At 45.0% G+C, this 42,108-nt stretch carries 32 protein-coding genes; 19 read left to right on the top strand and 13 right to left on the bottom strand.

What is annotated here, in order from left to right; all coding sequences use genetic code 11:
* Nucleotides 1–437: 437 nt before the first annotated feature.
* Complete coding sequence (locus GGU45_RS21125; protein ID WP_435228179.1) at nucleotides 438–1,211, top strand: SIMPL domain-containing protein; 774 nt, start codon at nucleotides 438–440, stop codon at nucleotides 1,209–1,211.
* A 64-nt stretch (nucleotides 1,212–1,275) separates the two neighbouring features.
* On the opposite strand, the gene GGU45_RS21120 is transcribed toward GGU45_RS21125, so the two are convergent.
* Entirely contained in the window at nucleotides 1,276–2,937 is a 1,662-nt protein-coding gene (locus GGU45_RS21120; protein ID WP_435228177.1) for a DEAD/DEAH box helicase, read from the bottom strand.
* 95 nt (nucleotides 2,938–3,032) lie between these two features.
* A complete protein-coding gene (locus GGU45_RS21115; RefSeq protein ID WP_435228175.1) occupies nucleotides 3,033–3,239 on the bottom strand; it encodes a hypothetical protein in 207 nt (68 codons plus the stop codon).
* A gap of 137 nt (nucleotides 3,240–3,376) precedes the next feature.
* Between GGU45_RS21115 and GGU45_RS21110 the strand changes: the two genes are divergently transcribed.
* Both GGU45_RS21110 and GGU45_RS21105 read left to right on the top strand, forming a co-directional pair.
* On the top strand, nucleotides 3,377–3,943 hold the full coding sequence (locus GGU45_RS21110; RefSeq protein WP_435228173.1) for an RNA polymerase sigma factor: 567 nt from the start codon (nucleotides 3,377–3,379) through the stop codon (nucleotides 3,941–3,943).
* 7 nt (nucleotides 3,944–3,950) lie between these two features.
* Nucleotides 3,951–5,090 carry a S1C family serine protease gene (locus GGU45_RS21105; protein ID WP_435228172.1) on the top strand — a complete coding sequence of 380 codons (1,140 nt, stop codon included), beginning with the start codon at nucleotides 3,951–3,953 and terminating at the stop codon, nucleotides 5,088–5,090.
* Between the two features lie 64 nt (nucleotides 5,091–5,154).
* Here GGU45_RS21105 and GGU45_RS21100 read toward each other — a convergent pair whose 3' ends face one another.
* The gene (locus GGU45_RS21100) at nucleotides 5,155–5,832 is read right to left on the bottom strand and encodes a hypothetical protein (protein ID WP_435228170.1); all 678 of its coding nucleotides are present in this window, start codon (nucleotides 5,830–5,832) and stop codon (nucleotides 5,155–5,157) included.
* Nucleotides 5,833–6,599: 767 nt separating this feature from the next.
* On the opposite strand from GGU45_RS21100, the gene GGU45_RS21095 reads away from it, so the two are divergent.
* The 8 genes from GGU45_RS21095 (at nucleotide 6,600) to GGU45_RS21060 (ending at nucleotide 16,604) form a co-directional block, all read left to right on the top strand.
* Entirely contained in the window at nucleotides 6,600–6,947 is a 348-nt protein-coding gene (locus GGU45_RS21095; RefSeq protein ID WP_435228168.1) for a hypothetical protein, read from the top strand.
* 421 nt (nucleotides 6,948–7,368) lie between these two features.
* Entirely contained in the window at nucleotides 7,369–8,688 is a 1,320-nt protein-coding gene (locus tag GGU45_RS21090) for a carboxypeptidase-like regulatory domain-containing protein (RefSeq protein ID WP_435228166.1), read from the top strand.
* 425 nt (nucleotides 8,689–9,113) lie between these two features.
* Complete coding sequence (locus GGU45_RS21085; RefSeq protein WP_435228165.1) at nucleotides 9,114–10,304, top strand: TlpA family protein disulfide reductase; 1,191 nt, start codon at nucleotides 9,114–9,116, stop codon at nucleotides 10,302–10,304.
* Nucleotides 10,305–10,459: 155 nt separating this feature from the next.
* On the top strand, nucleotides 10,460–11,602 hold the full coding sequence (locus GGU45_RS21080; RefSeq protein ID WP_435228164.1) for a redoxin domain-containing protein: 1,143 nt from the start codon (nucleotides 10,460–10,462) through the stop codon (nucleotides 11,600–11,602).
* A complete protein-coding gene (locus tag GGU45_RS21075) occupies nucleotides 11,599–12,198 on the top strand; it encodes a peroxiredoxin family protein (RefSeq protein ID WP_435228162.1) in 600 nt (199 codons plus the stop codon). Before GGU45_RS21080 ends, GGU45_RS21075 begins: the two co-directional genes overlap by 4 nt.
* A gap of 202 nt (nucleotides 12,199–12,400) precedes the next feature.
* Nucleotides 12,401–13,549, top strand: a complete 1,149-nt coding sequence (locus GGU45_RS21070; protein WP_435228160.1) for a redoxin domain-containing protein — start codon at nucleotides 12,401–12,403, stop codon at nucleotides 13,547–13,549.
* Nucleotides 13,550–13,695: 146 nt separating this feature from the next.
* On the top strand, nucleotides 13,696–15,066 hold the full coding sequence (locus tag GGU45_RS21065; RefSeq protein WP_435228158.1) for a TlpA family protein disulfide reductase: 1,371 nt from the start codon (nucleotides 13,696–13,698) through the stop codon (nucleotides 15,064–15,066).
* Complete coding sequence (locus GGU45_RS21060) at nucleotides 15,066–16,604, top strand: TlpA family protein disulfide reductase (RefSeq protein ID WP_435228156.1); 1,539 nt, start codon at nucleotides 15,066–15,068, stop codon at nucleotides 16,602–16,604. The genes GGU45_RS21065 and GGU45_RS21060 overlap by 1 nt, the downstream gene beginning before the upstream one ends.
* A gap of 309 nt (nucleotides 16,605–16,913) precedes the next feature.
* Here GGU45_RS21060 and priA read toward each other — a convergent pair whose 3' ends face one another.
* Both priA and GGU45_RS21050 read right to left on the bottom strand, forming a co-directional pair.
* Nucleotides 16,914–19,409, bottom strand: a complete 2,496-nt coding sequence (priA, locus tag GGU45_RS21055) for a replication restart helicase PriA (RefSeq protein WP_435228155.1) — start codon at nucleotides 19,407–19,409, stop codon at nucleotides 16,914–16,916.
* Nucleotides 19,406–20,164, bottom strand: coding sequence for a lysophospholipid acyltransferase family protein (locus GGU45_RS21050; RefSeq protein WP_435228154.1), 759 nt, complete (start codon nucleotides 20,162–20,164; stop codon nucleotides 19,406–19,408). Before GGU45_RS21050 ends, priA begins: the two co-directional genes overlap by 4 nt.
* A gap of 100 nt (nucleotides 20,165–20,264) precedes the next feature.
* On the opposite strand from GGU45_RS21050, the gene mtaB reads away from it, so the two are divergent.
* From mtaB to GGU45_RS21035, 3 genes are all read left to right on the top strand, one after another.
* Nucleotides 20,265–21,554: a tRNA (N(6)-L-threonylcarbamoyladenosine(37)-C(2))-methylthiotransferase MtaB gene (gene mtaB / locus GGU45_RS21045; protein ID WP_435228152.1), complete on the top strand. Its 1,290-nt coding sequence runs from the start codon at nucleotides 20,265–20,267 to the stop codon at nucleotides 21,552–21,554.
* Between the two features lie 334 nt (nucleotides 21,555–21,888).
* On the top strand, nucleotides 21,889–22,182 hold the full coding sequence (locus GGU45_RS21040; protein ID WP_435228151.1) for a hypothetical protein: 294 nt from the start codon (nucleotides 21,889–21,891) through the stop codon (nucleotides 22,180–22,182).
* Nucleotides 22,183–22,743: 561 nt separating this feature from the next.
* Nucleotides 22,744–24,003 carry a DUF2130 domain-containing protein gene (locus tag GGU45_RS21035; protein WP_435228149.1) on the top strand — a complete coding sequence of 420 codons (1,260 nt, stop codon included), beginning with the start codon at nucleotides 22,744–22,746 and terminating at the stop codon, nucleotides 24,001–24,003.
* Nucleotides 24,004–24,521: 518 nt separating this feature from the next.
* Here the strand turns inward: GGU45_RS21035 and GGU45_RS21030 are convergent.
* From GGU45_RS21030 to cmk, 3 genes are all read right to left on the bottom strand, one after another.
* On the bottom strand, nucleotides 24,522–26,117 hold the full coding sequence (locus GGU45_RS21030) for a C1 family peptidase (protein ID WP_435228147.1): 1,596 nt from the start codon (nucleotides 26,115–26,117) through the stop codon (nucleotides 24,522–24,524).
* A gap of 209 nt (nucleotides 26,118–26,326) precedes the next feature.
* The gene (locus GGU45_RS21025; RefSeq protein WP_435228146.1) at nucleotides 26,327–27,469 is read right to left on the bottom strand and encodes a Gfo/Idh/MocA family protein; all 1,143 of its coding nucleotides are present in this window, start codon (nucleotides 27,467–27,469) and stop codon (nucleotides 26,327–26,329) included.
* Nucleotides 27,470–27,562: 93 nt separating this feature from the next.
* Nucleotides 27,563–28,240: a (d)CMP kinase gene (cmk, locus tag GGU45_RS21020; RefSeq protein ID WP_435228144.1), complete on the bottom strand. Its 678-nt coding sequence runs from the start codon at nucleotides 28,238–28,240 to the stop codon at nucleotides 27,563–27,565.
* 150 nt (nucleotides 28,241–28,390) lie between these two features.
* Between cmk and GGU45_RS21015 the strand changes: the two genes are divergently transcribed.
* Nucleotides 28,391–29,269 (top strand): dienelactone hydrolase family protein, encoded by an 879-nt coding sequence (locus GGU45_RS21015; protein WP_435228142.1) that lies wholly within the window; start codon nucleotides 28,391–28,393, stop codon nucleotides 29,267–29,269.
* 415 nt (nucleotides 29,270–29,684) lie between these two features.
* On the opposite strand, the gene GGU45_RS21010 is transcribed toward GGU45_RS21015, so the two are convergent.
* Nucleotides 29,685–30,176 (bottom strand): phosphoribosyltransferase family protein, encoded by a 492-nt coding sequence (locus GGU45_RS21010; RefSeq protein WP_435228140.1) that lies wholly within the window; start codon nucleotides 30,174–30,176, stop codon nucleotides 29,685–29,687.
* 80 nt (nucleotides 30,177–30,256) lie between these two features.
* Between GGU45_RS21010 and GGU45_RS21005 the strand changes: the two genes are divergently transcribed.
* Entirely contained in the window at nucleotides 30,257–31,573 is a 1,317-nt protein-coding gene (locus GGU45_RS21005; RefSeq protein WP_435228138.1) for a 4Fe-4S dicluster domain-containing protein, read from the top strand.
* Nucleotides 31,574–31,577: 4 nt separating this feature from the next.
* On the opposite strand, the gene GGU45_RS21000 is transcribed toward GGU45_RS21005, so the two are convergent.
* Both GGU45_RS21000 and GGU45_RS20995 read right to left on the bottom strand, forming a co-directional pair.
* Nucleotides 31,578–32,267 carry a LysE family translocator gene (locus GGU45_RS21000; protein WP_435228136.1) on the bottom strand — a complete coding sequence of 230 codons (690 nt, stop codon included), beginning with the start codon at nucleotides 32,265–32,267 and terminating at the stop codon, nucleotides 31,578–31,580.
* Between the two features lie 11 nt (nucleotides 32,268–32,278).
* Nucleotides 32,279–32,935 (bottom strand): protein-L-isoaspartate(D-aspartate) O-methyltransferase, encoded by a 657-nt coding sequence (locus GGU45_RS20995; RefSeq protein WP_435228134.1) that lies wholly within the window; start codon nucleotides 32,933–32,935, stop codon nucleotides 32,279–32,281.
* Between the two features lie 215 nt (nucleotides 32,936–33,150).
* On the opposite strand from GGU45_RS20995, the gene GGU45_RS20990 reads away from it, so the two are divergent.
* The 3 genes from GGU45_RS20990 (at nucleotide 33,151) to GGU45_RS20980 (ending at nucleotide 40,344) form a co-directional block, all read left to right on the top strand.
* Nucleotides 33,151–39,276 carry an alpha-2-macroglobulin family protein gene (locus GGU45_RS20990; RefSeq protein ID WP_435228132.1) on the top strand — a complete coding sequence of 2,042 codons (6,126 nt, stop codon included), beginning with the start codon at nucleotides 33,151–33,153 and terminating at the stop codon, nucleotides 39,274–39,276.
* Nucleotides 39,277–39,307: 31 nt separating this feature from the next.
* Nucleotides 39,308–39,697: an SMU1112c/YaeR family gloxylase I-like metalloprotein gene (gene gloA2, locus GGU45_RS20985; protein WP_435228130.1), complete on the top strand. Its 390-nt coding sequence runs from the start codon at nucleotides 39,308–39,310 to the stop codon at nucleotides 39,695–39,697.
* A 119-nt stretch (nucleotides 39,698–39,816) separates the two neighbouring features.
* Nucleotides 39,817–40,344 (top strand): outer membrane beta-barrel protein, encoded by a 528-nt coding sequence (locus tag GGU45_RS20980; protein WP_435228129.1) that lies wholly within the window; start codon nucleotides 39,817–39,819, stop codon nucleotides 40,342–40,344.
* A gap of 33 nt (nucleotides 40,345–40,377) precedes the next feature.
* Here the strand turns inward: GGU45_RS20980 and GGU45_RS20975 are convergent, their stop codons facing one another.
* Complete coding sequence (locus GGU45_RS20975; RefSeq protein WP_435228127.1) at nucleotides 40,378–40,950, bottom strand: N-acetylmuramidase family protein; 573 nt, start codon at nucleotides 40,948–40,950, stop codon at nucleotides 40,378–40,380.
* A 334-nt stretch (nucleotides 40,951–41,284) separates the two neighbouring features.
* A complete protein-coding gene (locus GGU45_RS20970) occupies nucleotides 41,285–41,917 on the bottom strand; it encodes a hypothetical protein (protein WP_435228126.1) in 633 nt (210 codons plus the stop codon).
* Nucleotides 41,918–42,108: the final 191 nt, after the last annotated feature.

Genomic DNA, 42,108 nt, shown 5'->3' with positions numbered 1-42,108 from the left:
AAGCGCGCCATGAACCGCAAAGGTTTAAAATCTTAGCGAACCTTGCGGTTAAAAGACCCGGGCCGCCACAAAGCGTGAAATAGATCATTGAGGCCACAAAGACACGAAGGCTCAAAGAAACACGAAGCGCTTGAACGGCATCACTGCGTCTTTGCTCCGTTGCGCCTCCGCGTGAAATAAACTACAACGGGCGGCAAAACTCAACCGCAAAGCGCGCCATGAACCGCAAAGGTTTAAAATCTTAGCGAACCTTGCGGTTAAAAGACCCGGGCCGCCACAAAGCGTGAAATAGATCATTGAGGCCACAAAGACCCGAAGGCTCAAAGAAACACGAAGCGCTTGAACGGCATCACTGCGTCCTTGCTCCGTTGCGCCTCCGCGTGAAATAAACACGTCCTACTAACCATACCCGCCCCGTTTCCCTTAATTTTGTTCTCATGAGCAACACAGAAAACAACCAGGTAAACACATCTTCCGGCAGCCGTAATTTTATCGGTCTTGTCGTTATTGGTATCTGCATCGTGCTGGCGGGCTTTATTGTGGCCGGCGCTTACAAATACAAATTCAGAACCCGGCAAACCATCCGGGTTACCGGCAGTGCAGAAAAGGATTTTACCAGCGACCTGGTTGCCTGGAATGGAAGCTATAGCCGCACCGACTTTGATTTAAAAACGGCTTATGCACAGCTTAAGCAGGATGAAAACAATGTAAGGAACTACCTCTCCCGTAAGGGGATTACCGATAAACAAATGATTTTTTCATCGGTGAAGATCGACAAGATATTTCGTTCTAACTACAACGAAGAAACCAAATCAACTACCACTACTTTTGGCGGTTACAATCTTACGCAAAATGTAAAAGTGGAATCCGCTGATATTGCCCGGGTAGAAGCCCTTTCCCGTGAAATTACCGGGCTGATTGAAACGGGTATTGAATTAAACTCACCGGAGCCGCTGTATTTCTATACCAAACTGGCAGACCTTAAACTGGACCTGCTTGCCAAAGCGGCTGAAGATGCGCGCAAACGGGCAGAAACCATTGCAAAGAATACCGGTGGTTCTTTAGGAAATGTAGTAAAGGCCAATATGGGCATCTTCCAAATCACGGGGCAAAACAGCAATGAGGACTACAGTTACGGAGGCGCTTTTAATACTTCCTCCAAAAATAAAACAGCCAGTATTACGGTAAACCTGGAATGCGTGGTAAAATAAAAAAGTGAAAAGTAAGATGTATACATAACATTTTACTTTTCACTTCTACAGCGTATCTTACCCCCTATCCTTTCCTGCGTCCGCCGCCACCGCTCTCCGCATCATTCATACGGATCCTTCTTCCCCGGTAGTTTTTACCATCCAGGGCTTTGATCATAATACGCGCCGAATCCGAATCCACTTCTACCCAGCTATTCATTTCCTTCATATCGATCCGTCCCAGGTTGTCCTTGTTCAGGCGGCTCATATCCAGGATAAACTGCAGGAAGCTGGCCTTGTAAAATCCGTCCTTTGTGCCCAGGTTTACAAATAACCGCTGGTACTGGCCGTTGCCGCCGCTGCGTCCGCCCCGGCTGCTGCTGCGTTCCGCCGCGCGCGCGCCCTTGCGGTCATCGCCCCCCCTCAGGTTCAGATCAACAGAGTTTTCATAGTATTTCAAAAACCGGTCAAACTCCAGTGCGGCCACCCGCTGCAGCACTTCTTCCTTGCTAACGTCTTCAAACTTTTCCTGCAGTACCGGCACATAGGCTTCGTATTCTCCATGGCTGATGTCGGCCTTTAACATCTTGTCAATAAAATGAAAGAACTGTTTACGGCATACATCTTTACCGGATGGAATATCGATCTTATTAAACTTCGTATTGATCAGTTTTTCAATCTGCCGCAGGCGGTAAACCTCTCTTGGCGTTACAATGGAGATGGAAATACCGCTGAGCCCCGCCCTACCGGTTCTGCCGCTCCGGTGGGTATACACCTCCGTATCATCCGGAAGCTCGTAGTTAATTACATGCGTGATGCCCTGTACATCAATACCGCGTGCGGCAACATCTGTGGCAATGAGCAACTCAAGCGATTTCTCCCGGAAACGGCCCATTACTTTATCCCGCTGTGCCTGTGTAAGATCACCGTGCAGGGCTTCAATATCGTATCCTTCCCGGATCAGCTGTTCGGTAATATGCTGGGCATCGGCCTTTGTCCTTGTAAATACGATCCCATACATGCCCGGGTTAAAATCAATAATCCGCTTTAAGGTTTCATAGCGGTTTACATGCTGTGTCTGGTAATATTGATGCGCAATATTGGTGTTGGCAGAATTAGCTTTACCCACCGTAATTTCAAAGGGATTTTCCATATAGCGCTTGCTCACCTGCCGGATCTCTTTAGGCATGGTGGCGCTAAACAGCCAGGTGCTCTGACGGTTGGGCGTCTCTTTAAGAATAAACTCAATATCGTCCTTAAAGCCCATATTCAGCATTTCATCGGCTTCATCCAGCACCACATAATGAATATCTTCCAGGTTGATGGCTTTACGCTCTATCAGGTCAATTAACCGCCCGGGGGTGGCCGCAACTATATGCGTCCCCCTCTTTATATCGCGGATCTGCTGGCTGATGGCCGTTCCGCCATACACAGCCGTTACCCGTATTTTTTCACTTTTTTGCTTAAAAGCTTCCAGGTCATTGGCTATTTGCAAACACAATTCGCGTGTGGGGCAAATAATGAGCGCCTGGGGCGATGCAAAGGATTTGTCGATCAGCTGCAGCAACGGCAGTCCAAAAGCCGCCGTTTTACCGGTACCGGTTTGTGCCAAACCAATAAAATCCTTTGTTCCCTGTAATAAAACCGGTATTGCCTGCTCCTGTATGGGGGTGGGTGTCTGAAACCCGATTTGTTGTAACGACTGAAGTAATCCTTCTTCAATCCCCAACGATTCAAATGTAGCCACTAATATATTTTTATAAATTGAATCCGCAAAGGTACATAAAAAAAGCCACCCGCCTTTAGGAGGATGGCCCTGTTTTATTGCCGAATATAAATGACTTATTTTTTTACGGTGGTATCAACCGGCGCTACGTGGTTGGTATCAAGGTTTACCACGGTATCATTTCCTACCGCAGGAGGGGTAACGCTTGGTGCATCGATAGGAGCAGCAGCGGTAGTATCCCCGCCATTTTCGCCTTCTGCACTATTATTGCAGGCAGCAAAACCTACAGAACTGATTGCCAGAACAATAAATAATTTTTTCATTATTTTAAATTTTGAGTTAGAGATTTCATTTTAATACAAAAAAAGCAAAAAGGTAACCCATACTCTTATAAAAAAGTTTTTTCTTAGTGCCAAAGGGTTACTATTTTTAAAAAAAAGTATTAAAAATCGTACAAAGCGTGAAAGAGACGGTCTTAGAACAGGAAATATTGCTACTGAAGGGTTTAGCGCGCAATGATAAGAAGTCAGCCGAAGAAATATATAAACAGCATTACAACCTCATTCAGGCTTTGGTAGTCAACAATAATGGTACCGCCGATGATGCCCGGGATATTTTCCAGGAAGCGATGGTGGTACTGTTTGAAAAGGCCCGGTCAGGAACATTTGAGCTCAACTGCCAGATCAAAACCTATCTATACTCGGTAGCTAAACGTTTGTGGTTAAAGAAATTACAACAGCAGAGCCGGTTTACTGAAGAGTGGAATGATGCTGGCAACCTGGTAAAAGTGGATGACGACCTGGAGGCGCATGAGCAAAAAGATCAGGATTATGACCTGATGCATCATTCGATCCAGCATCTGGGCGAGCCTTGCAAAAGTTTATTGGAGGCCTTTTATTTTAAAAAGAAGAGCATGCAGGAAATTGCCGAAGCCTTTGGCTATACCAATTCCGAAAATGCAAAAACTCAGAAATACAAGTGCCTGATGCGGCTGAAAAAAATATTCTTTTCTCAATATAAAAAGTAACAGGATAATGCATGAGCATGACCATATATTGTTGACCGAAGCGGTAGAACGGTATATTTCCGGAGAAATGACTCCTGATGAGCGTTTACATTTCGAAAATTTAAGAAAGGCCGATAGCGAGATTGACCAGATGGTGGTAACTCATACCCTGTTTATGCAGCGTATGAACCGGTATCATGAATGGCAAAAATTTCATACTTCCTTAAACGAGATCCACACCGATCTTGCAACCCAGGGAAAAATTGATTCCCCGGCGCTTAAAGGCAGGGCCAAACTGGCTTACCTGTACAACCGCTATAAACGGGTGGCTTCTATCGCCGCCTCCATCGCCGGCCTTACGGCATTGATGGTTTCCGCCATTCTCTGGTCGGTTACCCCCAAGAGCCATAATGCCCAGATAGAGACCCTGAGTAAAAAATTCAGTTCGCTGGAAAACAAATCGCGCAAACAGGCGGAAGAGATCAACAGTCTTAAAAACAGTCATAGCCCGGAACCCAAAACGCCGGAGATCACCTATAGTTCAAGGGGTACCAGTTTTATGATTGACAGTAAAGGACTACTGGTAACCAACGCCCATGTGATCCAGAATGCAACAAATGTAGCCGTGGCCAGCACTACAGGCGTTGAGTACTTTGCCGAAGTGGTATATGCAGATCCAGTAAGAGATATTGCTATTTTAAAGATCACCGACAAAGATTTTAAACCGCTTCCGGCTGTTCCCTATGGCTTCTCCCGTAAAATGGCCGACCTGGCCGAACCCGTGTTTACCATGGGCTATCCCCGGGAAGATGAAGAGATCTCCTATAACCAGGGCTACCTGAGCGCCAAAACCGGTTTTAACGGCGATACCCTTAGCTGCCAGATACAAATATCCGCCAACCGGGGAAGCAGCGGCAGCCCCATCCTCAACAGCGAGGGAGAAGTAATCGGCATCTTAAACGGGCGCCAAAAAGACCAGGAAGGTGTGGCCTTCTTTATCCGGTCAAGAAACCTTTACAATATCCTCAACGAAATAAAAGGAAAGGAAAAAACAGACACCACTATTCAAAGTGTAAAATTAAATACCAAATCCGCGATCACCAATCTTAACCCCACACAACAGGCAAAAAAGATCCAGGATTACGTGTTTATGGTAAAAGTCAGTTAATCGTTTTTAGTCATCAACCAAGACCAAAGAGGGTGTCTCTGATTGAGGCACCCTCTTTATTATTTCAGGCCTGATATTTTTTGCTCTTCCTTCTGGTGTACCAGTATTTTGACAACAACTGAAGCAAAACGGCCAGTTCCGGCAACAACATCCCCACAAAATATTTTCGTGAAAAGGTGTGATGCATACCCCTTATGATTAAGACACAAAATATTCCGGCACCAAGGGCGTAAATAAAGTACAAAAACCATTTTGACGCTAAAAATGGCGCTTTATACGGTACCGTATTGTCAATTCCAGCTTCTCTGTTATGTTGTTGTACGCAATTGTACAAAAAATCCACAATGGCATTTCCGCCCTCTATAGCCTCCTTTTTATATTCCTGAGCAGAAAAATAAAAATAATAACATTTACCTGTTTTTGTTCTAAACACCGCCGTAGAAAAACGATTCGAAAATTTAAATGTGTAATTTCTAATGTCGTCTAACCCAATCACAATTGGATGCCTGAAGATTTTATTGCTTTTTTGAAAACTGAAGTAAAATTGATCCCCACGATATTCGACTTTTACATAAAACCGCACCCACAAAATCAGCACCGTTAAAATCATAACTGAAATGCCGGCACCCAAAAATAACTCAACATGCTCCGGAAATAATTCTCCCATCAACGAAGCAAGAAAAAACAATACGCAACCTATAAAAAAGATAGCACTGCCGTAAAAACAAACCCTGCCAATCATGGTCAAAAATATTTAGTATACTAATGTATCGGAAAATTATGTGTTTTCCCGAAAGACGACTCTATTCTTGGCAAATAAAAAAAAACAGAAAAAATCCAATATAGAAGATAGAAGAATGGCCAGTTAAGCCCCTGTCGTGTGGGCAGATTTCCTGAAAATGTAGCGAAACGATACTTCTGTAGTCGTTGCTGAAGCGTCCGAAGGATGCCATCTGTATAGCCCTCAGCGTTAGGTGGAAAGAAAATGCGTTGATGATGCGGCCCCGGAGGCCGTCTCAAAGGTCGCTTAAAGCATGATGTCATTCTGAAGATGTCATCCGGGGGCTTGAAGATATCATCCTGGGCTTAAAGATGTCATCCCGGGCTTGAAGATGTCATCCCGGGCTTGAAGATGTCATCCCGGGCTTGACCCGGGATCTATTCCTGGTTCAGCATCTATTGACGAACAATCATCTTTAGATACCGAAACAGCTTCCAAACCAACTCGCCGCAGTCTGGCCGGCGTGCAGGTGTCGCCTGCGCTCCATCGTTGATACAGCGCACCGATTAACCCCAGCACAGCACCGATGCCGTGCATTAAATGTTGCCATCCGCCTCAATGGCTGAGATAACAACCGTAAGCCGGGACAGAAGCCACGGCTAAATGAAAATATTTTTCCCTGATCTTATATGCTTAGTTTGTATTACCTTCAAGGCAAGTAGCTTCGGGGTTCTACCTTTATAACTGCAGCGCACCGGGGCCATTGTTATACCCAGAAATGATTGCCTATGTCCTTAGTAAAAACCATTAAGCGACTGGAGTATGCCAATTTCCTGATTAAGAAAAAAGCCACCGGCGACCTGGAAACCTTTGCCCGGAAAATGGATTTATCCAGGAGCGCGATAAAAGAGATCCTGTCTCAAATGCGGGAACTGGGAGCAACGATTATTTACGACCGTCAGCGCAAAACATACTGTTATACAGAAGAGGGCGAGTTTTGTATTTCCCGGTTTATGAAATACGGAGATGCCCTATCAAAGGAAGACAGCTCCAAAATTGGGAAACCCGAAGAACTTTGTTTTTCAGAAAAAGACATTTTTGTGCTCTGTAAAGAAATTTTTCCGGGCCAGAAATAGCGGCCCGAAGGGTTTTAGCTTTGATAGTTGAAAAGGCTTCCTATTGTTCCACCTGCAGCACGAATGATGAGGGAGTGATTATTAAAGTATTAAAAAAATTGAACAAAATGAAAAAGCTAAAATTGAACTTTCAAAACATTGAAGGAGCGCAGGTTCTTACAAGAGACCAGTTGAAAAACGTATTGGGCGGAAGCGGTTGGGGCGGAAGCGGAGGCGGTTGTTTTTTTACCTCCAATTGTGATTCAGGATATGAATGTGTTAATGGAGTTTGCACAGACCCCATGGGGCAACCCGGCGGTGGTAGTGGTAATGAGTTTTTCACATGTTACTGTCCTCCGCCCTCTACTAAGCAACCAACGCAAGTTTCCTATGCCTTCCAATGCGTTAATTATTGTAATTCTTAGATAATGGCTTTTATTTTTTGCAGCAATTCGGTTCTAGTATGAGGACAGCCGTTTTTTTACTCTATTGGGCATGGGTCGTTATCCCAACGATCCATGCCCAACCCTTGTCATTGTCTGGGACAGTAAGCGATAGTATTACCGGACAGCCTTTGGCTGGCGCCAGTGTTTATCTGGCCAACACTACTTTTGGCATTAGCACGGGTAATAACGGAATGTTTAAGCTGGCAAATATCCCTAATGGAACCTATCAGCTTGTGGTTTCATTTATCGGCTACCAAACGATAATAAGAACCATTGCCCTGTACAAAAATACATCGTTGGTTCTGCAGCTAAGCCCTCAAAGCCAGGAAATGGAGGAAATGGAGGAAATAGTGGTAACCAATAAGAAAATAAAAAAACGCATACAAAACCGATGGACAAGGATTTTCTTTAAACAGGTCATTGGCACTTCACCGTTTTCCGAAACCTGTACCATACAAAATGAGGAGGCCCTCCGCTTTAAATACAATAAGCAAGAGCGCCTGTTAACAGCTCATATTAAGGAATTATTATTGATTGATAACCCCGCTTTGGGTTATCATATAAAATACGATTTACAAAATTTCACTTATAATGATTCTACCTCAGCAATGTCCTATTCGGGTATCCCCGTTTATGAAAAGATGCAGGGCAGTGAAGCGCAACAAAAGAGGTGGCGTGAAAACAGGCAAAAAGCCTACGAAATATCCCTGCTGAAATTTATGCGGGCAGTATATCAACAGAATTTCGATACGACGTATATTTTATTCCGGCCGACCGGCCATGTTACACTCTTTCCTAACAATGAGCACCTCAGTGAACACTCAAGATTTCAAGAGCCTGAGCAGAATAAACGGTTTAGAGATATTGATAGCCTGTATGCCATTAAAAGAAATTATGTTACCAATGGGGTGAGCTATGTCAACGTTTCCCCGTCCCCTGTAGTAATAACTGCCGTTAGCTGTCGGACAGACACCGCTACTGTTGCATTGAATTTTAAAGGGTCCCTGATCGTTGAACAATGGGAGCATCATTACAATTATAAGGACGTTGTTTATAAAAACAGTCAGGATAGAAATATCTGGCAAAAAGAACTTTTGCCGGTCTATCGAAAAGAACAATATGGCGTAGTATTTCGTGTTGGTATTTTTGTTGGCTTTTCTTTCCCTACAGAGTTCTCTGGCATTTCTTTATCTGAGCCAATAGCCATCAAAGCAAATGGTTATTATAGCAATGCGAATAACCTTAAACTGCTTGGCTTATTTGCATGGACTGAAAAATTAGGCACTATGCTACCATTGGATTATTATCCCGAGTAACCCGTAAAATAAAAGACATGCAAATTCCAACTTATATTATCAACCTAAAATCTTGTACCGGGGGCAATGCCAATATCAAACAAACCAATGGCCCCATTGGAATGGGGAATGGGAAGATTTTGAAAATCCCCGGTATTCAGTTCATCGCAGGAGATACCCAATATCTGTGCTTCCCTATTTGCCGATTTCGGTCTAGTTTTATTTATCGACAACAAACTGTTTAAATGATGAAAAAACTATTTGTACTACTTTTTATTATTGAGCTCTTTCTTCCGTCAAAAACAGATGCGGCGGATAGCATTCAGATTTACCTGAGAAATGTAGATGCCGGAAATACTCCATTGAAAGTTTCCACAACAGAAGAAAAAAATTACCCGTATCTCCATAGCCAGCGCCGAAATTTTACGGTAGCTTATCATCAACCGATGAAAATAACGGTTGCCTCTTATAAAATACAGATTGCATTTAACCTCCTTACTGTTTGGAGCGGTGACACCATCAACCTGGCATTTAACAAAAACACCGGACTCGCCGAATTAGCCCCGGACAACGATAGCCTTTTTTTCTACAGTAAGCGCGTTCCCGGTTTTTATAAACAACACGTGGATCCCGGCAAATGGGCCCGGGAACATAATCCCAATTTACAGGAGCGTATAAATTATACGCAGCATTTTTTTGATCAAAGAAAAGCGCTGGTGCAGGATTTTTTCAAGGGTAAAAAAAAATCGTTACAGGATTTATTATTGCGGGAAATTGAACATGAAAAACTATACTCTTATTTAACGGACAATATTGACGACACAGACATCTTTCAAATATTAGATATGGATTCTATAGTAACTGCATATCGCTCCTTACCCACTATATTGGCAAGAAATGCGATGAATTACTATCGTTTGACCATAAGTAATTTGGCAAACTATTTAACCAAAAGGGATTATTCCGGCCTCATTCTAAGTTCGGATGACCGATACAAATATTTGCTCGTTGTTGCAAAAAAACATTTCCCAACGGACGTAGCTGATTTTATAATGATGGATGCATTGTATTATTTTCAGAAGTATCCTAAAGATGTAAATATGCAAAGTGCGGAGATGATTTGGAATACATTGCAGGCATCATCCCTTTCAGATGAATACAAAAAAACAGCTACACAATTTTACACCTCTTTTAAAAAATCATTAAAGAAACTGCCGGATATTCTGGCAGCGAGGCTAAAAACTCAAAATGGAAAATATATAAAGCTGAGAGATGTAATAAAGCAAGGGAAACCGGTGTTTATTGACCTTTGGGCTACCTGGTGTGCTCCATGCATAGAAGAAATTCCGTATTTAAAAAAAGCAGAACAAAATAATCCATCTGTTCAATTTATTTCTATTTCTATCGATGAAGACGAACCGCGCTGGCGCAAGTTCCTAAAAGAAAACAAGATGAACCCAAACAAGCATTTTCTTATGGACGATTATAAAAAAAACCTGCTTACTGACGTATATAGCATCTCCGAAGTACCACGATTTATGATTTTTAACGCAAAAGGGAATTGCGTATCATCCAATTTTAACCGGCCAAGTGAACCAGATTTTAATGCCGCATTGCAAAAGATTTTGAAGAATTGATTAATGGACATAAAGCGACTATTCTTAATGCTACTTTTGTACCTTGTGAAGAAATTTCTCCAGACCAGAAATAGCGGCCTTGTACTTATTACGATGCAAACGGGAACGAACGATCAAGAACGACCGTCAACAACTTCAGATCAATATCGAAAACCATGCGAACATTAGTCATATTTTTCTCTTTATCAATCTCCTTAAGTATCTCCCACGGAAAAATATTCTCTCAGAACCAATTTCAGCTATCTGGAAAATTTGATAACCTGAAGGATGGCAAACTTATCATTAAATTAATGATTGAAGGCTATAGCACCGACACAATAACTATTAAAAACCATGCTTTCAAATACCGGGGATCTATTGCGCATCCTTCTATCGCGAAGTTATACCTGAATCCGTTTGAAACAGACTATGATGCGGCTGAATTAATCATTGTTCCGGGACAAACATCCATCAAATTACAAAAAGATCGTCTTAAGTACTTTCAACTTCAAAACGGAACGAAAATACAAAAGCAGCTTGTTGATTTAACAACAAAAAAAAAGCCATTTCTTTTGGAAACGGAGCTTTTGGAAAAGCAACTAGAAAAGGATACCGGAGCCTATCTGCCCCGGGACAGTATTCTGCTGCAATTGACGCTATTAAGAAAAGAAATATCAAATCTGGACTCAGTTTTTATCGTAGAAAATCCAAGATCACCTATTAGCGCATTCCTAATTGCCCAAAACTTAAAATTCGAACGCTTTACCCTGGGCAATGTGGACAACTATTATAGACAGTTTCCATCATCAATACAAAAAAGCGTTTTTGGAAAAGAGATTTTTGAGAAATTACAAATCGCTGATAAAATTTCAAAAGGCAAGCCAGCCCCTTCATTTATCGCCAATGATCTACACGGCAAAGAAATAAGGCTGGAGTCATTAAGAGGGAAATATGTTTTGCTGGATTTTTGGGCGTCCTGGTGTTTTCCTTGCCGAAGACTCTCCCCTTCAATAAGAAAGTACTATAATTCCGCAGCCCAAAAGAATTTTGAAATAATAAGTATTTCCTGCGATGATAACGTTACAGAATGGAAAAACGCCATCATAAAGGATCAAACAACGGGTTGGATTAATGTGCGGGACAAAAAAAACAGTCTTTTTAATAAATATATGGTAAGTGGTATTCCTGTACTCATCCTGATCGACCCGAAAGGTGAAATAATAGACCGCTTTGAAAGAGGAGAAAAAGGTTATCAAACCGCGCCGATATTGACGCTATTTCCTCTTTTAGAAAATCTCTTGAAATTGAACATTGAATGATCGTTAGCTTAAAGTCCGTTTTGCTTGTAGTTTTGATTTTCATGATGGCCCATTGTGATAGCACCACAGTTCCAGAAAAGAAGCTCCCTTTGCCCTTAAAAACGAAAGTTAGTGCTTCTGACTCTGTGGTTCAATCTGAAATCAAAAAGCACCTAAAAAAAAGCACCGCCCTAATTGGCACCCGGTATCCTTTTCTGGGATTATTATCTCAGGAAACCGGTATTGCTTCCGATATTCTATCACAAAGAGTGGTCATTCTTAACTTCAGCTTTTCGAGTTGCAGACCCTGCATTCTGGAACTAGATGGTTTAAAACTGCTTTATGAAAAACTGAAAGACAATAAAAACGCGCTGTTTATATCCATAACACCTGATGACAGTTCTACCTCCAATGAGTTTGTCAAACAGTATAATCTCCCTTACACCCCTATTCCTGTTAAACGAGTCATTTGCAGTAAGCTTAATTTTGAAAACGGCTACCCAACTAATATTATTCTGAAAGCCGGAACTATAAAAAAAATACACTCAGGAGGATTTGCAACAAAGCAGCAAAGTAGCGATTTTTTTAATGAAAGAATTTATCACGGAAACCGATGATATGTTAAGTTCAATGTAAGATCCAAGCCTTTGTATCCGTCTAAACTATCTTTTTCTATCAACCTCATTTATTGCTCAAAAACCTACAAAAGGCGAAAAATAGTAATCCCTTCAACAATGCAAGAACATAAAAAAGCAAGGAAACTTTCTTATCTTCAATATAGTTTTAACACCACGCCAGCATATATAATTTCTATCTGCAATGAAATACCTTATTCTATTTTTCTTCCTGACTCCCGTTTCAACGCTTTGTCAAACAAATCAGTCAGCGCAAATAGAAGATCAACTAACTATCAGTGGAGAAATTTCAAATGCATCAACCCCGCCCCGGTATATATATGTAATATATGCGGATACAGAAGGTGGCATTGACAGCTCTTTAGTTACAAACAATAAATTCAGGTTTTCTAAAAAAATAGCAACAACTACCTTACTTACACTGTACGCAGCGGATCCCCGTGATATCAACAATTTGCGCGAAGAAAATATGCTTACGATAGAAACAGAACCCACACATATAAAAATACATTCCGGAACGTCTCTATCCAACTCAGTTATCGTTGGTTCAAAGGCAAACGAAGAACGCAAGGTAATAGACGAATTAGATCGGCCATTTTATCAGGCTTTATCACCACTTTTTAAGAAAAAATCCCGGCAAGAGGCGCTGAAAAACGCGGATAGCGCCGCTTTCTGGAAAGACGAGATCAATAAAGAAACGTACAAACTCGCCAACTTTTACTATCAATATATCATCAGCAATCCCAAGTCCTATCTAAAACTGTTCTTAATTGCTGACTACCTCAGGACCTTGCCTACCAACGTCAAAGAAAATGATATTGATAAGATTGATACGCTCTTCCATCTTCTATCGCCATCAGATAAAAAATCAATACTGGGTAAAAAAGTGGAAAGGAAAATCGAATCACTAAGATTTGGGGTGGGCAGCAAGGCTCCCAATTTTACCCTAAATGATGTTTTAGGTAATGCAGTTTCCCTAAAAGACTTAAAACAGAAATATTTATTAATTGATTTTTGGGCTTCCTGGTGTGGCCCCTGCAGGCGGGAAAACAAAAACCTGGTTGAGGTATATAAAAAGTATAAGAAGAAGGGGTTTTCAATTGTTAGCATTTCTTTGGATGAATATTCCAAAAAAGAAGACTGGATGAAGGCCATTAAAAACGATGGGTTGATATGGACACAGCTGTCCGACCTAAAAGGCATGGAAAGCCCCGTTGCCCGCCTTTACAAGGTTGCCCAACTTCCACAAAACTTTCTTGTTGATGCCAATGGCATCATCATCGCAAAGGATTTATACACAAAAGACCTGGAGGAATTTTTGGGTAAAAAATAATGCCCCAAGCAGAATAAACATCTCTAAATTTCCATAATACAATGAGCCGCCCAGCCATATTGATTCATTAGAGCCCCGGTCTTAATTTGAACCGGCTTCTAATTCTTTTTATATTTGATGGAAGCAACATAATTAAATACCCGCGAATGGCATTTCGTATTTGTTTTATTTTTTTATTTCTGTCCTTAATCCCTGAAAGGGTACGGTTACAAAATCCGGCTTCCAGGGCCAATACCGTAATATTAGAAGGCACGGGGATCAACTTTTCAAAAACAGTGCCTATTGAAAATATTTCAGATATTGGAGAATTAATATTGTCCGATGTTGCCTTTCAATTTTCGATTGACTCCAATAATCATTTCAAAATTGTGCTGCCGCTTGAAACAGCCTCCTACTTCAGGATCGGCAGAAATATGTTGTATCTTGAGCCCGGAGACAGTATGCAGGTTTTCTTAGACAGATCGTATCCCGATTCCGCCCGGTTTTCGGGAAAAGGTTCAGCCGCTAACATTTACTTAAAAGGCACCCCATTTCCAAAAGCCGGTTCCTTCATCAAAGCCGGCGATGGTATCAGCGGCAGGTTTAGGTCTAACTGGAACAACATTTTGTTATGCGCTAAGGAGAGAACGCGGTTACTACAATCCGCTGAAAATATCAGCGCCGTCTTTAAAAAGCTTGAACTTGGCCGGATAAAATCTGATATCATCAACAGCCTGTATTATATGCAGCTCTACTATGAAGATGTACTGCCAAAAGATTCGCTAAAAACATACCTGGAAGAATATGACCGCCTGGCGCCTCCTTTGTTAAAAAAATACGCAGCTGGATTTTACGACTCCCAATTGCTGGTTCATCCTGTATACCGGAACATTCTAAGAGTTGTAAAGAACTATTCCAGCCCCGACACAAAAACAGCCGCAGCTCCGATTGAGGACTGGCTGCTCGCAAAAAAAATCAGCGATCAATTAAAACAGGCACCAAATACAGACTCGGTGAACAGCCTTGCAACCGCAATAGATAACATTAGGAGCCCCAGGTATAAAGAGGCAATTCAAAATGCATATACTCAAAAATCGTTTCAATTTATTGACGGGCAAAAAGCTAAAACATTCCCCGCTGTTGATGCTGCTAACAAAGCCGTATCCATTGATGATTGCCGGGGTCGTGTAATTTATATAGACCTATGGGCCACCTGGTGTGGACCTTGTATAGCAGAACAGCCCGCCTTTGAGCGCCTTAAACAGGAATATGCTGATAACAACAATGTTGTATTCATTTCTTTATCGATTGATGAGGATATAAAAAAATGGAATTCATATATAAAATCAATGAACCTGGAGGGAAACCAATGGAATACCAATCGCCTGAATCTAAAAGATTATTTTGTGGAAGAATTACCCCGGTACCTGATTATTGATAAAAATTTTAACGTAAGCCGGATCTTTGCACCAAAACCATCCTCAACAGACACAAGAAAGATAATCGACTCCCTGATAAGTCACCCAAAACAGCCATAATGAAATTTTATTCTGTACTATTAAGTTTACTGATCTTTAACCTTTGCTTTTCGCAAGCGGATTTGCCCGAAGAAATGGAAAGCACCGTCGAAAATCAGGAAACAACAATAGTAGCCATATTAAAACCCGGTGGTAACATAGGGTTTAATTACCTCAATCTTTTTACCAGATATGTCGCTTTAAAAAACTACTCCAATACAGATACTACTATCATTAAAAAAATACTTATAAAAAAACCGTCTCATCTCAGTCATCAAAATATCATCATGCAGATAGGCGGCCCACCAATACTACGAACACACAATTTATTACTACTTCCAGGAGACAGTGTTGTGCTTAAGCAGAAAGAAGATGGAACATTTATGGTCCAGTATTCATCGGGGTTTTCAAATTTTATTGATAGAATAGTAGAAATTCCGGGTAGTTTTATTTCGTTTGACAAAAAGCAACTGCAGAAAAGCCTGGAATCAATCGGCATAGAAAAAACAATCCAAAACATTGAAGCAACTTTTCGAAAAAACGAAAATGTCATTAAAAATCTCAATCTTTCAGCTAAATACGCAAATGGACTACGTGCATTTAACAAAAATATAAAATACACGGAGCTATCCCATTTGCTATCAGCCAATACACCTATCAGTCCAAAGGTTGCAGACAGCTTATATGATATCATTCTTAAGCATAATAAAGACCTTGGTTTATCAGACGCACCAAGCAACCTATCAATCGCTAAGGAAGTAGTTTTTTACAACGTTCGAAAAAAAACAAAAACGGCTCCAAAAGATTTTTGGGCGGATATTTTTAAGGTCGACACTCAAATGAGACAATCCGCTTATTATAAGCAGTATTTAATTTCATGCGTAGCGGGAACTTTTGCAAATGACTACAAGACAATGAACGAAGTAAACGGAAAACTTCGGGCGGTCCGGGCACAAAACATTTTTTTTGACACATTGTACCAATTAACAAGTATTTTGTTAGGGACATCAACCGATTTCAAGAAGGCAAAAGAAAATCTGAAAGCATTTAACAATGGAAACTTTTCTTTCTTGTTGGAAAACAGTGAAAAGTCGGCAAATCATGAAATGAAAAACATCAATGTCTTACCGGCAGTTAATTTGTATGATTTCTCCGGAAAAAAATTCGATTTCAAAAATATGGTTATGGATAAAAAATATAAATTAACGATTGTTGACTTTTGGGCTAGCTGGTGTATTCCTTGTATCGGACAATTCCCCTATTTAAAAAAAATCGAAAAACAACTCAAAAACAAGCCCATAAACTTTGTAACTATTAGCATAGACAATGAAGCCGATACTGACAAATGGATTACCGTTTCAAAAAAGAGCAACATTTTTTCCACACCCCATCAGTATCGATTAGAAAATTTTAAGACCTCTCCATTAACCAAACTTTTGGGTTTGGGCCAGCTTCCCCGGTTTGTAGTTATTGATGCAAAGGGGAAGGTAGTAAATGATGACTTTTATAGACCAAGCGACCCAATTTTTGAATTAGAATTATTGAAATATCTGAATTAGCAACTGCAATAAATCAGCATTTATTCAAATGAATTTCTATCTGCAATGAAATACTTTATTTTATTTTTCTTCCTGACTCCTGTTTCAACGCTTTGTCAAACAAGTCAGTCGGAGAATCAATAAAGAAACGTACAAACTCGCCAACTTTTACTATCAATATATCATCAGCAATCCCAACTCCTATCTAAAACTGTTCTTAATTGCTAAAAGGCATGGAAAGCCCCGTTGCCCGCCTTTACAAGGTTGCCCAACTTCCACAAAACTTTCTTATTAACAAAAAGTTGTTTTGTCATCAACAAGGATGCCCGGCTATATCGTATCCACATCCGGAATGACCACCACCGATTTATAACGCGGCTCCTGGTGCAACAAGGCCACATGATGGAGTACATCTTTTTTGCACTGTTCAATCAGCCGGGTGCTTCGCGGCAGCTTTAGCAGCAACTCCATCAGGTATTGGTTACGTACTTTATTAATAAGGGGTTCCGAGGGGCCGGTGATATAATTTCCATAGCGGTCCTGGAGCCCCGTGGCAAACCAGGCGGCCGCATCGCGCACCACGTCCCTGATCTTGTTTTTAAATATAAGCCGGATCAAACGGGTATAAGGAGGATAGCCAAACTGCTCCCTTTTGGGCAATTCATCATCAAACAAGGCCCGGTACTCATGCCGCTGCACCCGCAACAGCACCGGATGCTCCGGCTGGGCGGTTTGTATCAGCACCTTGCCGGCGCCATGTTTTCGCCCTGCCCTTCCGCTTACCTGCTCCATCAGCTGAAAAGCACGCTCATTGACCCGGAAATCTGCGAAAGCAAGAATGCCATCGGCATCCACAATGCCTACCAGTTCCACATGTTCAAAATCCAGTCCCTTTACCACCATCTGCGTTCCTACCAGGATGTCCAGTTTCCGCTGCTCAAAGTTCTGTATCAGCTGGTCGTGCGCATGTTTGCCCCGCACCGCATCAATATCCATACGGCCCACCCGGGCGCCGGGAAACAACTCCTGCAACGCCTCCTCTACCCGCTCTGTTCCAAATTGCTTCCGGATAAAATCATGACTGCCGCAAGCGGGGCAGGTAACCACCAGGGGATAGCTGGTACCGCAATAATGACATACCAGCTTGTTATAAACCTTATGATAGTTCAATGATACATCACAGTACTTACATTGAGGCACCCAACCGCAGCTATTACAGCGCTGGTAAGGCGTGTAACCCCTCCGGTTCTGAAAGAGGATCACCTGTTTTTCCCGCCCGAGCGAGCCCCGGATACTATCTGCAAGAAGCGGAAACAGGATGGTGTCCGCAAATTCTTTTGTACGGAATTTGCGCGTATCCACCACCCCAATCTGCGGAAGTTCCATATTCCCAAACCGCTCGGTGAGCGTCACCAGTCCGTATTTTCCATTGAGGGCGTTGTTATAGGATTCAAAAGAAGGCGTGGCGCTGCCCAATACCACTTTGCACTGGCTGAAGAGGGATGCAAAATAAATGGCCGCATCCCGGGCATGATACCGGGGGGCGGGTTCCATTTGCTTATAAGAGGTATCATGCTCCTCATCGCACACAATCATTCCGAGGTCATGAAAAGGGAGGAACAACGAAGAACGCGCGCCCAGCACCACTTTCAGCGATCCGTCTCTTACTTTATTCCAGATCTCCACCCGTTCGTTCTGCGAAAACCGGGAATGATACACGCCGATATGTCCTCCAAAATGCTGCTGCAACCGGCGGATGGTCTGCGCCGTTAAGGCAATCTCGGGCAACATATACAGCACTTGTTTCCCTTTGCGGATCTGCTCTTCGATCAGATGAATATAAATTTCAGTTTTCCCGCTGGAAGTAACCCCGTGCAGCAGACAAACATCTTTTTCTTTTAATGCGCTCCGGATACGTTCCAAAGCGGTGGCCTGTGCCGCGGATAATTCAAAATTGATCCGGATATCTTTTGGCAGCAGCCGGATCCGGTCCACCGCCCTTTTTTCCAGTATCAGCACGCCCTTGTCGGCAAGCCCTTTCAATTGCGCTTCGCTGGCGCCGGTTTTTTTTAACAGCGCCTGTTTGGTGATGGTGCCTTCCGTTTTTTTAAAATGCAGGTACCCCAGCAATAATTCCATCTGTTTTTCGGCACGCTGCAGGCGGGGATCATTATTGAGCAATTGCTCCAGGGCCTGCTCATGATCATAATCAGGATGCAGCAGCACAAAGGTCTCTTTTTTAGGATTATAGCTTTCCTTTAAAGATTCCCAAACATAGCAGATCTTTCCCTGGATCAGGCGGTTTACCACGGGGTATACATGATTGCTTTCCAGGATCTGCTGCACTTCGGCCAGCTTCAGTTCCTTTCTTAAGAGGAGGGCTTCCGCCACCAGGAAGGCGTCCGTGTCCAGCTCCGTAAAATCATCCCCTGCTTCTTCATTAAACACCAGTATGGTTTCGCTGCTCAGTTTAAAATGCGCGGGCAGTGCGGCGGCCATCACCTCCCCTTCTGTGCACATATAATAACGGGCCATCCACTCCCAAAGCTTCAGTTGCGATTCAAATACAACCGGCACAGCATCCAGCACATTGACGATCTCCTTGGCTTCAAAGAATTCCGGTGGCGTCCGGTGCACCCGTTTGATTACCCCCGCATATTTTTTTGATTTACCCAGGTTCACTTCTACCCGGCATCCTACGATGGCGGCGGCTTTTAGCTGCTCCGGAATCGCCCAGGTATAATTCAGCGGCAATGCCAGCGGAATGACGACCTCGGCAAAATCTGTTGCAACCGCCACCGGATGATATGGTATCTCGTTGTTCATCTGTTCCTTGCTTTACCGGGGGTCCAGGTAACATTATACTCTGTTAACTTTTGTGCCATCAGTGCAAAAACCTTTTGTTTTAATTGTTCATGATCCCTCATTCCAAAACCATCTACCGGCACTTCATCCAAAAACACGACCCGGCATTTGCCCGGATTCAGGGAAAACCGGCTGGTATAGGGCATGCGGTCATAGGTATCCAGGAACAGTACCGGACGCACCGGCGTTTGGGTTTCCAGCGCCAGCTTAAATGCCCCGTTATAAAAATCTTTCAAAGGCCGCCCCGTTTCATTAAAAGTACCCTCCGGAAAAACAAAAATAGAAATTCCTTTATTGATCACCGATCGCAAAATACGGATACTCTTCGCCCTTCCCGCAGCCGATTTGCGGTCGACCGTTACAATAGCACGCTTATAAATAAACCCAAAAACCGGCACCTTCCCCATTTCCACCTTACCCAGGGCGCGCATCGGCTTGCGAAACACTTTTACCATCACCGGAATATCGAGGTAGGATATATGATTTGCGATCAGGATGTATTTCTTTTCCCTGTCAAATGGTGCGTCAAAGGATTTTTGTACCCGTATCCCGATCAGGGTGAACCAGATATCGGCCCAAAGGGTACAAAGCGCATAGATTACATTTCCGCCCTTTATCCTTCCCAAAAAGGCAGCCAGGATACAAAGCGGAAAAATAAGCAGCATAATGATGAGAAACACCGCCGCCGCATAGATCGTATACAATAATCGCAACACCCCTCAAAAATAGCGGCTTATGATAAAATAACACCTGGATATTTCTCAACAATCTCCAAAAACGCCTTATCGGCTAAATTTCCGTAATTTTGCAGCCCTTATGCACAGTGCAAAAACAGTGGCCTTCCACACGCTTGGTTGTAAACTCAACTATTCAGAAACCTCCTCCATTTCCCGGTTAATGGAGCAGGAGGGTTTTGAAAAAAAGGAGTTTACGGATATTGCAGATGTGTATGTGATCAATACCTGCTCAGTAACTGATAATGCCGATAAAGAGTGCCGCCAGCTGGTGCGCCGCATTCAGCGAAAGGCTCCTGAAAGCATGGTAGTGATCACCGGCTGCTACGCACAGTTAAAACCCGGGGAAATTGCAGATATTCCCGGCGTGGACCTGGTACTGGGGGCTGCGGAAAAATTTAATATTATAAAGCATATCCGGGAATTTGCCAAAAATGACTCCGCAAAAATATGCAGCTGCGATATTGAAGAAGTAACGGGGTTTCAAAGCTCTTATTCGATTAACGACCGCACCCGTACCTTTTTGAAAGTGCAGGACGGCTGCGATTACACCTGCTCCTTTTGCACCATCCCCATGGCCCGCGGCAAAAGCAGGAGCGCATCAATTGATGCAGTAGTTAACGATGCCCGCTCCCTGGCGGCTTCTGGCGCAAAGGAAATTGTACTTACCGGCATTAACCTGGGCGATTTTGGAAAAGGCCCCGATGGCAATGCCGCAGCAGCCATCAACGGCCGCAGCGAAAACTTTTATAAACTGATACAGGAGCTGGACCAGGTTGAAGGAATCGACCGGTTCCGGATATCCTCCATTGAGCCCAACCTTCTTGGAAACGAAATTATTGAGTTTGTAGCCGGCAGCAGGCATTTTATGCCTCATTTTCATATTCCCCTGCAAAGCGGCAGCAATGCCGTTTTGGGTGCCATGCGCAGAAGGTATAAAAGAGAATTGTATGCAGAACGCGTGGGCCTGATCAAAACGCTGATGCCTCATTGCTGCATTGGGGTAGATGTAATCGTGGGATTTCCCGGCGAAACCGATGCGCATTTCCAGGAAACCTATGATTTCCTGCATCAGCTGGATGTATCTTACTTCCATGTTTTCACCTATTCTGAAAGAGCCAATACCCATGCACTTTCCATCGAACCGGTAGTGCCGGTGCCCGTTCGTAACGAGCGCAATAAGATACTGCGCAACCTGTCCTATATGAAAATGCAATACTTTGAACAACAGCATACAGGGCAAACCCGGAAAGTATTGTTTGAAAACCATCATAAAGCCGGTATGATGGAAGGCTATACCGACAACTACATCCGTGTTACCACCCCTCATCGTACAGCTTGGGAAAACCAAATCATTGACTGGAAATTATAGATTTTTGACTATTGATGGTTTATTCCCATATTTAGTTTTGTTGATCCCAACCAGTTAGCTGCACGGCTTTTTACATTAACATTTCGTTCTTATTTGCCGGTACGGCATGGTATTGTATTTGCTTTTCTTCTCATGAAGAAAAATACTGATAAAGTTCTTTATATCTTTAGATATATGCCCTGAAACCGTTTACAGGACTGGCTTGTAGCCGATAATGTCTTAATATTTTTTAATATCATTTATTAACAAATCCTGTATACCACAATCGACCGCCCCGGCGTTTAAGCAAGTAAGTAAACCTTTATTATTTATATTTTTTATTAAAATTTTAATCATGAAAAGAACTACAAAAACAGTTATGCTGGCCTTAGCCGCAACCGTAATCTCCGGAAGTGCATTTGCCCAGACAGACAGTACAAAAACGGACTCAACCGTTGTGGCAACAGATTCTACGCAAACACAGGATAAAAAGGAAGACAAAAAAGAAGATACAACAATAACACCCACTCCTCCCCAGGCATTTGTTGCGCCCGGAGTAAAAAGCAACACCTATGTTTGGCAGGCTACTACCAGGGAACTGGCAGTCAGCCGGCAAACAGTTGCTGAAGCCGAAAAGCAGGAAGCCTGATTGAGCCTGGTTCAGTAAAAGAGGTTATCTCAGAAGTAGTGTCTACTTTCCTGGGATAACCTCTTTTTTTATAGTATCCGAATTGAGAATTGGTACTAACCGGGTTCTTCTTTTTAATTTGTGCCGCCAGACGGATGAAAATTTGAAAATGGGGTTTCTATTTGCTTAAAGCCGCAGATTCCATGTTATTGCCACTGAAACACAGAAGCACAGACGCACAGACGCTCTTAATACTGCAGCAATAGCCGCTGCTTTTAATGTAGAAAACCTAAAATCTTCAGTATCTCAGCGCCTCTCTGTGGCAAACATAAAAAGTCCATGTTCTTGCCACAAGAAACGCAGGCGCTAAATACAATGTCACCCTGAAGATGTCATCCCGGGCCTGACCCGGGATCTATTCTTGCTTCAGGGTCTATTGAACGACAACATGCATAGATGCTGAAATAAATTCAGCATGACTACGACAATATAGAATGCACCCTAACCAAACAACATTGAGCGTTGAATGCCAAATGCTGCGTATTTTTGAACCCATAATCAAACCCAGGGATTGAGAAAACTATGGCTACAAAAATAAAATGCCCTAATTGCCAGCACGAGTTTCCGCTGGAAGCAGCGCTTACCGATGAATTGAAGGATGTTATTGAAAAGGAAAAGGATACGCTGCGGAAACAGATGCAGGACTATAAAAGGAACAAGGATGATGAAATTGCCCAGCTAAAAAAAGCAGCAGAACTGGAAGCTTCAAAAACCGATGCACAATGGCAGGAGAAACTGAACGCCGAAAAACAGCTGTTGCAGCAGCAACTGGAGCAGCAGCTGCGCAAAAGCATTGGCACCGACTTTGAGAATCGCCTGGGTTCTTTGCAAAAGGCCAACGAAGAGAATGAAGAAAAACTAAAGCTGGCCCGGCAAAAAGAAGCCGGCTTTTTAAGAAAGGAACAGGAATTTAAAACCCGCGAAGCCGAGCTGGAGATCACCGTACAGAAGCAACTGAATACGGAGCGGGAAAAGATGGCCGATGAGCTGCAGCGGATCGAGAACGAGAAATCTGCCTTAAAAGAAAACACCTTCAACCTTAAAATAAAGGAGCTGGAAACGCAGCTGGAGCAGCAAAAAAAGCTGGCAGCCGAAATGCAGCGCAAGGCAGAACAGGGATCCATGCAGCTGCAGGGCGAAAGCCAGGAGCTGGCACTGGAGGAAATGCTGGCAGCCGCCTTTCCCTTTGACCTGGTGGAGGAAGTGGGAAAAGGAGTACGGGGAGCCGACTCGATCCAGACCGTCCGGAACAACCTGGGCATTGCCTGTGGCAAGATCATTTGGGAAAGCAAACGGGCGGAAAATTTTGGGGGCGACTGGATCGAAAAACTAAAGGCTGATATGCGTAGCCAGGGCGCAGACGTAGCCGTCCTGGTTACCCGCCGTTATCCCAGGGACATGGACCGGTTTGGCGAAAAAGAGGGTGTATGGATCTGCAATTTCAATGAAGCCAGGGCGCTGGCCAGTGTGCTCAGGGATGGCATTATAAGGATCTTCAATGCCTCCAAAAGCCAGGAAAATAAAGGCGACAAAATGAACCTGCTCTATACTTACTTAACCAGCCCGGAGTTTGCGGAGCAATGGAAAGCCATCCGGGAAGGCTTTTTAAGTATGAAGATCTCTATTCAAAAAGAACGCGATGCCATGGAGCGGCTTTGGAAAGCCCGCGAAAAGCAGCTGGAAAAAGTACTGCTCAACGCCACGCATATCCGCGGTTCCATTGATGGCATCAGCGGACTGGAGTCGGTGGATCTGAATTTGTTGGGGTATGAAGAGGAATGAGAAGGGCGGCTTCGCTGATGTGGGACGCCCTACCTCCGGGGGAACGGATACCTTACATATCCCCTAACGAAAAGCCGGAAAATTGTTGTTGATACCCTCCAAATTGACGAAAAAGCGCAGTCGATTTCTCCTGTAGTTTTTTGATATCTATTTTGTCGCTGTTTCTTTTAACTTCAGCAACCATAAATATCATTTGTGCCGAAGTTTGGGATCACTTCTCTATTTTCCTTAATAGTTCCAGTTCATTTTCACTATTATAAAACTTCATCAAATAATTCCTCCATTTTGCGCGGAAAATCTTTACCCCTAAACTTTGAGGACACTTGAAACATAGAGCGCAAACGGCTCCAACCTGAAACTTTGAACGTCAAACGTGAAACCCTTGCTCACATATCAGCTTTTGGGCTTTAACCGGTGGTAACGGTGTTAAAAGCTAACAAAAAAATAAAACATGTAAAAGGAAATTTGACTGGAGTCACTTTTGCATTTTACGTTGAACATCTATTATTTTACATTCCTTAGGGCACTTTATCAAACGACACAATGGTAGCGGCAGCCTGCCCGGAATTTGCTGTTGCTTTTAAATAAATCCGGCCATCCGGCATACTGTTATAAGCGGCCCCCGGCGCCAGCAGGCTTCTCATTGCTTCGTTTACTTTACCAGCATAGGTGGGTTGTGTACTGGCCGAAATTGCCTCGTTCAGTTTGTTATAGTCCAGTTCTTTTTTACTGGCCACAATGGCGATCTGATCCCTGGAGCCCTGGTTATCGGCTTCCATGGATTCCGATTTTGGAAACAACCGGTACCCCGTAATGCCACAGTAGGGCGAATGCCTGGAAACCGTTTGCCCGGGTTTCAGGTAGGGGAACAATACATAGCTGCTGCCATTGGTTTCCTGTCCAAAAATATAGATATAGCACGCTGTTGTATTTTTCACTTCCATCTTAAACCGGGTACCCATTTTTATTGGCGTAACGGTCTGAAAAGCGTTGGCCCCTGCCGGCTTCAATTTGATATACTGCCTGGTGCTGTTATCCACCAGTCCTATATTGCATTCCAGTGGCATAGCCGCTACATTGGCATTTTTAGGCAGGGGATCTACACCATAAGCCTCCCGTACATAATTGCGAAAATCGCCATAGCGTACCCATGCCACACCATTGCTCCCCCACTGCGGCGTCCAGCTGTTCATAATCTGAAAGGCGCCGCCATATTTCCGGTCGTCATACCCGATCACACACATGGCATGGCCTCCCATGCCCACTTGCGCCTGATCCATTCCCTGTGGCTGCCACAGGTCTTTACCCATCATATCCTGCATAAAGCTTTGCCCCACCATCATCCCAATTACCACCGGTGCATCCTTGGCCAGGTGTTCCTTCAGGGCCCGCACACTAATCTGGTTCAGGTTATCGCCCTGCGTCAGCCGTGTAAATCCGTGGATGGTATGTTGCCGTCCCTCCTGTATGGCAGCTCCATCCGGTGTCCTGCTGCAATCCTGATCATCGTAGGGGTAACTACTTAATGGCACACCGCCATTCGCCCTCATAGCTTCCATGGCACGCTGTATATACGAGCCCTGGCAATCGCTTCCCAACCGGATCTGGTTGTAGAGGTAAGATGGGCTGAAGACTATCGTATTAGGATCCTGCCCGGTTGCTGCCGCCGTCAGGATCGTCTGCGCGGCATAAGCGCTGCTCCAGGCAACGCAACTTCCCTGTTGCCCCTGGTCGCCCCTTTTTGGCGCAAAACGCAGCAGGGAAACGGCTTCCGGCAATGGATTCTTCCCGTTATTTTCGTCCAGCCCTTCATAAATCTTTGCTTTATTAAATTCATCGGGGCTATAGCTATAGCCACTTTGGGAGAACAGCTGTTTTGCGGCATCACCAAGACCACCGATATTGCCGCAGCCCCCGCGTCCGCCCAAAAAATAAACCGCTGCAGCAATCACCAGCAATACAATAATTCCTTTTCCCCGAAACAGGCCCAGCAACAGCGGCAGAAGCCCCAATAGCCCGCCTCCGCCACTTCCGGGGCCCGAACCACCGCCGCCGCGGTCGTCATTAAAGTCATTGTCACCGCTGTTCGGGTCATCCGTCATTCTGATTGGCATAGACTAATTTTTTATAAAAATAACGAGGAATTTGAAAATGTGGAAATGTGAAAATGTGGGAATGTGGGAAATGAAAAGCTCTTTTTACCAATACGCACCGTCATCAACAACATTAAACTGTTTTGAAAATGGGTTTGTACCATCGAAAGGTAAAATAAAAAAAAGGATTCGTTTAGCAAAAGGAGCCTGTCGGTTTTTAACGTACCAGCTTAGTTTTGAGCCCTCAGGGAAGCGCCGGGGTTCAGCTTTACCTTTTGCCCGGTTTTAACCGCTTTGTAAATCGCATCAATAATCACCAGGTCGCGAAGGCCTTCCTCCCCGTCTACCGGGATCACCGGTTTTTTACCATCAAGAATAATGGCGGCCATCTCATCCATCTGCACGGCCTGCTGCGGACGCCCGGCAGGAATATCCAGCGGGCCTTTATGGGTACGTCCTTTAATAGGACCATAACTGGACGCCGGCTGCAGTTCTGCAAACCCCTTCTCACCGTTCAGGAAAAAACGATCCAGGTTATTCATATTATAGGAAGAAAGACAGGATGCCGTTACCCCACCCGGGAATCCCAGCTGGAACGTGATGGTTTCATCCACGCCTTCTTTAAATTTTACAAAGTCGGTCTTCGTTTCCTGCGCCGTTACCCATACCGGCTCTTCACCCACCATATACCGGCAGCCATTTAACGCATAAATGCCAATATCCATAAGGGAGCCCCCTCCTGCAAGCGCCTTATTAAGCCGCCATTGGGTAGGATCACCAATCCGGAAACCTGATAGTCCCTGAAAGAATTTAACCGACCCCAGCTCCCCTGCTGTACGCATCCGGTGTATCTCCAGCGTAAGCGGTTCAAAATGCATCCGGTATCCTACCAGCAATTGCTTTCCGGCCTTTTTGCAGGCGGCCACCATTTCCCGCCCCTGTTTTGCATTCAGCCCCATCGGCTTCTCGCAGATCACATGCTTTCCTGCCGCCGCGCAACGGATTACCTGATCGTGATGCAGCGCATTGGGCGTAATGACATAGACCGCATCGATATCGGGGTTATTTTTAACCGCATCAAAGGTTTCATAGTTATACCGGCTATTTTCCGGCACTCCGTATTTTTCGCCCCAGCTTTTCAGCTTTCCGGGAGTGCCGCTGATCAGGCCGGTAATTTTTGCCCGTTTGGATTGCTGCATTGCGTCCGCTACCCGGCTGGCATAACCGCCCAGCCCCATGAGGGCCACCCGCAGCACAGGGCCTTCTGCTGCAGATGCAGGCATCAAAACAGTTTCTGCATTCAATCCATTAAATGCGTAAATTCCCAGGGCCGACAGACCCATATTTTGAAGGAAATTCCGGCGTGTGCTCATGTAATATTGTTTAAACGGTTAGGGGACCGCAGCGCCGCCGGACCCGGAGATTCTGCCAAAGCTTATTCAGCAGCCGAAGGCGGGGGCAGCTGGCTATCCCGTTATATTTTTTGCAAGCCTTAAAGCCTTTTTTAGCTGTTCCTCCGGAGTCAATTTTGTATTATCAATTACAATGGCATCATTTGCCTGTCGCAACGGGCTCACCTCCCGGTTTGAATCGATGTAATCGCGCATCTGGATATTCTCGGCTACTTCTTCAATCGTTATATTTGGATTCTTTTCAACCAGCTCTTTAAATCTTCGTTCTACACGCACGGCATTATCTGCGGTCATAAATATTTTTAGCTCCGCTTTGGGAAAAACCACCGTACCGATGTCCCGCCCATCCATTACAATGCCTTTTTTCTTTCCCAATCTTTGTTGCTGCTCTACTGCAAACTCCCGCACCGCTTTTATAGCCGCCACCTCACTTACCTTTTCAGCTACAATAAGATCTCGCACCGGGTATTCCACATTTTCATCATTCAGGTAGATCTCCACATTGGCATTCAGTTCATTCAACCGGAAATCCAGCTCAATATCCATTAAGGCCGCCTCAACCGCTTTCTGCTCATCCCAGTCCACATGATTCCGGAGAAAATACAAGGTAATGGCACGGTACATCGCCCCACTGTCTACATAAATATACCCCAACTCCTTGGCCATCTGTTTTGCCAGGGTACTTTTTCCACAACTGGACCACCCGTCTATCGCTACAATAATTTTTTTCATTTTGCCAACTCGTAAAAATGCAGGACACAACCGCCATCAAATCATTAGCAAGATACAATTTTATTAAGGGAAAATTGTGGCTTTTAGAATAAATTTGCATCCGGTACCTGATTTAAAATCTTATTCGTATATTCAGACAAACCTCCTACTATGATCGCAAAACAGATCTCCTATTTTTTTTCTGCATGCATGTTCCTGCTGCTGATGTCCTGCAACGATGGAACTGATAAAACACCCGCTGCCGGTGCAGATGCCGATAGCATTGTTACCAACACCGGAATTGTGCGGGAACTTCCACATGTAAAAACGGAGCCGGTTGAATTTGAAGACGGGATCAAAACCTTTACAAGCATTATGGCCTATGACAGTGCCAATGCCGGTAAAAAGCCGATTGTACTGATCGTTCCCGAATGGTGGGGAGTTACCGATTATATAAAGGAGCGTGCCAAACAACTTGCAGAGCTGGGTTACTTTGCGTTGGTGGTAGACATGTATGGAAGCGGTAAAGTGCTGGACAACCCAAAAGATGCCGGTAACGAGGCGGCAAAATATTACAAAAACCCACAGCTGGCGCAGGAGCGGTTTGATAATGCACTGGCCATAGCAAAATCCTATCCGCAGGCCGACTCCTCAAAAATTGCAGCTATCGGTTATTGCTTTGGAGGCGCGATGGTATTAAACATGGCGCGTATGGGTGAAAATCTGAAGGGCGTCGTAAGTTTTCACGGCGGACTGGAAAACTACGGCATTACGGCCCGTAGGGGAAGTATCAAACCACAGCTACTGGTTTTAAATGGTGATGCAGATTCGTTCGTTCCGGTAAGTACCGTCAATGAATTTAAAAAAGAGATGGAAGCCGCCAATGCCAATATGCAGTTTATAGGGTATCCTAATGCCAAACATGCTTTCACAAATCCGGGCGCAACAGCCATCGGCGAAAAGTTTAAACTGGATATAAAATATGATGAAGCTGCCGATAAAGCTTCCTGGGAAGAGATGAAGAAGTTCCTGGAAAAGGTATTTTCCTGAGTTGTGTCTGAAAGTTGAAACCGGGTTAACCTGTGGGCAATGGTGAATCAATACCGTTTGCTTAAGTGATTTTTATCGTTCCCGCAGATGCCCTCGCGAACCTCGCGTGTCCCTTGCGCACCTTGCGGTAAAAAATGAACTTTTAAGAAGCGGTTTAAGTTTTCATTATTAAAATTCCGTATAACAGACATTCAGGGCCTCAAAAACCACTAAGTTAAGATTCATTAAGAACTACGGTTACTAAACTATTCTTAATGGTTTTTAATTATTCTATTTTTAAACAGCTTCTAAGAACCCAACGTATCCGCAAAGGTTGCAATGAAATTCGTTATCGGATTAAAAATTTGTCCGTTTGCATTGAGCGTAAGACGAAGACCAACCCGGAGCTTTAAACACTGAACCAGGAACCCAAAACCTAAGCCAGGTACGCACCGGTAACCTTATCCCCCTCCACTTCTACATAAATATGGTCCTGTAGTGTAGTTGCCAGGGATATTCCTTTATAATCCGGCGTTATGGGAAACAGTGTATGCGTCCGTTCTACCAGCACCAGGGTCTGGATCCTGGCAGGATGATATTCCAGGAATGGTTTCAGCGCATAAAGCAGGGTTTTACCACTGTTGGTAACATCATCTATCAGAACGATTACTTTACCGGTAAAGTCCATCTCCCGGCTAAGCGTTACCGCCTCCGGTTTCTTTTTATTCAGCTGCAGGGTAAGCAGTTCTGTAGGAATCCTGCTGTTTTTCTGGATCCGCTGCCGGATATTTTTTGCCAGCACCACACCGTTCTCCTCTATGCCAACCAAAATCAGTGGGGCCGCATCCAGGTTATTTTCAACCAATTCCAATGCCAGCCGCTGCAGCTTCTTCTCCACCGTTTCTGCATCCAATAAATATTTTTTCACCTGCTGTCTGTTTAATTTGCGTTCAAAATGCCTCTACTTGTAAAGGAAGCCGTAAATTAGCACTTTGTAACTGAATGCTCATGCAAATTGCTCAACAAATTTTATTTGTACTGTTATTTATTCCCGCCGTTGTATTTTTCTCCCAAAAAATAAAGCAGATCCGCCGGAACATCAACCTGGGGCGTGATGAAGCTATCAACGACCAGCCGGGGCAGCGCTGGAGGAACGTGCTGCTGCTGGCCCTGGGGCAAAAAAAAATGTTCCGGAATCCGCTGGTTGGTTTTTTGCACTTCTTTGTATATGCAGGATTTATCATCATCAATATTGAAATCCTGGAGATCATCCTGGATGGCGCATTGGGCACCCATCGCCTGTTTGCGGGGGCGCTCGGAGGTTTTTATACCTTCCTGATTAATGCTTTTGAACTGCTTGCGCTGGCAGTGCTGGTTTTTTGCGCCATCTTCCTGATCCGGAGAAACCTGCTAAAGATCCGGCGCTTTTTAAGCAACGATCTCAACGGATGGCCGCGCAGCGATGCCAATTACATCCTGATTACAGAGATTGTGCTGATGACCCTTTTTCTTACAATGAACGCCAGCGACACGCTGCTGCAATCGCGCGGGGCAGCACATTATGCCACACACACCACGGGCAATTTTATGGTATCACAATACATTCAGCCGCTGATCAGCGGTCTGTCTGACGGGTCCCTGGAGCTACTTGAACGCGCTTGCTGGTGGCTGCATATTATCGGCATTCTGGCGTTTTTAAATTACCTCCCCTTCTCCAAACACCTGCACATCGTACTGGCATTTCCCAATGCCTACTATGCACGGCTAATCCCAATGGGCGAAATGGAGAACATGCCGGCTGTACAAAACGAGGTATTGTATGCCATGCAGCCGGAACTGGCGCCCGCCGAAGCCGCACCCCCGGCCCGCTTTGGCGCAAAGGATATTACCGACCTTAGCTGGAAAAATCTACTGGATGCTTACAGCTGTACCGAGTGCGGACGCTGTAGTGCCGCCTGCCCCGCCAATATAACCGGTAAGCTGCTCTCCCCCCGCAAGATCATGATGGATACCCGCGACCGCGCAGAAGAGATAGGGAAACAGCTGAATGAAAAGAAAGAGTGGAAAGAAGACGGTAAAAGCCTGCTTCACGACTATATTTCTGTAGAAGAATTAAGAGCCTGCACTACCTGCAATGCCTGCGTGCAGGAATGCCCGGTAAGCATTAACCCGCTTGACATTATTCTTCAGCTGCGCCGCTACCTCGTAATGGAAGAAAGCAATGCCCCACAGGAGTGGAACAATATGTTCAGCAATGTGGAGAACAACTTTGCGCCCTGGAAGTTCAGCCCCGATGACCGGGACGCCTGGACCCAAACCTCCTGAATCTTTACTCCTGCTTCTTTTCCGTTTCATGCAGCTTGGCCGCAATATCTTTCTTTTTTATAAACATGCGCCAGCATTGAATCAAAGCGGTTACTACAAAAACGCCGCCAATAATATAGTTCATCAGCGACTGGTTGTTCTGTATCTTATTTGCGATCAACCGCCCGCCAAAAATAAATACACAGTTGCCCATCAAGGTACCCAGGCCAATACCCACAATATAAAAATTATAATAAGACACTTTAGGCTTCAGCACATTCTTTGTAAATAACACCGTGCTCCATCCAAACCAGAACGGGATCTGCACCGGGTTTACCGCGCTCATCGTAAGCCCCAGCAAATACGAAGGCAGGCTATTATTCAATATCACATTGTTCCCTTGCGAAGGATGCATAGCCGCATACAGACTGGCAACAGCCAGCGCTGCTATAATGACCAACGTAAGCCATTCCAGCAACCGCAGAATCTTTTCCTGTTTACGCACCCAATCCATCGCCACCAGCGAAAGACGCACATAAACCACCTCCGCCGTTAGTGATCCCAATGAAAAAAGCAAGGCATTTTTAACGGACTGGCTGATGGCAATCTGCATGGCAGCGATATTCAACGTTCCCAATGGCAACGATCCAAGAAAGCTAACCAGCATCCCGGTAAAAAAAATACGTACCAATCCTCCCCGCTGTTGTTCAGTCACAGTAGCATCATTTAGTTTTTGCCGGTAAGCATCGGCACAAATGAAAAATCATCAAATAACTCTTCGGTTACTGTTCCATCGGCCTTTTTATGAAGCCGGCGCATCTGCTGCACATTGCCGGCGCCCAGCGGAATCACCATCATGCCGCCCGGCTTCAGCTGTTCGACCAGCTTTTGAGGGATCTCCGGGGCAGCCGCTGTAATGATCACCCGGTCAAACGGGCCGTAAGTAGGCAATCCCTGGTAGCCATCTCCATAAAAAAATTTTATGAAGGGAAATTGTTTCAGGTAGATAAATTTCTTGTTTTCTTCAAACAACTTTTTCTGACGTTCAATGGTAAATACCTTAATCCCCATTTTGGCCAGCACTACGGCCTGGTAAGCACTACCTGTGCCAATCTCCAGTACTTTTTGCCCCGGAACAGTTTCCAGCAACTGGGACTGATAGGCAACCGTATATGGCTGGGAAATTGTTTGCCCTTCCCCTATTGGAAAAGCCCGGTCTTCATAGGCCACATCATCAAATGCCGAGTCCAAAAAGAAATGACGGGGGACGGCATTCATCGCTTCCAGCACCGTTTCATCTGTAATCCCTTTTTCTTTTATTACTTCTATCAGCTTTTTCCGTAGTCCCTTGTGCCTGTATGTGTCTTCTAACGTCCTCCTCATAAAAGTACAAATGTAAAAAAGCGTGGGCTATTTGGCACATATATCCGCTAAATATTATCCCCATCGCCGGCGGCGAAGCATTCCTGTTGCGTTCTGTACCGGCAACCCGTTACCATTGATGAAATGCGCAGGGTTTATGTAATTTTACCACTCTGTGCATCTATTAATAAACGCTTATATGAAATGAGCCATAAAAATCAATAAAAAATAAACAGATGAAAATACTGAGCCGTTCCGCTTTTTTAATACTAACCTTATTGTTTACCTGTATGAAACCAAGCGCACAAACCATCAAAAACTACGAAGCAGCATGGAAGTCTGTAGAAACCCATATCAGCAAAGGGCTGCCCGCATCTGCACTCAATACCGTAAAAGAGATATATAAACGGGCAAAAGCCGATCGCCAGGATGCGCAGCTGGTAAAAGCACTGGTTTATATGAGCCGGCTTCAAAGCGAAAACCGGGAAAACAATGAGCTGGCCAGCATCCGGGATCTTGAAAAAGAAATCAGGGAAAGCCGGGGCCCGGTAACAGCACTGCTCAATAGCTACCTGGCAGGGGTTTACCAGTCTTATTTTAACCGCAACCGCTACAAGCTTTACAACCGGACGAACACCATTGGCATCCGGAAGCCGGACCCGGCCACCTGGACCACCGATGATTTTACACAAAAAATCAGCAATCTTTACGAGCAATCTTTAAAAGAGGAAACATTGCTGCGCCGTGTCCGGCTGGAAGATTATGATGCGCTGATTGAAAAAGGGAATACACGTTATTTGCGCCCTACGCTGTATGATCTGCTGGCCTTCAGGGCACTCAGCTATTTCAAAAGCACCGAACGATCGGTAACCCGGCCGGCCTACGCCTTTAAAATAAACCAGGACAAGGCTTTTGCTCCTGCGAAAGATTTTGCAGCAGCCTCGTTTCACACCCGGGATTCGCTGTCGTTATCATTTAAAGCCCTGCAGCTTTACCAGCAGCTGCTTTCATTTCACCTCCGGGATAAGAGGCCGGATGCCCTGATTGATGCCGATATCAGCCGCATCCGGTTCGTATATCAAAATGCCGTTCAGCCCAATAAGGAAAAGCTTTATTACCAGGCGCTGCAAAACATCGCAGAAAAATATGCCGGCCTGCCCGCAGCACAGCAGGCCCGGTTCCTGATGGCACAATGGCATTACAACCAGGCACAGTTGCCCAATAACAATAAAAACCCCGGGAACCAGGATATGATGCTTGCGGCCGCGATGCTCGAAGCGATTACAAACAGCCCGGGCAACAGTGAAGGTCATACAAATGCCGCCAACCTGTTGCAACAGGTAAAACAGCCGGAATTCAGCCTCCAGATGGAAAAGGTTACGCTCCCGGAGGAGCCCTTTCGTGTGCTGGCATCTTACAGAAATGTACCCATCGTTTATTTGCGCATTGTAAAAGCCACAGAGAGCATAAAGAGGGCGACACAGGATCGCAATGGAAAAGAACAATACTGGAACATGCTTACATCTGCCAAACCCGTAAATGAATGGGAGCAAGCCCTTCCGGCCGCCGCAGATCATAAACATCATAGCGCAGAGCTCAGGGCCCAAGGTCTCCCTGCCGGTGAATATTATATGGTTACTTCGCTCAATAAAAATTTCTCCCAGGAAAAAAACATCCTCACTTTTCAGCTGGTATATGTATCCGGCATCGCCTATGTAAGCAATAAAAATGATTTTTTTATATTGAACCGCAATAGCGGCCAGCCATTGCCCGAAGCCCGGGTCACCATTTGGCAAAAAGAATATGACTATACATCCAACTCCTACAAAAACACCAAAATCGATGAGGTAACCGCCGATAAAAACGGGCATTTTGTTTTTGAAGCTCCGGGTCCCGAAGCCCAGGCAAAAACCAGGGGGCGCGGCAATTACCTGCTGGATGTCACCTATCATAATGAACGCTTCTTTATGGACGAATCGAATTATGGTTATTATTATTATAATGACTACGATGCAGCCGGGGGAAAAAAAAGAAATACTATTTTTCTTTTTACCGACCGGAGTATTTACCGGCCCGGTCAAACGGTATATTTTAAAGGCATTGCAGTAAGCTATGATCCTGCAGCAAAACAAACAACGATCCTTCCCGGCTTCAAAACAACAACCGTCCTGTATGATGCCAATCATCAGAAAATGTCGGACCTGGACGTTACTACCAATGAATTTGGCTCCTTTAATGGCAGCTTCAGGCTTCCGGAAGGTGGTTTGAATGGCAATTTTAGTATCTCCACTCCTTCAGGCACTACGTCTTTTAAGATGGAAGAATACAAACGCCCCCGTTTCTATACCAGCTTTGAAAAAATGAGGGGTACTTATAAATTAAATGAGCGCGTCACCGTAACGGGAACTGCAAAAGCCTATGCGGGCAATGCGGTGGACGGCGCAAAAGTAACTTACCGCGTAGTACGCCAGGCAAGGTTTCCCTACCCCTGGATTTTCGCCCGCTATTGGTGGCCGGTTAATGCACAGCAAACAGAAATTGCACAGGGCGAAACCACAACCGATGCCAGCGGAGCCTTTACCGTAACCTTTACCTCCCTGCCCGACTCCACCATTGATCCCAAAATGGAACCTGTATTTGATTACAGGGTATATGCAGATGTAACCGATTTAAACGGTGAAGTAAGAAGCGGCGAAAAAAGGATTTCTATCGGTTATAAATCATTATTGCTAAAGACAGCCATTCCCGCCCGGTTAACAGCTCAGCAGCTAAAGACCTTATCGATCCGTACCGAAAACATGGACGGGGAATTTGAAAAAGCCGGCATCCGGGTGGCCATAGCCCGGCTTACTCCGGAACCCCGGTTATTGAGAAGCCGTTTATGGGAACAACCTGATCAGTTCGTAATGACCCGGGAAGACTATGTCCGTCAGTTTCCCAATGACATTTACAAGAACGAGCAGGACCCTGCAAACTGGCCAAAAGATAAAGATTTGCTGACCCAACCCGGCGCCACCGATTCCACAGGCATGTTTCATCTGACGGCTGCAACGGCCCTCCCCGGCTATTATGCCGTAACCATTACAACAAACGACAAGGATGGCCATGAAGTAAAAGATATCCGCTACACAGAGATCTACGATGAAAACCAACAGCGCCCGGCTTACCCGCAATACCTTTGGACGGTTGCGCCGGCCGCCATCGAACCCGGCCAGACAGCTACGGTGCGGATTGGTAGTTCTGCGCCGGATGTATTCCTGGTGCAGGGGCTGTACAAAGAAAAGGCAACCTATACCTACAAGGCCCTTAACAATGAAATCAGGAAATTTGATTTTACCGCAACCGAAGCAGACCGGGGCGGCTATGGCGTTAGCTATATATTTATCAGGAACAACCGTTTTTATAAAAATGACAATACCATCGCCGTTCCCTGGACCAATAAATTACTGCGGGTTACTTACGAAACCTTCCGCGACAAAACCCTTCCCGGTGCAGAAGAAAAATGGAGCATACAAGTGAGCGGCTATAAAGGAGATAAAGTTGCCGCCGAGCTGCTGGCCAGCATGTATGATGCATCGCTCGACCAGTTTTACCCCCATCAATGGCGACTTCCGGCTATTTGGAATAACCAGTACAGTTTTGGCAATTGGAATACCGGCGCCAATTTCAGCATCGTGCGCGCCCTTGCCAACTACACCCTCCTTTACAATCGGCAGTCCTTTGACAAACGATACGACCAGCTGTTTGAACAAGGAATGATCGACAATGATGCCCCTGGATGGGGCGGCCCGATTGGAAGAACGGATCAGGTTGCAGTTACAGCGTTGGGCCTCCAAAGAAAAAACGCGACAGGATCGGTTAGTGTCGTGAGAGATGAGATGGCGCCTGCGCCCGCAGTTATGTATGGCAAAGGCATTCCTGAAATAAAAGGCGCGGCAGCCCCGGATCCGTCTACTCCGGCAGCACCATCCTCCGAAGCACCTGTACGAAAAAATTTCAACGAAACGGCTTTCTTTTTTCCCGATCTGAAAACCGATAGCAAAGGAAATATCCGGTTTTCCTTCACGATGCCGGAAGCCCTTACCCGCTGGAAGTTCCAGGCCCTTGCCCAAACTAAAGATCTGGCCCTGGGCTATTCCTTAAAAGAAATTATTACCCAAAAAGAGCTGATGGTGCAACCCAACGCGCCTCGTTTTTTAAGGGAGGGCGATAAAATGGAGCTCAGCAGCAAAGTAGTGAATCTTTCCTCAAAAGAAGTAACCGGCATTGCCACCCTGCAGCTATTTGACGCAGCAACAAATGAACCGGTGGATGGCTGGTTTAAGAACGTCATCCCGCAGCAATACTTCACCATTGCCGCCGGGCAAAGCCAGGCTGTAAACTTTCCGCTTGAAGTCCCCTACCAGTTTGCCAAACCGGTGACCTGGCGCATTGTAGCAAAAGTAAACGGCAACGATGGAGCCGCATTAAGCGATGGCGAAGAAAACATGCTTCCGGTGCTCACCAACCGGATGCTGGTTACAGAAACATTGCCGCTGCAGCTCCGTGGTTTTGGTTCAAAAAAATTCAGCTTTGATAAACTGCTTAAAAGCGGCGAAAGTGAAACGCTCACAAACCAGGCATTAACCGTAGAATATACATCCAACCCCGCATGGTACGCCGTACAGGCGCTGCCTTATATGATGGAATATCCCTACGAATGCGCCGAACAGACCTGGAACCGCTATTATGCCAACTCGCTGGCATCATTGATCGCCAACAGTTCTCCAAAGATCAAAAAGATATTTGAGAGCTGGAGCACACAGGACACAGCAGCCTTACTAAGTAACCTGCAAAAAAACCAGGAATTAAAGTCGGTACTACTGGAGGAAACGCCATGGGTATTACAGGCTCAGAACGAAACACAACAAAAAAAGAATATGGCCGTTTTATTCGACCTGGTGCGCATGAGCAGCGAATTAAACAAGGCCTACGACAAGCTCAGCCAGCTCCAAAGTCCCAATGGCGGCTTTGTATGGTTCAAAGGCGGGCGCGATGATCGTTATATGACGCAGTATATTATAACAGGAATAGGACATCTGAAAAAGATTAATCCGATCGAAAAATCACAGGAGCAAAAACTGGACAATATTGTATACAAAGCCCTCCCCTACCTTGATGAAAAAATAAAAGAAGAATACGATGAGCTTATCCGGCAGAACGCCAAACTGAACGCGTACACGCCTTCTTATTATGTGATCCAATACCTGTATATGCGCAGCTTTTTTGACCATATCCGTATTGCGCCAAACGCGCAAAAGGCCGTAACTTACTTTACAGACCGGGCGGCCAAAACGTGGACCGGAACCAACAAGTACATGCAGGGTATGACCGCCCTGGCGCTGTACCGGAAGGGCGATGCAGCCACTCCCAAAGCCATTCTGAAATCGCTGCAGGAAACAGCCATACACCATGAGGAACTGGGCACGTATTATAAAGATGCGGCGCGCAGCTGGTGGTGGTATGAAGCGCCTATCGAACGCCAGGCGCTCATCATTGAAGCCTTTGAGGAAATTGCAAAAGATAAAAAAACTGCAGACGATCTAAGGACCTGGTTGCTCAAAAACAAACAGACCAGCCATTGGGAAAGTACGAAAGCTACGGCCGAAGCCTGTTACGCATTATTGTTGCAGGGAACGCAATGGCTTACAATCAGTCCCGAAGTAACCATTGACCTCGGAGGGCTCAAGGTGGAATCTGCGCTGGAAAAAACAGAGACCGGCACCGGGTATTTCAAAAAAACCATCCCCGGAGAAAAAGTACGTCCGGCTATGGGCGCGGTTAATGTATCGGTAACGGCACCAGCCGGCACACCTGCACGGGGCAGTACCCTGCCAACCTGGGGCAGCCTGTACTGGCAGTACTTTGAAAATCTGGACAAGATCAGTTTTGCAGAAACCTCGTTAAAACTCAGCAAAAAACTGTTTATTGAAACCAACAGCGACCGGGGACCGGTACTAACGCCCCTTGCGGAGGGCGCTGCTGTAAAACTGGGCGACAAGATCAAAGTCCGCATTGAGTTGCGGGCAGACCGGGATATGGAATATGTGCATCTGAAAGACATGCGCGCCAGCGGTTTTGAGCCCACCAATGTGCTCAGCTCCTATAAATGGCAGGGCGGGCTGGGGTATTATGAAACCACAAAAGACGCCAGTACAAACTTCTTTTTTGGTTACCTGCCCAGGGGCACTTACGTATTTGAATACAGTCTTTTTGCAACTGTTGCAGGTAATTTCAGCAACGGCATCACCAGCGTACAGTGTATGTATGCACCGGAATTTTCCGCGCATAGCGAGGGAATAAGAGTTAAAATAACAAAGTAAAACGAGCCTCTCCAGGAAATAGATAACTACTATGCTGAATTTAAAAAAGCTACATCATATTGCCATTATCTGCAGCGATTACGAACGCTCCAAAATGTTTTACACGGACACCCTGGGGTTCAGGATCCTGCAGGAGGTGTATCGTAAGGAACGGAACTCTCATAAGCTGGATCTTGCCCTGAATGATCAATATCTTATTGAGCTATTCTCCTTTCCGGATCCGCCGGCACGCCTTACAAGACCCGAAGCTGTGGGCCTCCGTCATATCGCATTCGAGGTGGAGAACGTAGAGGCCGCTATTCATCAGCTACAGGCAAAAGGCATCCTCGTTGAGTCCCTTCGCATAGACGAATACACCGGTAAAAAATTCACTTTCTTTTTTGATCCCAACGGGTTACCCATTGAGCTGTATGAGCAATAAGTTATAAAAGACGTTTCCTCTATAAGTTATTTATAAAAACGCCAGAAAGCATCTGAAACACAAACGTCTTTCTTTAACTTTGACAGGAGTAAAGATTACTTTACGTACAAACCATACGGATGCGAAAAATATATTTACTGGTATTACTCTTCACCATTGCTAATGGCGCGGGTGCGCAAAACGTAAAGGTTAATGCAGGTCCGGAACTGCTCCATTCTTTTAATCATGACCTGGCTTTTTGGGGCATCGGTGTTTCTGCACAGGGCGAAGTATGGGTAAAAGAGCGTTTGGGTCTGGGGCTGAATACCGGCTTTTTAAAGTTCACCGGCACCAGGCCCCTGATACCTACAGGAAACATAAATTATACTGCCGTTCCCGTTTTGGCCGTAATCAAGTATCCACTGCCCGTTATTAAAAATTTATACGGACAGGATGCAATGGGTTACACGTTTGTTACCGATGTACATTACCGGGATAACGGAGGGAAAGTACCCGGAGGTTTTACTTATTATTTTTCGCTGGGATATGAATTTGCAACACATTTTGATATAGCAGTAAAAGTAGGCCGCTCCCGGCTTGATAAAAAAGACCGCCCCGCCAATGTGAATGAGCGCAACCTGGGCTTAAAATTGGCCTATATTTTTTAGATGCCTTCACAAATACGGAAGGGTGCTTACTCATTAGCCAGTCAGATCAGTAAACTTATTATATGCCCCTTTCAATCTTATATCGTACCGGTTCTTCCGGTAATCCGGCCCATTGTATTTCCGGGCAAAATCGGCCCATCGATGTTCCCGCAGCTCGTCATCCAGCGATACATTTTTGATATAATTCACAAATGCCAGCAAATGTTCCCGCTCCGACCGGTACATCGCATTTACAAAATCCTGCAGGGTGTTAAACCCGCACAATGCATAATTAAAACCCATGATCTGGAATTTGCCCCAGGAAGCCGACATCAGTGCGGCCTCGCGGTTCAACGCCGCCGCTTCCTGCAAACGCTTATGTTGATTGGCCGCTGCTCCGTAGCCGCCCCAAACGGAGTTGGAAATATTTGGGTGCGAGGCATCGAACAAGCCGCCGGTTCGCTTTGAAAAAACATGCCGCTCAAATAATATCTTGGGCTCACCGCTTTGCAGGAACCCGCTTCCTGCAGACTCCACTTCCGCAACGGCTCTAATAGCAGCCACTTCCGCATCCAGCATTTGTGCGGCATCTTTGTAATCCTTTTCGGTTAAAACAGGCTTTGTCATGGTATATTTATTGGGCATCGTGAATATTGCAATAAATATACCTCAATATGCAGGGCATTCCTATCGGTAATTATAGCGATAGAGGCGGCAAATTCCTCAACAACAAAAACACCGGATCCTGCTTACCGACCTGGTAGCATTGTCTGAAGGACTTCCATAGAGCAGCGAAACCCGGCACAATCTCCGCGCGCTTCCTATACTGCGGTCAATACCCAACCGCAAAGATGCCGTGGTGCGCCAGGTTTGGGCAAAAGCAAGACCACTATTGTAGCACTAAAGAATCTGTGTTGCTACGCTTCAATGGCAATGAAACCGTATTTCAGTGGCCTTTAAACTAAAGTATGATCGTTGCTCTGTCAGCCAGATCATCCACCGTAAACGGAGGCAGACGATACGGTTCAGCAGGGTACTCCAGCAACTGTGCTTTTTCAGCAGCAAAGCCAAGCCGATACCCAATCTGGCCATCAGTTGTCATAAAAATATAATCGCACTTCGCACCCGGATCCTGAACAAATAACAGCACCGGTTTGCCGGCGCTTTCTTCTGTCATCCACATATCCGTTAATCGGGTGGTTGCCCAGCCCATTGCATAAAAACGCCGGTTATCGCCTTTGGGGTAATTCAGATAGTTGATAAGCGTGCAAAAGATCTCGAATGAAACATTATACGGAAAGGTAATGGCAAACAGCAAATCGGTCATTTTAGTTACTGCCGGAATCACTTGTAGCATCTCCCGGTTATGCCACCCGCAAAAGTCGCGGATGATTATTTTTATAGCATGTTCATTCATTCCTTCTACAAGGATCAGCTTATCATTGACAACTTTTTCCTCAGGCAACATTCGGTCAGATGGCCCTCCTACATCTGCCCCATCCTGCATACGCCGGCTCTTCAAATCCTGCCGGTCAACAATCAATAGCAACGTCACCATTAAGATAATTGCCAGGATCAGGTAGGGATGTCTCATATAAACGATGCACTGTTTTGGTAAAATTACCGCTATCCATTTTTATTATCGGCTATTTTTGCAGTTCAATTTTTTACCGCCAGGTACGCTAAGATCACGCAAGGGTTGCAATGGATCCACTAGCGCCATCCCTTCGTTGCGGCCTTTGCGAATTCCCCGCGCACTTTGCGTTAAAAAAAAACACATCTCAT

Source organism: Niabella hirudinis, assembly GCF_051201075.1.
GTDB classification, from domain to species: Bacteria; Bacteroidota; Bacteroidia; order Chitinophagales; family Chitinophagaceae; genus Niabella; species Niabella hirudinis.
This window is presented reverse-complemented; position numbering and strand designations above follow the sequence as displayed.

What these genes read in the sequence shown, in the direction of transcription:
- GGU45_RS21125 (WP_435228179.1), top strand. Translation starts at nt 438, where the DNA reads ATGAGCAACACAGAAAACAACCAGGTAAACACATCTTCCGGCAGCCGT.
- GGU45_RS21115 (WP_435228175.1), bottom strand. Translation starts at nt 3,239, where the DNA reads ATGAAAAAATTATTTATTGTTCTGGCAATCAGTTCTGTAGGTTTTGCT.
- GGU45_RS21105 (WP_435228172.1), top strand. Translation starts at nt 3,951, where the DNA reads ATGCATGAGCATGACCATATATTGTTGACCGAAGCGGTAGAACGGTAT.
- GGU45_RS21100 (WP_435228170.1), bottom strand. Translation starts at nt 5,832, where the DNA reads ATGATTGGCAGGGTTTGTTTTTACGGCAGTGCTATCTTTTTTATAGGT.
- GGU45_RS21095 (WP_435228168.1), top strand. Translation starts at nt 6,600, where the DNA reads ATGTCCTTAGTAAAAACCATTAAGCGACTGGAGTATGCCAATTTCCTG.
- GGU45_RS21085 (WP_435228165.1), top strand. Translation starts at nt 9,114, where the DNA reads ATGAAAATAACGGTTGCCTCTTATAAAATACAGATTGCATTTAACCTC.
- GGU45_RS21080 (WP_435228164.1), top strand. Translation starts at nt 10,460, where the DNA reads ATGCGAACATTAGTCATATTTTTCTCTTTATCAATCTCCTTAAGTATC.
- GGU45_RS21075 (WP_435228162.1), top strand. Translation starts at nt 11,599, where the DNA reads ATGATCGTTAGCTTAAAGTCCGTTTTGCTTGTAGTTTTGATTTTCATG.
- GGU45_RS21070 (WP_435228160.1), top strand. Translation starts at nt 12,401, where the DNA reads ATGAAATACCTTATTCTATTTTTCTTCCTGACTCCCGTTTCAACGCTT.
- GGU45_RS21065 (WP_435228158.1), top strand. Translation starts at nt 13,696, where the DNA reads ATGGCATTTCGTATTTGTTTTATTTTTTTATTTCTGTCCTTAATCCCT.
- GGU45_RS21060 (WP_435228156.1), top strand. Translation starts at nt 15,066, where the DNA reads ATGAAATTTTATTCTGTACTATTAAGTTTACTGATCTTTAACCTTTGC.
- priA (WP_435228155.1), bottom strand. Translation starts at nt 19,409, where the DNA reads ATGAACAACGAGATACCATATCATCCGGTGGCGGTTGCAACAGATTTT.
- mtaB (WP_435228152.1), top strand. Translation starts at nt 20,265, where the DNA reads ATGCACAGTGCAAAAACAGTGGCCTTCCACACGCTTGGTTGTAAACTC.
- GGU45_RS21040 (WP_435228151.1), top strand. Translation starts at nt 21,889, where the DNA reads ATGAAAAGAACTACAAAAACAGTTATGCTGGCCTTAGCCGCAACCGTA.
- GGU45_RS21035 (WP_435228149.1), top strand. Translation starts at nt 22,744, where the DNA reads ATGGCTACAAAAATAAAATGCCCTAATTGCCAGCACGAGTTTCCGCTG.
- GGU45_RS21030 (WP_435228147.1), bottom strand. Translation starts at nt 26,117, where the DNA reads ATGCCAATCAGAATGACGGATGACCCGAACAGCGGTGACAATGACTTT.
- GGU45_RS21025 (WP_435228146.1), bottom strand. Translation starts at nt 27,469, where the DNA reads ATGAGCACACGCCGGAATTTCCTTCAAAATATGGGTCTGTCGGCCCTG.
- cmk (WP_435228144.1), bottom strand. Translation starts at nt 28,240, where the DNA reads ATGAAAAAAATTATTGTAGCGATAGACGGGTGGTCCAGTTGTGGAAAA.
- GGU45_RS21015 (WP_435228142.1), top strand. Translation starts at nt 28,391, where the DNA reads ATGATCGCAAAACAGATCTCCTATTTTTTTTCTGCATGCATGTTCCTG.
- GGU45_RS21005 (WP_435228138.1), top strand. Translation starts at nt 30,257, where the DNA reads ATGCAAATTGCTCAACAAATTTTATTTGTACTGTTATTTATTCCCGCC.
- GGU45_RS20995 (WP_435228134.1), bottom strand. Translation starts at nt 32,935, where the DNA reads ATGAGGAGGACGTTAGAAGACACATACAGGCACAAGGGACTACGGAAA.
- GGU45_RS20990 (WP_435228132.1), top strand. Translation starts at nt 33,151, where the DNA reads ATGAAAATACTGAGCCGTTCCGCTTTTTTAATACTAACCTTATTGTTT.
- gloA2 (WP_435228130.1), top strand. Translation starts at nt 39,308, where the DNA reads ATGCTGAATTTAAAAAAGCTACATCATATTGCCATTATCTGCAGCGAT.
- GGU45_RS20980 (WP_435228129.1), top strand. Translation starts at nt 39,817, where the DNA reads ATGCGAAAAATATATTTACTGGTATTACTCTTCACCATTGCTAATGGC.
- GGU45_RS20975 (WP_435228127.1), bottom strand. Translation starts at nt 40,950, where the DNA reads ATGACAAAGCCTGTTTTAACCGAAAAGGATTACAAAGATGCCGCACAA.
- GGU45_RS20970 (WP_435228126.1), bottom strand. Translation starts at nt 41,917, where the DNA reads ATGAGACATCCCTACCTGATCCTGGCAATTATCTTAATGGTGACGTTG.